Raw genomic sequence first — 57,671 nt, forward strand, 5'->3', positions numbered from 1 at the left:
TCATGCACTTGCATGGCGGGCAGGTGCGGGTCAGCAGTGATGCCTCGGGCACGGTGTTTGAGCTGGGGTTTGTGGTGGACTGACTGCCAACTTCGCGGGCAAGCCCGCTCCCACAGTGGTCAAGGTGTGACACGGATTTCTGTGCACCCCAAACCCTGTGGGAGCGGGCTTGCCCGCGAAGAGGCCAGTTGAACCGGTGAAAATTCCGGATCAGTCAGCGCAACTGATCGCGAAACTGCCCCGGCGTCATCCCCGTCCAGCGCTTGAACGCGCGGCTGAAGCTGCTGGTGTCGGCAAAGCCCAGCAGATAGCTGACCTCACTCAACGAACAGTGCGGATCACGCAGATGCAGCAGCGCGAGGTTCTCACGGCTTTCGTTGAGCAGCGTGTCGAAGCGACAACCTTCATCGGCCAGATGCCGTTGCAGGCTGCGCAGGCTCAGGTGCAAGGCCTGGGCAATGCGCTCGGCGCTGGGTTCGCCTTCCGGCAGTTGTTCTTCGATGGCGTCGCGCACCTTGCGCTCCCAGGTCAACGGTTTGAGCTGGGCCATGGTGCGCTTGAGCACCGCTTCGTTGTGTTCAGCGAGCTCAGGGTTGGCGTCGTCGAGGTGGCTGTCGAAGTCGGCGAGGGCGAATTCCAGACGATCTTCAACGGCGGCGAAATGCACCGGCGCGCGGAAGACTTTATGCCATTGGTGCGCGTCGCTCGGTTCAGGGCGGCGCAGGTAAACCGCCAGTGGCGCGTAATCACGGCCGAGGCGATTGCGACAGGTACGCACGTAGATTGCAGCGAAGGCGTCGATGGCTTCGAAGGCGGGAGCGGGATTGCCTGACGGAATTTTCAGACGGAACAGATAACGGTCATCGCCACGGCTCAGGTCCAGTTCCAGCGCATCGCTGACCACCGGGTGATAGCGCACGATACGTTCGAACACTTCGCGCAGGCTGCCACTGGCTACCAGGGCATAGCCGAGCGCGTGAAACGTGGTCGGGCTGACAAACCGCGACACCCGCAGACCGATGGCCGGATCACCACTGGACTGCACCGCAAGCGCCCACAAGCGGGTGGTGCCGGACAGCGGATAGCGCGCGTTGGGATCGTCCATCAAGTCCGGGTCGAGCCCGGCCTGTTGGCACAGGGCAGTGCTGTCCAGCCCCAGCGCGTCGAGTTGCTTGCGCAAGGCACGGGTCCAGCTGGCGAGGGAGGTCGGTTCCTTCATGCTGATTGGCGCTTCCGGTCAACAGGTTGGCGTACTCGGCTACCGCGATTCGAACCCTTGCGAGGCAGGATGCGAACATCAATACCCAGAGGATGGAAGCATGGACCGTACTTCTGCAAGTCCCCAGCGACACAATGCTGCCCAGCGATCAGCGCATATTCGCGAAGTGGTGCTGGCCAAAGGCGTCGAATTGCGCGAGCGCTACCCGCTTCTCAAGCATCAGGACGCCCTCGGCGCGGGGATTCTGGCCTTTGCCCTGGCTGGCATGATCGGCTCGGCGGCGCTGTACATCAGCGGCCACATGGCCTGGTGGGTGTGCCTGCTGCTCAATGCGTTTTTCGCTTCGCTCACCCATGAGCTGGAGCACGACCTGATCCACAGCATGTATTTCCGCAAGCAGCGTGTGCCGCACAACCTGATGATGGGCCTGGTGTGGCTGGCGCGGCCGAGCACGATCAACCCGTGGATTCGCCGGCATCTGCACCTCAATCACCACAAGGTCTCCGGCACCGAGACCGACATGGAAGAACGCGCAATCACCAACGGCGAGCCGTGGGGTTTTGCGCGGCTGGTGATGGTCGGTGACAACGTGATGTCGGCGTTCATTCGCATGCTTCGGGCGAAGACCTGGGCACACAAGTTCAGCATTATCAAACGCACGCTCAAGGTTTACGCGCCGCTGGCGCTGGTGCATTGGGGGGCTTGGTATGTGTTTCTCGGTTTCCATGCGGCGAACGGCATCGCGTACTTGCTGGGGACACCGATTGAATGGTCGGCGACCACGTTGTCGGTGATGCAGGTGATCGATATCGCCGCCGTGGTGATCATCGGCCCGAACGTATTGCGCACGTTCTGCCTGCATTTCATCAGTTCGAACATGCATTACTACGGTGATGTCGAGTTGGGCAATGTGCTGCAACAGTGTCAGGTGCTGAATCCGTGGTGGTTGTGGCCGTTGCAGGCGTTCTGCTTCAACTTTGGCAGCAGCCACGGGATTCATCATTTTGTGGTCAAGGAGCCGTTTTATATTCGTCAGCTGACCGTGCCAGTGGCGCATAAGGTGATGCGCGAGATGGGCGTGCGGTTCAATGATTTCGGCACGTTTGGGCGGGCGAACCGGTTTGTTCGCAAGAATCAACTGGTGCAGGAAGAGGTGCGTACTGCCCGGGCTTGATAGGTGAGTTCAGGTCCTCATCGCTGGCAAGCCAGCTCCCACAGTTTTTTGTGTCGTCCATAATATTTATGAACGACATCGCCCCTTGTGGGAGCTGGCTTGCCAGCGATAGCGATATCTCAGGCAACCTCAATCCGGCTGAAACGGCGAAGCACTCAAAATCACCCCGGTCTCCTCGACATACTGCTGCCAGTGCCCGATCAAAGTGCTGAGCTTGTCTGGCTGACTCAACGCCAGATCATGAATCTCCCCCGGATCACTGGCCAGATCATAAAGCTGCCAGGTCGCCGGCCCCACCGGCCCGGGGATCCACACCGCCTTCCACGAACCCTGGCGAATCGCCCGGCGCCCGAACAACTCCCAACCCGTCACTGTGTGCTCGTCATGCACCTGCGCCGTCTCGCCGGACAAAAAGCCCAGCCACGATTTACCGCGCAACGGCGCCACCGGTTTGCCGTGCCACTGCTTGCCCGGATGACGCACGCCGGCCAGATCAAGAATTGTCGGGGTGATGTCCATCACCGTGCCGAAACCATGACTGATCTGCCCTTTGAGCGAGAGTTGCGGATAGTGCAGCAGCGCCGGCACGCGAATCCCGCCTTCGGTGGTGAACGCCTTGAACAACCGCGATGGCGCTGTCGCCACCTGCGCCCAGTTCGGCCCGTACCAGACGTAGGAGTTGGCCCGGCCGATGTTGTCGAGGCTGTTGTCGTAGTGCTGGCTCAGATACGCCACCAGCTCCGGACCAAATTTCGGGAACGCTTCAAGCAGCGCGCCCTCGGCGCCGTTGTCGGACATGAACAGGATGAAGGTGTTATCCAGTTGACCTTGCTGGCGCAGGTAATCGACGACCCGGCCGATGTTCCAGTCCATGCGTTCGACCATCGCCGCGTAGACCTCCATCGCCCGCGCGGAAATCTGCTGTTGCTCAGGGCTCAGTGCATCCCATTGCGCGGTCAGCTGGACCAGCGGGTGGGGTTCGACGTCCGCTTCGATCAGCCCCAGTGCCTTGAGTTTTTCCAGTCGTTCGAGGCGCAAGACTTCCGGGCCTGCATCGTAGCGGCCACGGTATTTTTCAACGATATCGGCCGGTGCCTGCAACGGCCAGTGCGGTGCGGAAAACGGCAGGTAAGCGAAGAACGGCCGGGTCTGGTCGCGCTCCTTCAGGTACTGCAGCAGCTTGTCGCCGAAGGCGTCGGACGAGTAGAAATCCTTGGGCAATTCGTCGATGAACGTGTCGTCCTCGATGTACAGCGCCGGCGTGGATTTCAGCAGGCCGGGGGTTTGCTCATCGTAAGTCGGCTCGAAACCGTAATGGTTGGCCGCGCCTGGCAGCAGCGAGAACGAGCGCTCGAAACCCCGCGCATGGGGCGCCAGTTCGGCGGTCAGGCCGAGGTGCCATTTGCCGCTCATCAACGTCTGATAACCGGCCTCGCGCAGCAGCTCGGGGAGGGCCACGACGCGGTCATTCAGATAACCCTCGTAACCCGGTTTGCCGATCAGCTCCGGCGTCAGCGTTTCGGCCATGGTGCCGATGCCGGCAATGTGATGATCGGTGCCGGTCAGCAGCATCGAGCGGGTCGGCGAGCACGTCGGCGCGGTGTGAAAGTCGGTCAGGCGCAGGCCGTTGTTGGCCAGTGCATCGAGGTGCGGCGTGGCGATTTCGCCGCCGAAGGCGCCGATGTCGGAGAAGCCGAGATCGTCGGCCAGGATCACCAGAAAATTGGGGCGTTGCGGCATCGAAAGCTCCTCTCAGCAAGCAATGAACGACAGCGGCAGATCGCGGATCTGCACCGGTACGCTCGGTTGGTAATGGTCGTCACTGGTCAGTTCGTGCAGCAGTTCTTCACGCAACTGATGGAAGTCGAAACTGCTGCGCTGACGCGGATGCGCCAGGGCAATGTCGACCACTTGCTTGATGCGCCCCGGACGCGGCTCCATCACCACCACGCGGTCGGCCAGAAAAATCGCTTCTTCGACATCGTGGGTGACAAGGATCGTGGTGATTTTCGCGCGGGCACGGATCGCCAACAGCTCGTCCTGCATCTGCTGACGGGTCAGCGCATCGAGCGCACCGAAAGGCTCGTCGAGCAGCAGAATCCGCGGGCTGGCGACCAGGCCGCGAGCGATTGCCACCCGTTGCGCCATGCCGCCGGAGAGCTGATGAGGATAGGCGCGGGTGAAATCGCGCAGGCCGACCAGATCAATGAAGTCGTTGATGCGTTGTTGCTTGTCTGCGGCGCTCAGTGGCTCGTTGACCAAGCCGAGGCCGATGTTGTCGGCCACGGTCAGCCATGGAAACAAGCGGTGTTCCTGAAAGACGATGCCGCGTTCGCCACCGATGCCGCTGACGGCTTTGCCATCCACGCGGATCTGCCCGCGAAACTGCGTATCGAGGCCTACGAGTAAGCGCAACAGCGTGGATTTGCCACAGCCGCTGGAGCCGACGATGGCGACGAATTCACCCTCGGCGATGTCCAGGTTGAATTCGCGAATCGCCTCCAGTTCGAAACCGTCGACGTCGAAGGATTTGCCTACATGGTTGAAGCTGACAATCGGTGCGTTCATGCGTGTCTCCAGCGGGTAGCGCGGATTTCCAGGCGTTGGCCAATAAGGTTGAGCAGGGCGCCGGTCAGGCCGACGAGGAGCATGCCGGCCATGATCAGGTCCATGCGCAGCAGTTGCTGGGCGCCGATCATCTGGCTGCCGATGCCGCCGTTGGACGGCATGAAATATTCGGCGCCGATGGTGCCGAGCCAGGCGTAGATCAGGCTCAATCTGAGTCCGGCAAAAATCCCGGGAGCGGCTCCAGGCAGGACCAGTCGGCGCAGACGCTGACCGAGGCTCAGGCGTAGCACTTGCGCGGCTTCGTTGAGTTGCGGCGAAAGGTTGGCGACGCTGCGTTGGGTGGCGATGAACAACGGGAAGAACGCGGCAAGAGCGACGAACACCCACTTCGACAGCTCGCCCAGACCGAACCAGGCGGTGAGCAATGGCACCCAGGCGAAAATCGCGATCTGCCGAATGGCTGCGAGTGTCGGGCCGAGCAGGCGTTCGCTGAGGTGCGACAGCCCCAACAGCAGGCCGAGGGCGAAGCCAATTCCGCCGCCCAACAGCAAACCACCAAGGGTGCGCCCAAGGCTCAGGGCCATGCCGGTGATCAGCGTTCCGTCGAGCAAGCCGTCCCACGTGGTGTTGAGCACGGCCAGCGGGCTCACCAGAATATTGGCGTCGACCCACTGCTGATCGTTTGCTACTTGCCACAGCGCCAACAAGCCCAGCGGCAGCAGCCACGGTTGCAGCCGTTGCCAGCCTTCATAGCGCGGGCCTCGGCGGATTTCCGCAGTGGCCGGGTGCGGCCAGTGCACCAGTTTTTTATCCAGCAGCCCGATGCCGCGATCCATCGTGACGCCGATCAGACCGATGACCACGATGCAGACGAAAACGATGTCGAGCATGAACAGCTGCCGTGCCCAGACCATCAGGTAACCGATGCCTTCGCTGGAGGCGAGCAGTTCGACGGCCAGCAGCGACGTCCAGCCGGCGGCCAGCGCCAGACGTACACCGGCCATGAATGCGGGGAGGGCGGCAGGCAACACCAGACGACGAATCAGCAAATGCGACGGCAGGCGCAGTACGGCGGCTGCTTCACGCAGTTTCGGTTGCGCATCGCGTACGCCAACCAGTGTGTGCAAAGTCACCGGAACCACAATGGCTTTGATCAGCACCACCAGTTTCAACACTTCGCCGATACCGAAAAACACCATGAACAGCGGAATCCACGCCAGCGTCGGTACTTGCGCGAGGCCGGCGAAGGTCGGGAAGATCAAGCGTTCGAGGCGGCGACTGAAACCCAGTGCCGCCCCCAGAATCGCCCCGGCGCTGATCCCTGCCAGTAATCCCCAGAACAACCGTTGCAGGCTGATCCACAAGTGGCTCCACAACTCGCCCTGAGACAGTTCGACTGCGCTGTTCCACACCAGTGACGGCGCCGGCAGGATCTGTTCGCTCATCCAGTGATTGCGCGCTGCCAGCCACCATAGGGTGAAGAGGCTGAGTGGCAGCAGCCAGGGCAGTACACGTTGGGTCAGGCTTGGCCATGAGCGCTGACGCTTGAGCGGTGGAGCCGCCAGCGGCAAGTTGAGCAAGGATTCACGGGCCATGGTGACCTCCGTTGTCGGATTGGATCGATCTTTAGCGGTATTAGCTTAAAACTAACGGTTATATATAATTCGTTTATTGATCTATTTGGAGATAAGCCACGCCATTTAAGGCTTCTGGCCCATACGCATCCAATGCATTCGAAGAATATTTTCGATGCTGTTAATGCATACGCCGCTGCAAGCCCTATAACTGCTTGCTTAGCTCTAAAAGATATAAAAATGTGAATTTATAGTATTTAAGCGCAGGTACTCCTTCGGCCTACTTTCGGCTCCTCAACGCCCGTCGTGATCAGGAGCTGCACCCATGAACCTTCCCTTCAAACGCGTTTTCAGTCTGTTCGCCGCCCCGGCTCTGGCGGGCCTGTTGGCCTTCACCGTCCATGCCGACGAACTCAAGGAAATCCGCATCGCCGTGCCCGACCTGAGCGCCGGCACCCAGCACAGCGGCGGTGGTGTGGTCGACGTATTGCGCGATCAGCAGATCTTCGAAAAGGCCTTCGCCGAACAGGGCATCAAGGTTCAGTGGAGTTTCTTCAAAGGGGCCGGGCCGGTGATCAACGAGGCGTTCGCCAATGGTCAGGTCGATCTGGCATATCTGGGTGATCTGGCGGCGATCATCGGCAAGTCCAACGGCCTTGATACGCGGCTGCTTAGCGCCAGTGCCCGGGGGGTGAAGCAGTACCTGGGCGTAGTGCCGGGCTCGGGGATCAAGACTTTGCAGGACCTCAAAGGCAAGCGCGTGGCGATCTTTCGCGGCACCGCAACGCAGCTGTCGTTCGATGCGGCGTTGGCTAGCCAGGGCTTGAGCGAGAAGGATCTGAAGGTGATCAACCTCGACTTCACCGGCGCGACTGCCGCACTGGCGGCCAGGCAGATCGATGCGTCGTGGGGTAGCTCCGGCCTGGCCGCGTTGCAGACCAAGGGCCTGGCCGAATTGCCGCTGAACACCAAGGATCTGGGCGGTGCTGGCAGCGTGCAGTCGGTCTTGGTGGGCAGCGGCAAGTTTGTCGATGCGCATCCGGAGGCCGTGAGCAAACTGCTCAAGGCGCAAGAGCAGGCCGTGGAATGGCTGACCCAGGACAGCAACAAGGCTGCGTACGTGCAGTTGGTCTCGGGACTGGCGAGTTATCCACCGGTGATCCTCACCGAGGATCTGAAAGATCAGAAGTTGAGCGAGATATTCCCGTCGACGCTGGATCCGGTGTTCCTTGGCAGTTTGCAGGACAAGGTGGATCTGGCGGCGCAGCAGAAGCTGATTCGCAAGCCGTTCAAGGTGAATGATTGGGTGGCGCCTGAGCTGGCGGCTGCCAAGCTCTGAATCTTTAGCGCTTGGTCCGACGCCATCGCGAGCAGGCTCACTCCTACATTTGGAATCCGTTCCCTTGTAGGAGTGAGCCTGCTCGCGATAGCGCTCTAAACGGCGACGCTGATTTCCTGCTTATCCACCGCCACCAGCGTCTCGATCATCGCTCTAGCTGCCGGCGACAAGCGAAACCCGGTGCGACTGACAATCCCGCAGCGCGCATTCATGCTCTCGAGGTTCTGCGGCAGATTGCGCCAGTGCAACAACGCCAGCGAACCCTGGGCAATGTCCTCGTAAAACGCCTCCTCCGTCCCGATGCCAATGGCATTCGATTGCAGCACTACCTTCACCAGTGCCGGAAAATGCTCGGTCTCGATAGTCGGTGAGAAATCGATCCGGCCACTGAGGTTCGCCAGCAGTTTGCGGATACCCGGCGGGATCAATGTGGTCGCCAGCGGGTAATCGAACATGTCGTTGGTCGACAGGCTTTCCTTGGCCAGCAACGGGTGCCCCGGCCGGCAGAAAAACACCCCGCGCTTGGGCGTCAGCGGTTGGGTCTGGAAGTTCGGGTCCGATTCGAAATGACGGATGTCGGCAATGAAAAATTCGATCTCTTCGCGACTCAGGGCGCGGCTGAGTTTTTCCCAGTTATCCACCTGAAAGCAGGTGCGCACTTTCGGGTGCGCATTGATGAATTGCGCCACCGCGTCGGGTACCAGTTTCACCGCCGGCGCCGGACCACAACCGAAGTGCACCTCGCCGGCATCGAGCTTGGTCATCTGTGTCACTTCCGCGCTGAGCAGCGCCGCGCCCTGCACCAGGCTGAGCGCGTGTTGCAGCACCACCTGGCCTTCGGGCGTGGGGCGCAGATCCTTGTTGCCGCGATCCACCAGCACGCAACCGAACTCTTGCTCCAGCCCTTGAATGCTGCGGCTGAACGCCGGTTGGGTGATGCCCATCGCGTCCGCCGCACGGACAAAACTGCGGTGTTCGTTGAGGGCGATGAAATAGCGCAACTGGCGAAGATCCATATGCTTTTCCGGCATCCTAAAAATAGCTCGAAGGCATTTGCGACGAGGGTTGGTAGAGGTTTTAAATGCAAGCTCTTATTCCGTCAACGAAGCATGTGAATATCTATTAGATGTAAATGGAATATAGATAGAGCGATGTTTCGCTGCCGTCCAACCGTAAGCAGTCGATGAGGGTCTACCCATGAGCAATGCCGCACTCGCTGTAAAACCCGCTGTCCACGCGCTGGAAATTCATCCGGTGGCCGGCCGAATCGGCGCCGAGATCCGTGGCGTGCACCTGTCCGGTGAGCTGGACGCCGCCACGGTCGAAGCCATTCAACAGGCACTGATTCAGTACAAAGTCGTGTTCTTCCGTGAGCAAACCCAGCTCGACGATCAGCGTCAGGAAGCCTTCGCCCATCTGCTTGGCGAGCCAGTGGCGCACCCGACCGTACCGGTGCGTGACGGCACCCGTTATCTGCTGGAACTGGACGGTGCCGAAGGCCAGCGCGCCAACTCCTGGCACACCGACGTGACCTTCGTCGACGCCTACCCGAAAGCCTCGATCCTGCGCTCGGTGGTGGCGCCGGCCTTCGGTGGCGACACCCTGTGGGCCAACACCGCGACCGCCTACAACGAACTGCCGACCGAGCTGCGTGAACTGGCAGACAAATTGGTCGCCGTGCACAGCAACGAATACGACTATGCCGGCGCCAAGCCTGACGTCTCGGCTGAGAAGCTTGAGCGCTATCGCAAGATCTTCACTTCGACCGTTTACGAAACCGAGCATCCTGTAGTGCGCGTACACCCGATCAGTGGTGAGAAGAGCTTGTTGCTGGGGCACTTCGTCAAGCGCATCAAGGGTTACTCGCAAGCGGATTCGGCGCACCTGTTCGGGTTGCTGCAGAGCCATGTGATTCGTCAGGAAAACACCGTGCGCTGGCGCTGGAAGGCCGGTGATGTGGCGATCTGGGATAACCGTTCGACGCAGCATTACGCGATCGATGACTACGGCACGCAGGATCGGATCGTGCGCCGGGTGACGTTGAAAGGTGAGGTGCCGGTGGGTGTTTCGGGGCAGCGTAGTCAGACCATCAAAGGCCCTGATATCGGCGGCGTCTGATCTGGCCCCATCGCTGGCAAGCCAGCTCCCACAGTGGAAAGTGTTGAACACAATGGATGTGTAAAACACAAATCCTGTGGGAGCTGGCTTGCCAGCGATGCTTTTAACTACCACACACCGATTTGAACGACCTTCTCGGCTTCCGGCTCTCCATAACGAAAGCGCTGCCCCCGTAAATCAATCTCCTGATGACTGATCGTGGTCCGCCGTTTCAACCCGCGCACCCACTCGAACAAATGCCCCGCATGCTCCTCGCGCACCGCCGCGTATGCCGGGTCCTCACCCAAATCGCGCAACTCCTGCGGATCATTCAACAGATCAAACAACTGCGGCCGGAATCCGTCGTACGCCAGGTATTTCCAGCGTTCGCTGCGCACCATGGTCATGCGGCAACGGTCGATCGGTTGTCCGAGTCGCTCCCGTGCCGGAGCCTGGAAGGCGTAGTCGTATTCGCTGATCGCATAGCGGCGCCAGTCTGGATTTTTACCGTGCAGAAGCGGGATCAACGAACGCCCTTCAAGCCGATGTTCTGCCCCCGGCAATCCCAGCGCCTGAAGAAACGTCGGCAGCGCATCGATGGTTTCCGCTAGCCGATCATCCACCGTTCCCCGAGTGACATCCGCCGCCGCCCGCGGGTCGCGCACGATCAGTGGCACGCCCACCGCCTGCTCCAGCAAAAACTCCTTCTCGCCCAGCCAGTGATCGCCGAGGAAGTCGCCGTGATCGCTGGTGAACACGATCAACGTGTCATCCCAGCGGCCATTGCTCTGCAGAAAATCGAAAAGTCGCCCCAACTGATCATCCACTTGCTTGATCAGGCCCATGTAGGTCGGGATTACATTCAATCGTACTGAATCGCGGGAGAAGTTGAGGCTTTCCTCATGCTGGCGAAAGGCAGTGTATACGGGGTGTTTGCTGGCTTCGGAGGGCGTCGCGCGGACCGGTTCGAGAATCGATTTCGTACTGTACAAGGCGTGGTATGGGGCTGGTACGATGTAGGGCCAGTGCGGTTTGATATACGAAAGGTGTAAACACCAGGATTTCTCACCTTGCTCGGTGATGAAGTCGATGGCTCGATTTGTAGTGTAGACAGTCTCTGAGTGTTGCTCGGGAATTCGTGCTGGCAAATGCGCATGACGCATCTGCCAGCCACTGAGGATTTCACCGTGCTCGCCTTCGGCAGCGTTGGCCCAGTCGTGCCAGGGGTTGCGGCCGTCGAAACCGTGTTCGCGCAGGTAATGGGTGTAAGGCGCTGATTCGCGTTTGTCGTCGAACAGCGGGTCCTCGGGGAAGATGCCGTCGTGACGGAAGTAGGGTTCGAAGCCGACCTCGTTGAGCACTTCGGCCTGCTCGCTGTCCGGGTTGATGGCCAGACGCTGCAAGGCATCGACATTCGCCGTGGCGTGGGTCTTGCCGACCAGCGCGGTACGAATGCCGTGAGGGCGCAGGTAATCACCGATGGTCAGTTCTTCCAGCGGCAACGGCACCGCGTTCCATGCCACTTGATGGCTGCTGACGTAGCGTCCGGTGTAGGCCGACATCCGTGACGGTCCGCAGATCGTGCCTTGGGTGTAAGCGCGGCTGAAACGCACACCGGCTGCGGCCAGGCGATCGATGTTCGGCGTGTGCAAATGGGGGTGGCCGTAGCAGGACAGGTAATCGCGGCGCAGTTGATCGCACATGATGTACAGCACGTTGCGCACGGGTTGTTCAGGATGGGACATGGGGTTCACCGGTCAGAGAGACAGGTGAGGGTTTTCGCTTTCGGTGGGGGTGTTCGGCAAGTGCATTTGGGGAATGGGTTTTATGCAGTGGATGCATCGGTGTGAGCGGCGACGCCATCGCTGGCAAGCCCCTCCCACAGGATTTGCGCCAGGCACAAATGATGTGAACACCCGGAACGTGTGGGAGCTGGCTTGCCAGCGATAGCGGTGGATCAGACAGCGAGTCGATCCAGCGAACAGACCTCCTCATCCACCGCATCAATCTCTTTGATCTGCTCAATCATCGCCTCAGCCAACGGCGACAACCGATACCCCGCGCGACTGACAATCCCGTAGCGGGTGTACAACTCCTCCAGATCGTCCGCCAACCCTTCGATCTTCAAACACAGCAGATCACCCTTGGCCTGATGCAACGCATCGGAGTACGCGCCGACAATCCCGATCGCATCCGAACGCAGTACCACACTCAACAGGCTGGAGCTGTTTTCACACTCCACATTCGGCGTGAAATCCGGGCGACCGCTGAGGTCGACGATGACTTTGCGCAGGTTCGGCGGACGAATGCTCACCGCCAGCGGATAGCTCATCAGTTGTTCGGCGGTAACCCGCTCAAAACCTGCCAGTGGATGCCCCGCACGGCAGCAGAAATGCCATTTGCGCGGGCGTAACCGGTACGTCAGGTAATCCGGATCGGCTTCAAAGTGTCGGGTGTCGGCGACAAAGAATTCGAACTCTTCGCTGAGCAGGCGCTTGCTCAGACTCTGCCAGTCATCCACCTGGAACTGCACCCGCGCTTTTGGATATCGGCCAATGAAGCTGCCGATGGCACGCGGAATCAATCCCGCTGCCGGCGCGGGGCCGCAACCGAAGCGCAATTCTCCCGCCTCCAGGCCATTGAACTGGCTGATCTCGTTGGCCATTTGCTGCGCACCGCTGACCAGCCGCCGCGCATGTTCGAGCAGCACCTGGCCTTGCTTGGTCGGCGGCAATTCCTTGCGCCCGCGATCAACCAGCTGGCAGCCAACGCTGTGTTCCAGTGCCTGAATACTGCGACTGAACGCCGACTGCGACAGGTTCACCGCCTGCGCGCCGGCGACGAAGCTGCGTTGGTCAGCCAAGGCGATGAAGTGACGAAGTTGGCGCAAGTCGATATGCATTTTTCACATAAAAAATATCCGGGAAATGCATTGGATATGCATTACGTCGACTCCTTATAAAGGCAATCTCTTATGCAGTAAATATTTGTAAATCCATAAATAAATAACTTAAAAGAATATGCAGCGCTGACGATGTCTGTGTGTTTTTTGACCAGGAGCCGCGCCATGAGTCCGTTGAACCTCGCGTCACCCTTAACCCCACGACGGCTCAAACGCCTGCCTCTGGCCCTGTTGCTGGCAGGGAGCGCCAGCTGGACTCACAGCTACGCGGTTGAATCCGAATCCCCGGCGCCGGTGTCGGCCGGCAAGCCGGCGGCCAACAGTTCGCAACTGGAAACCGTGACGGTCACCACCCGCCGCCGCGAAGAAAGTTCGCAAGATGTGCCGACGCCCATGAGTGTGGTCAGCGGCCAGAATCTGGAGACGCAACGGGTCTACCGCATTCAGGATTTGCAACAACTGGTGCCAAGCGTCAACGTCGCCTACATGCACGCCCGGCAGTCCAGCGTGTCGATTCGCGGCCTGGGCAACAACCCGGCCAGTGATGGTCTGGAAGGCAGCGTTGGCCTGTACATCGACAACGTCTACCTGGGGCGCCCGGGGATGGCGGTGTTCGATCTGATGGACATCGAACAGCTCGAAGTTTTGCGTGGCCCGCAGGGCACACTGTTCGGCAAAAACACCACCGCCGGGGTGATCAACATCAGTACCCGCGCGCCGACCTTCACCCCTGAGCGCAGCATCGAAACCTCGATCGGCGAGGACGGCTACTTCCAGACCAAGGGCACGATTTCCGGGCCGCTCAACGATCAACTCGCCGGGCGATTTTCCGCCTATCGGACCCGCAGCGATGGCGACATCAAGAATGAATACGACGGCCATGATCTGAACGGCGGCTCGCGCGACGGCTTCCGTGCACAGTTGCTGTTCAAGCCCAACGAAGATTTCAACCTGCGCTGGATCGGCGATTACAACGAAGAGGATTCCAGCGCCGGCACCCGCGTGCTGTACAGCACCGGGCCGACCATCAATGGCGTCAATCTTTACCAGTCGCGAGCCAATGCCGCCGGCGCGACGCTGGTCAACGGCTCGCACCGTAAGGTCAATCTGGATAACGATCAGCACGTCACCGTGCATCAGGGCGGCACCTCGGTCGAAGCGAACTGGACGCTGCCGAGCGACTTCACCCTGACCTCGATCAGCTCCTACCGCTTCTGGAATTTCACCCCGCGCAACGACGACGGCCTCAACGTGCCGGCGAGCTATAACGCCGGGGTGTCGGTGGAAGACAAACAGTATTCGCAGGAATTTCGCCTGGCCTCACCGAAGGGCGAGTTCTTCGATTACGTCGTAGGTGCGTACTACTTCGGCAACAATCTGGACAACAAATCCTTCGCCTATTACGGCCCGCAGGCGGATATCTGGAACGGCACGCCGGCCGGTGCGCTGGCCAACGTGACCAGCGTCGGCAACGGCCACATCAAGACCGACAGCTTTGCACTGTTCGCCCAAGGCACCTGGCACCTCACCGAGCGCCTGGACTTCACCGCCGGAGTGCGCGGCACCTATGAAGAAAAAAGCGCCTGGGTCACGCGTAATGCTCCGGTTGGCGGTGCGACTGTCGCCGGTGCTGCCGCGACGGCGCGGCGTGGTCGTGCCGGCGCTTACGATTCCGGCGACTTGAATCAATACAGCTCCAGTCCGTCCGGGCTGCTCAACCTCAGCTACCGGATCACCGACGATGTGCTCGGCTACGCAACGCTGTCCCACGGCGAGAAATCCGGCGGGGTCAACCTTGCGGTCGGCTCGGCTCCGGTGGCCGGCGCCGACTCTTTGTTGATCGGCACCGAGCGCGCCAACAACGCCGAGCTGGGTTTCAAAAGCACGCTGTGGGATCACCGCCTGCAACTTAACGCCAACGTGTTCTGGACCCAGGTCAACGCCTACCAGACCAACGCCTACGACGCCGAAAACCGCGTGCAGTACCTGACCAACGCCGGTTCCGTGCGCTCGCGCGGGGTCGAATTCGAGAGCACGGTGATCCCGCTGCGCGGCCTGACCCTGAACATCAACGGCTCCTACAACGACGTCAGCTACCTCTCCTATAAAGATGCGCCATGCCCGCCGGAAGTCAGCCAGGCGCCAGGCGCTCCGGCCTCTTGCGATCTCAGCGGCCATCAAGTGGTCGGTGCCTCGAAATGGATCGGCAACGCCAACGGCGAATACAAATGGAATCTGGATAACGGCTTCGAACCCTACGTCACCGCCAGTTATGCGTTCCGCTCGAAAGCCGTCGGCACGGTCGAGGATTCCGACTACGGCCAGATCCCGAGTTATGCGGTGGTCAACTTTTCCACCGGCCTGCGCGGCGATTTCAATCAAGGCCAGTGGGACGTCTCGCTGTGGCTGAAAAACGCCTTCGACAAAACCTACTACACGACCCTGTGGACCGGCGGCAATGGCGGCTATGAAGGCCTGCTCGGCACACCGCGAACCCTCGGCGTCACTGGCCGCTACGACTTCTGATTGACCCTTCAAGGAGCTGCATCATGTTGCCCATCAAAAGCGCTTTACCGCTGTTGTTTTCCGGCGCGGTGTTGAGTAGCGGCGCCTTCGCCGCACCCAGCGTCTACCCCACGGGCGTTACCCGCTATGACCCGGACAAGGCGTTCAATCAGTACGTGATCTTCAGCGGCGCCGACAAGCAGACGCACCTGATCGACATGAACGGCAACGAGGTGAAAACCTGGCCACAGGCGGGTTTCCCCTCGGCGATCATCGACCCGCAATTGGTTGGCGGTGAGCGTGGACACGTGTTGCTGCAACTGAGCGACAAGGATCCGGGCAAGCTCGGTTCGGCCGGCAACGGCCTGGGCAACCAGAGCGTCGGCGAACTGGACTGGAATGGCAAAGTCATCTGGCAGTGGGGCGATAAGGCACCCGGTGGTGCGGCGCAGCAGCATCATGACCAGCGCCGCTTGAGCAACGGCAACACCGTGGTGCTGGCCAACAAGGTACACAAGGTCAAAGGCTTCAAAGTGCCCGAGGTGATTGACGATGCGATCTATGAAGTCGGTGCCGATGGCGCGGTGAAATGGCAATGGCTGGCCTCCGAGCACCTCAACGAGTTTGGCTTCACGGCCGAGCAATTGAAACTGGTGCGCGCCAGTGACAATCCCGATTACCTGCACATCAACAACCTCAGTCTGGTCGGGCCGAACAAGTGGTTCGATGCCGGTGACAAACGCTTCAATCCGGACAACCTGCTGATCGATTCACGCAACGCCAATTTCATCGCGATCATCGACAAGAACAGCGGCAAAGTGGTCTGGCGTCTGGGGCCGAACCTGCCGCTGATCAACCCGAAAACCGCGCAGACTCTGCCGCGCCCGGTGGATCAGTTTGTCGGTCAGCATGACGCCCACATCATCCCGGCCGGATTGCCCGGCGCCGGCAATCTGCTGGTGTTCGACAACCAGGGCTCGGCGGGTTATCCGAACGTGACGCTCGGGCTGATCTCCGGCTCGCGGGTGCTGGAAATCGACCCGCTGAAAAATGAGATTGTCTGGCAGTACAGCGCGGCCAATTCGAAGCAGCCGGGCTGGGCGTTTTACAGCTCGTTCATCAGCAGCGCACGGCGCTTGCCCAACGGCAATACGCTGATCGACGAAGGCATGAACGGGCGGTTTTTCCAGGTCACAGCCAAGGGTGAGAACGTCTGGGAATATGTCAGTCCCTACCTCGGCAAAGCCCCGGGTAGTGACGCAATCAGCAACTGGGTCTATCGAGCGCTGCCTGTGAGTTATGACTGGGTGCCTGCCGGAACGCCGCGCTCCGAGACGGCCGTCATTGCGCCGGCCGTTGGCGTGCAGCAGACCAATGCCAGTCGTTAGTTGAAATGGAATTAATGCTCGACCGATTGGCGATAAGTTATGAGCAACTTGAACAGTACTTATTGCAATTTCGTTTGTAAGTGGCGTGGACAATATTTGAATGTCCAACCATTCTGACTGTCGTGAGTTTCCAGGAGGAAACTTGCTCTCATCGGAAGACACTTATCCCAACGATAAAGGAAGTCGAATTATGTCGAGCATTAATGGCACTTATGTAAACGCGAACGCTGGCGCCAAACTGACGATTACCGATGGCAACGATTCCAACGGCACCTTCAGCGGTACCTTCAGCCAGGGCGGCGTCAACTATGACGTCAGCTACGGGCATTACCATTTCCAGAACAGCACCGGACAACCCACCACCATTACGTTTGTCGGTCTGAATGGGAATAGCGGGTTTCAGGCGTGGTCATTGTTTTCTCCCGATCATAATTACGCGAGAGTTCGCGCAGCCGGTTCCCGTACTAACTTTGACGGTGAAGTCGTGACGCTGGCAGGGGAGTTCGTCAAGCAGTAACTCATTTGAAATATATAAAAGCCGGTGTACGAAAGTGCATCGGCTTTTTTATTGCTGACGATAAATTCGTCAACTATCGAATGTGTATTAATTGTCCTGCCAAACCCGGTCAGGCGAAATCGATGCGTTGCGTGAATACTTTCAATGCCTGAAAAGCATGCATTTTTTCACACATCGCTGCAGCCCTTGTGGCGCGTGGCTTTGCTGGAAATGATCAATTCACATATTCCATAAAAGCCTATGCATAACGTTAAAGATTACTTTCGGAGATAAGCGTCAAGCCCAATGATTCACCCAGCGATCTGCCGTGGGGGATTCAACAAACGGCAGCTCAGCCTTTTTGTAGAGAACGCAAAAAAGACCGCAGGGAGTGAATCAATGGGCAATGTCCAGACCGCCGCCAGCGCACAGGAATTGCTGTGGCGTCAGACGCCGAGTGGCGAATTGGTCGATCTCGGCCGACCGCATCGCGTGCCGTTGGGGCAGTTGCGTTTGCAGCGCGCGCCTAAAGGCATTCTGAGTCGCCGCGAGACGATTCTGCTCGGTGTGCTGGCGTTGGTGGTGCATGGCGTGGTGATCTACTGGATCAGCCAGAAGCCGACGCCGGTGTTGCCGATTGTGCCGCCGGAAATTCCACCGATGACCATCGAGTTTTCGCGCCCGGCACCACCCGCGCCACCGGTTGTCGAGCCACCACCGCCTGCGCCTGTGGTCGAGCCACCGCCGCCAGTAGAAGACGAACTGGCGGTAAAGCCTCCACCGCCCAAACCGGTTCCGAAACCCAAGCCGAAACCTGTGGCTAAACCGGTTCCGAAACCGGCGCCAAAAGCTGTTGAACAGCCACCTGCACCGCCCCAACCGGCAGCACCGGCCGCCGCGCCAGCTCCACCTGCACCACCCGCACCAGCACCGGTGACACCGGCGTCAGCCAACGCCGCCTACCTGAAAAACCCCGCGCCGGAATATCCGTCGCTGGCTCAGCGTCGCGGCTGGGAAGGCACGGTGTTGTTGCGCGTGCATGTGCTGGCCAGCGGCAAACCGGGCGAGATTCAGATTCAGAAAAGCAGTGGCCGGCAACAACTCGACGAGGCAGCGCTGAACGCCGTGAAACGTTGGAGTTTTGTCCCGGCCAAGCAGGGTGATGTCGCTCAGGACGGCTGGGTCAGCGTGCCCATCGATTTCAAGATTCATTAAACCGAAACCAAATTCGCGCTAAACGTTTACACGAGGGAACACATCATGACGTTACTGGCATCTCCACTGGAATCCATCGAAAGCGCGGTGATCTGGCTGCTGGTGGTTTTTTCCGTCGCCACCTGGGGTCTGGCACTGCTCAAGGCTGTGCAGTTCGGCCGTCTGAAAGCACAGGATCGGCGCTTTCATAAACGCTTTTGGGCGGCGTCGAGTCTGGATTCCGCCGCCGAGTTGAGCGAAACCCAACCCGGCGCAGCAGCGCGGGTGGCACAGGCCGGTTACGCGGCGATTCAGGTCGGTGAGGCGCCGCAGACGAATGATTTGAGCCAGGCGATCAACCATCAGGATCGACTGGAACGTGCCTTGCGTCAGCAGATTGTCCGCGAACGGCGTTCGCTGGAGACCGGTCTGGCGGTGGTTGCGAGTATCGGTAGTACGTCGCCGTTCATTGGTCTGTTCGGCACGGTGTGGGGAATCATGGAAGCGTTGAAAGGCATCAGCGCGGCAGGCTCGGCGAGCCTGGAAACGGTGGCGGGTCCGATCGGTGCGGCACTGGTTGCGACCGGCGTGGGTATCGCCGTCGCGGTACCGGCAGTGCTGGTTTACAACTACTTTCTGCGGCGTTTGAAACTGACCGCCGCCGATCTGGATGACTTCGCCCACGACTTCTACAGCCTGGCGCAGAAGAGTGCGTTCCGCGTGCTGATTCATCCGACGGCGCACAAGGTTGCAGCGCAAGGCAGCGCGGCAAAAGTGAAGGAGGCGTCCTGATATGGCCTTCTCCACGCAAGACAGTGATGAGGTGCTCAGCGAGATCAACGTGACGCCGCTGGTGGACGTGATGCTGGTGCTGCTGGTGGTGTTTATCGTCACCGCGCCGCTGCTGACCAACGCGATACCGATCAACCTGCCGAAGACCGAAGCGGTAGCGCCGGTCGAGCAGAAAGACCCGCTGGTGGTGAGTATCGATGGCGCCGGCAAGCTGTTTATCAACAAGGATGAGATTCAGCCGGACTTGCTCGAATTCAACCTCAAGTCGGCCAAGGCCAAGGACCCGGAAGTGCGCGTGCAGTTGCAGGCGGATGACGGGGTGAACTACGGGGAAGTGGCGCGGGCCATGGCCTCGATCGAGCGGGCGGGGATTACCAAGTTGTCGGTGATCACTGCGCGTTAACAGAATTTACGTTTTTCCGGGGCCGTCTCCTTGGCAGGGTGCGGCCCTTTTTTTATCCGTTTTATTGCCCATACCACCCACCCATGTGGGAGCGAGCCTGCTCGCGAAGGCGTCATTCGCCACAACATCAACGCCGATGGGTACATCGTATTCGCGAGCAGGCTCGCTCCCACAGGTTTTGCATTTCATATTCTTTTAAGGTCTTAATAAATAGCTTCTTATTCCTTAACGAATATAAATCCCGTCCCTATACTCGCTCAGGAACAGACACGCAGGAGAGCTCCCCCATGCGCAACGAATCAATTCGCTACCTGATTGTGCCGGGCTGGCAAGGATCGCCAGAAGATCATTGGCAAAGCCACTGGCAGAACAGCCTGCCGAACAGCGCGCGGGTGGAACAGGCCGACTGGCTGACGCCTCGCCGTGAAGACTGGGTCGCCGCGCTGGCCGAGGCGATTGCCGCCGACAGCACGCCGGTCATCCTCATCGCACACAGCCTTGGCTGCGTCACCGTTGCCCATTGGGCGGCGACTGCGCCGCTGCAATACCTGCGTCAGGTACGCGGTGCCTTACTGGTCGCGCCGGCAGATGTCGAGCGCCCGACCTGCGCGCCGGCACTGCGCAATTTCGCACCGATTCCGACCGATCTGCTGCCATTCCCGAGCCAGGTGGTCAGCTCCGACAACGACGCCGCCGTCAGTGCCCCGCGTGCTTTGGAACTGGCGCGCAACTGGGGCGCAGAGGCCGGAATTCTGGCCGGCGCCGGACACATCAATGTGAAGTCCGGGCATCAGCGCTGGGAGCAGGGTTTTGCTTATCTCTATCGCCTGCAAAACCGTATGGAAGACCACGCACGCCGTCGCGCCTGATTTTTTATTTCTTTAAACGCCCCCGTCTGCCGGCGGTTCTGGGCGGGAGTCTGCCATGAGTTTCGATACTTTCGGTCAGCCGTTGCTGACCTTTCCCGATGCCGAAAAAAGCCCCCTGAGCATTCGCGCCAAAGCGCTGGTGTTCGTTGATCCGCGCTCGCGTCAGTTGCGTGAAGAGCTTGAGCAATTGGCGCCGCGCTCGGTCTCGGTACTGATCCGTGGCGAGACGGGGACCGGTAAAGAACTGCTCGCCCGCCACATCCATCGCGCCAGTGATCGCAGTGGCCTGTTCGTTTCAGTCAATTGCGGTGCGATCAGCCCGACTTACGCCGACGCCGAACTGTTTGGCTACGCCGCCGGCAGCTACACCGGCTCGGCCAGCAGCCGCGCGGGCTGGTTCGGCTCGGCCAATGGCGGGACGTTATACCTTGATGAAATCGGCGACCTGCCGCTGCCGATCCAGATCAAATTGCTCGCCGCCCTGGAAAACCACGAAGTCACCCGCGTTGGTGCGCATCAGCCGAGCCCGGTGGATGTACGGCTCGTCGCGGCGACCAGCATCGATCTGGCGCAAGCGGTGGACGCCGGGAAATTCCACGAGCGGCTCTATCACTACCTCAGCGAAGGCCAATTGGAACTGCCGGCCCTGCGTGCGCGAATCGGTGACATTCTTTCGCTGGCCGAATATTTCCTCGGCATTTACAGCCAGCGCCTGGATCTGCCGGTGCCGCTCATCAGCGAAGCGGCGCAACACGCGCTGGAGCGACACAGTTGGCCGGGCAACACCCGCGAGCTGGAAAACGTCGTTCACTTTGCTTTGCTGGTGAGTTCCGGTGACGAGATTCTGCCGGAACATCTGAACCTTCCCGATGCGTCTGGGCCGCAGGTTCAGATCGAAAGACTGGTCAGGCAAACCAACATCGGCGGTAGCGTCGATGAGCGTAAGGCGTTGAAAGAACTGCTGATTAACCTGAGCCAGACGCTTTGAGCCATTTTGTTATGTATGAACAAAATGGAATATCAAAGTGAATAAACGTTATTGTCCGGGAATAAAAAATCCGGGTATTGTCCGCTTCACGCCAGAGATAGCACTTCACTGGCACTCGTATTAATAGCCGTCGCCATCAGCGATCGTGATTCTCGATAAGGACACTGCATGAAAAAGGTTCTGTTGTTTACTGCACTGGCGGCTGCTCTGACGGCTTCCCTGGCTCAGGCCGGTGAGAAACTGGTCGTTGCGGCGACCCCGGTCCCGCACGCTGAAATTCTAGAGTTGATCAAACCGACCCTGGCCAAAGAAGGCGTGGATCTGGAAATCAAAGTCTTCACCGACTACGTTCAGCCAAACGTACAGGTTGGCGAGAAGCGTCTGGATGCCAACTACTTCCAGACCAAGCCTTACCTGGACAGCTTCAACGCCGGTAAGTACAAGGACGACAAGTCCAAGTACCTGGTAACTGTTCAAGGCGTACACGTTGAACCGTTCGGCGGCTACTCGAGCAAGTACAAAAAACTGGCTGATCTGCCGGACGGCGCAACCATCGCCATCCCGAACGAAGGCAGCAACAGCGGCCGCGCTCTGATCCTGCTGCAGAAGGCTGGCCTGATCGAACTGAAAGATCCGAAAAACGCTCTGGCAACGCCGAAAGACATCGCCAAGAACCCGCACAACTTCAAGTTCAAGGAACTGGAATCGGCCCTGCTGCCACGCGTTCTGAAGGAAGTTGATCTGGACATGATCAACACCAACTACGCGCTGGAAGCCAAGTTGAATCCGACCAAGGATGCGCTGGTGATCGAAGGTGCAGATTCGCCTTACGTGAACTTCCTGGTGGCCCGTGAAGACAACAAGAACAGCGACGCGATCAAGAAACTCGCCGCTGCCCTGACCAGCCCTGAAGTCAAAGCGTTCATCGAGAAGAAGTACAACGGCGCGGTACTGCCGGCGTTCTGATCTGACGCTTGAACCACCCCCTTCAAGGTGTGAAAACGCCGATGGCCAGCGATGGTCATCGGCGTTTTTGTGTGCACGACTTTTAGCTTGCGAATGATCCTGTGGCGAGGGGATTTATCCCCGATCGGCTGCATAGCAGTCGTGAAATCAGTCAACACGGTGCATCTATAGCCCGATATCTGGGGCCGCTTCGCAGCCCATCGGGGATAAATCCCCTCGCCACAAAGTCAGCAGCCAGAAGCAAAGATCGCAGCCTTCAGCAGGTCCATGTAGGAGCCGCCGAAGGCTGCGATCTTTTGATCTTGATTGTGTCAGGCCGCTTGGGTTTTCAAAGCCCGGCGCAACGCCACCAACAATTTCACAATGTCCTGCGGATCCAGTCGCTGCGGCACTTTTACGTCCATGTTGTCTTCCTTGTAATGGTTTGGCCGAGGGAGTCTGGCCAAAAGCTGTTCGTCCTTGGAGGGCTTTCGTGAAAAAGAGACCCTTCCTACAGCGCAAAGGAAAATAGCCTTCTTATTCCTTCCCGGCAAACCCACAAGATAGTTTTTTGGGTGATATCAATATGCTTTAACGGTATTTAAATTCTTGTTTTTATACCTATAAAGTCACTGCCTGCCGGACAGTTACCCGCTGCCCATGGACTGCACCACCGTCGCTTACCGAGCGGCGTACAGGACGTTTCATGACTTTCGATTACGCTTTTATCCTCAGCACCCTGCCGGCGTTTCTAAAAGCCGTGGGCGTGACGTTGCAGGTTGGTTTTATCGCCATCGGCACGTCGTTGCTGGTGGCGCTGCTCAACGCGACGATTCTGGTGTTTCGCACGCCTTACTTGCAGCGCGCTGTCGGCCTGTATGTGGAGCTGGCGCGCAACACACCGCTGCTGATCCAATTGTTCTTCGTCTACTTCGCCTTGCCGGCAGTGGGGATTCAGGTCTCTGGCTTCACCGCCGCGATCATCACCATGACTTTCCTCGGCGGCGCTTACCTCACTGAAGTGCTGCGTGCGGGCGTCGATGCGGTGCCGCAGGCACAGTTGGAATCAGGTCGTTCCATCGGCCTGTCGCACGGTCAGTTGCTGCGCTACGTGATCCTGCCGCAAGCGGGGATTCTCAGCCTGCCGTCACTGTTCGCCAATTTCATTTTCCTGCTCAAGGAAACCACCGTGGTCTCGGCGGTGGCGGTGCCGGAAATCCTCTACACCACCAAAAGCTACATCGCGCTCTATTACAAAACCTACGAAATGCTCGCCGTGCTGACGCTGATCTGCGTGTTGCTGTTCTTGCCGCTGTCACTGTTGCTCAGCCGTCTGGAAAGGAGGCTCCAGCATGGCCAGTTCGGGTCTTGAATTGCTTTGGGTGTCGTTGCCGCAACTGGCAAAAGGCGCCGGGCAAACCCTTTCGATTTCGTTTCTGAGCATCGCCATCAGCACTGTCGGCGGTGTTCTCTACGGTGTGCTGCGCACGCTCAACGTGACGTGGCTGAATGCGATCCTGCGGGTCTATCTGGAGCTGTTCCGGGCGATCCCGGTGCTGGTCTGGTTGTATCTGCTGTTCTTCGGCCTGCCGATTTTCTTTGGTCTGAGCCTGCCGAGTTTCTGGTGCGCGGTGCTGGTGCTGTCGTTGTGGGGCGCCAGCGAGGTCGGTGAAGTGGCGCGTGGTGCGTTGCATTCGTTGCCACGCGGGCAGCGTGAAGCGGGACTGTCGATTGGTCTGAACGCACCGCAACTGTTCGGCTACGTGCTGCTGCCGCAAGCGCTGAAGCGCATGACGCCACCGACCATCAACGTCTACACGCGCATCATCAAGACCAGTTCACTGGCGGTGCTGATCGGCGTGGTCGATGTGATCAAGGTCGGTCAGCAGATCATTGAGCGCACCTACGAATCAGTGCTGATTTACGGCGCGCTGTTCCTGTTTTTCTTTTTTATCTGCTACCCGCTCTCGGCCGCCTCGCGCGTGCTGGAACGGCGCTGGACGCAAGCATGAGCGCATTGATCGAGTTTCACGGTTTCAACAAATTCTACGGCGAGCAGCAAGTGCTCAACGGCATCGACCTGCAGGTGAAGTCGGGCGAAGTGATCGTCATCCTCGGCCCCAGCGGCTGCGGTAAAAGCACACTGCTGCGCTGCCTTAATGGTCTAGAGGTTGCTCACAGCGGCAGCCTGAAGTTTGCCGGTCGCGAGTTGCTCGACACGGCCACCGACTGGCGCGAAGTGCGTCAGCAGATCGGCATGGTGTTCCAGAGTTATCACCTGTTCCCGCACATGAGCGTGCTCGACAATTTGTTGCTCGGCCCGCTGAAAGTACAGAAGCGCCAACGCCGCGAAGCGCAGCAGCAAGCCGAAGCCCTGCTCGAACGCGTGGGCCTGGCGGACAAGCGCGATGCGTATCCAAGGCAGCTCTCCGGTGGCCAGCAGCAACGCATCGCCATCGTCCGTTCGTTGTGCATGAACCCACGGGTCATGCTTTTCGACGAAGTCACGGCGGCCCTCGACCCGGAGATGGTCAAGGAAGTATTGCAAGTGATTCAGGGCCTGGCCCGCGAAGGCATGACCCTGCTGATCGTCACCCACGAAATGGCCTTCGCCCGCGCGGTGGCCGACCGCATCGTGTTCATGGATGCCGGACGCATCCTTGAACAGACCCCGCCCGAGATTTTCTTTACGAACCCGCAAACCGCACGCGCGCAGCAGTTTCTGGAGAAGTTCTCCTTCGTTGCAACACTGCCAAAAACGAATCCGACAAAGGAACTGGAACCGCTATGAAAACTGCCAAGTCATCCCTGTTTGTACTGCCGCTGCTCGGCCTCGCCCTGCTGGCTGGCTGCAACAAGACCGAAGAGCCGGCCAAGCCGAAAGTCGCCAGCGAAAGCACCGCGCCGGCCGGTTATCTGGACAAGATCAAGGCCCGCGACAAACTCATCGTCGGCGTCTTCACCGACAAGCCGCCATTCGGTTTCGTCGATGAAGCGGGGCGCTACGTCGGTTTCGATACCGACATTGGCCGCCAATTCGCCAAGGATCTGTTGGGCGACGAGAACAAGGTCGAATTCGTCGCGGTGGAACCTGCCAGCCGCATTCCGTTCCTGCAAAGCGACAAGGTCGATCTGATCCTCGCCAACATGACCGTGACCCCGGAGCGCAAGGAGGCGGTGGAGTTCACCAATCCGAACCTCAAGGTCGCCGTGCAGGCACTGGTGCCGCAGAACAGCTCGGTGAAAAGCCTCGATGACCTGGCGACCCGCACGACCATCGTCACCACCGGCACCACGGCCGACATCTGGCTGACCAAGAATCACCCGGACTGGAAACTGCTGAAATTCGAGAAAAACTCGGAGTCGCTGCAAGCCCTGGCCAATGGTCGCGGCGATGCCTACGCGCAGGACAATCTGGTGCTGTTCAGCTGGGCCAAACAGAACCCGGGTTACCGCGTGCTGGATGAAAAGCTCGGGGCCGAAGCGCCGATTGCGCCGGCAGTGAAGAAGGGCAACGTCGAACTGCGTGACTGGGTGAATACCGAGTTGGCCAAGCTCGGTGAGGAGAAGTATCTACTCAAGCTGTACGACCAATATGTACGTAAAGAGCTGAGCGATGACACCAAGCCTGAGAGCGTGATTGTTGAGGGTGGCAAGTGGCAGGGGTGATTTCCTGTTGATGATCGTTCCCACGCTCCGCGAGGGAATGCCTCCTGGGACGCTCTGCGTCCAGTGGCGCAGAGCGTCACGGGCTGTATTCCCACGCAGAGCGTGGGAACGATCAGTGGTGATTAGTCAGGCCAATGCCACGCCGGCTCATCCAGCACCCGCTGCCCGACAATCCCGGTCTGCCCCAGCGTTTTCTCCAGCACGATGCAATTGCACTCGGGGTCTTCCTGCAACGCCGAAATCAATCGCCGCGCGTGGGACACCACCCACACCTGACATTCCTCCGAGGCGCGAATGATCAACCGCGCCAGCGCCGGCAACAGGTCTGGATGCAGACTGGTTTCCGGCTCGTTCAGCACCATCAGTGACGGCGGCCGTGGCGTCAGCAACGCAGCAATCAGCAGCAGATAACGCAAGGTCCCGTCCGACAACTCGGCGGCGGACAATGGCCGCAACAGCCCTTCCTGATAAAACTCGATGGCAAAGCGTCCACCGGCCAGCGGCGCGATGTTCAGTCGTGCGCCGGGAAACGCGTCGCTGATCGCCGCCTGCAAAGCATCCGGGTCGCCGATTTCGCGGATCGTCTGCAACGCCGCCGCCAGGTCCCGCCCATCGTGATGCAAAACCGGCGTGCGCGTGCCCAGTTGTGGCTGACGCACCGGGGCATCGGCGTCGCTGCGAAAGTGATCGTAGAAGCGCCAGCGGCGGATGAACTCGCGCATCTGGAACACTTCCGGCGAGCTGCGCAGGCTGCCGACCTGATCGAACAGGCTGTCGAAATTCGGCGTGTGTTGCGCAAGCACATCCCAGCTGCGGCCTTCGCGAGCGCGGATCATCGGCCCGTCGCGATCCACCAACAGGCTGGCCGGGCGATAGAACGGCCCGGCCCAGATGCATTCCTTTTTGATTTCCGGGTCGAGGGAAAAAAACGAGTGGCTGGGCTCGGGCAAGCCCAGGGCGATTGAATAACTGAAATCCTCCCCGGCAAACCCCAGACGCAGACGCTTCACGCCTTGACGCACGGTTGGCTCGATCGCCACTTCGCCGTTGCGCATGCGTCGGCTGATGGTTTCCGGACCGGCCCAGAACGTCGAGTCCAGCCCGCCCTCACGGGCCAGCGCATTGACCACGCCGCCCTGCGCGGTCTCGGCCAACAGACGCAAGGCGCGGTAGAGGTTGGATTTGCCACTGCCGTTGGGGCCGGTGATCAGATTCAGCCGACCCAGCGGGATTACCAATTTATTGATCGAGCGGTAATTGGCCACCGCGAGGGTCTTGAGCATGGGCGTTTCCTTATGCCTGAGCCGCTAGTTTGCCGCGCTGGTACCTATGTGGCGAGCGAGCTTGCTCGCGCCCGGTTGCGCAGCAGTCGTAAAGCGGCCGCCACGTTTTAACAGAAAGAGCGTGACGGTGGGCTGTCGGGGGCGCTTCGCACCCCAGCGGGAGCAAGTTCTCTCGCCACAGGAATCATGGCGAAAATTGCGTTATTCCCGTGAGCGAACGTTGAACCCTGTTCTAAGCTCACAGTCGTATCGTCACTTGCACGTTCGTACACAGGAAGGAGTCTGCATGGCGAGTCCCGGTTTGAAAACAGCGGTCATGCTGAGTCTGTTCACATTGCTGACCGCGTGCGGGGAGAAAAAAGCGCCGCAGGAATACCTGCCACGCGTCTTCGTGCAAGAGGTCAAACCCGCGGACTACGCGGCTGCCGTGACCCTCACCGGCGATGTGCAGGCGCGTGTGCAGACCGAGTTGTCGTTCCGCGTCGGCGGCAAGATCATCCAGCGCATGGTCGATGTCGGTGACCGGGTGACGGCCAGACAAGTGCTGGCCAAACTCGATCCCAAGGACTTGCAGACCAACGTCGACTCGGCGCAGGCCCAAGTGGTCGCCGAACAGGCGCGGGTCAAGCAGACCGCTGCGGCATTCGTGCGTCAGCAAAAACTGTTGCCCAAGGGTTACACCAGCCAAAGCGAATACGATTCCGCGCAGGCGGCGTTGCGCAGCAGCCAGAGCGCGTTGAGCGCGGCGCAGGCGCAACTGGCCAATGCCAAGGATCAACTGAGTTACACCTCGTTGATTGCCGACGCCCCCGGGATCATCACCGAGCGCCAGGCCGAGGTCGGCCAAGTGGTGCAGGCCACGGCGCCGATGTTCAAACTGGCCCGTGACGGTGACCGCGACGCGGTCTTCAATGTGTATGAATCGCTGTTGGCCGAGCGGCCGTCGGATCGCTCGATTGTGGTCAGCCTGCTCGACAATCCCAATATCAAAACCACCGGCACCGTGCGAGAAGTCACCCCGGCGGTGTCGGCGCAGTCCGGCACCGTGCAAGTCAAAGTCACCCTCGACAAACTGCCGCCGGGCATGCAGCTCGGCTCGGTGGTCAGCGCCACCGCCAAAGGCTCCGGCAAATCGGCGGTCGAGTTGCCTTGGTCGGCGCTGACCAAAAACATCAGCGACCCCGCCGTGTGGATGGTCGACGAGCAAGGGCTGGCGCAATTGCACACGGTCACGGTCGGCCGTTACCTGACCGGCAAAGTGATCATCAGCGAAGGCCTCAAGGGCGGCGAGAAAGTCATCGTTGCCGGCGGACAGTTGTTGCACCCCGGCATGAAAGTCGAGATTGCCGAAAACACCTATAAGGATCTGCAACCGGGAGCACAGCCATGAAGTCTCTATGGCTGTTATCCGTAGCAGTGTTGTTGGCCGGGTGCTCGAAGAAAGAACCGCCGCCCGAGCCTGTGCGCCCGGTGCTGTCGATCAAGGTTCAGGCGTTGAACGAGGAAACCCTCGGACGTTTTGCCGGCAGTATTCAGGCGCGCTACGAGAGCAACACCGGTTTCCGTGTCGGCGGGCGTATTGCCAGCCGTAACGTCGATGTCGGCGCCGAAGTGGAGAAGGGCACGCTGCTCGCCACCCTCGATCCTTCCGACCAGCAGAACCAGTTGCGCTCGGCCCAAGGTGATCTGGCCAAGGTGCAGGCGCAACTGATCAATGCGCAGGCCAACGCCCGGCGTCAGCAAGCCCTGTTTGATCGCGGGGTCGGCGCGCAGGCGCAACTGGACATCGCCACCACGGATCTGAAAACCACCCAGGCCTCGCTTGAGCAGGCGCGGGCGGCGGTCAACCAGAGCAAGGATCAACTCGACTACACCCAGTTGCGCTCTGATCACAAAGCCGTGGTCACCGCGTGGAATGCCGAGGCCGGGCAAGTGGTCACCGCTGGTCAACAAGTGGTGACGCTGGCGCAACCGGACATCAAGGAAGCGGTGATCGACCTGCCGGACACGCTGGTCGATCAGATCCCCAGTGACGTGGTGTTTCTTGTCGCCGCGCAACTCGATCCGAGCATCAACACCACAGCGGTCATCCGCGAAATCGAACCGCAGGCACAAAGCGCTACACGCACCCGTCGTGCGCGGCTGACCCTGGCGGATACACCGCCCGGGTTTCGCCTCGGCACCGCGATCAGCGTGACCCTCAGTTCAGCGATCAAGCCACGCATCGAATTGCCAGCGACAGCGCTGCAAGAGGTCGACGGCAAAACGCGGATCTGGGTGATCGACACCCAAAGCAAAACCGTCAGCCCCCGCGACGTCAGTCTCGTCAGCCGCACCGACAGCACGGTGGTGCTGGCCGGCGGCGTGAAAAATGGCGAACGCGTGGTCAGCGCCGGCGTCAACAGCCTCAAACCCGGACAACCCGTGAAACTTGACGAGGACAGTCAATGAAAGGCTCTTTCAACCTCTCCGAATGGGCCCTCAAGCATCAGTCGTTCGTCTGGTATCTGATGTTCGTGGCATTGCTGATGGGGGTGTTTTCGTACTTCAATCTGGGTCGTGAGGAAGACCCGTCGTTCACCATCAAGACCATGGTGATCCAGAGCAAATGGCCGGGTGCGACCCAGGAAGAAACCCTCAAGCAGATCACCGACCGCATCGAGAAAAAACTCGAAGAGCTCGACTCGCTCGACTACGTGAAAAGCTACACGCGCCCCGGTGAGTCGACGGTGTACGTGTACCTGCGCGACACCACCAGCGCCAAGGACATCCCGCAAATCTGGTACCAGGTGCGCAAGAAGATCGATGACATTCGCGGTCAATTTCCCAAGGGTATTCAGGGGCCGGGATTCAACGATGAGTTCGGCGACGTCTATGGCTCGGTCTACGCGTTTACCGCCGACGGCCTGACCATGCGCCAGTTGCGCGACTACGTGGAACAGGCGCGGGCCGAGATCCGCAATGTACCCGGGCTGGGTAAGATCGAGATGGTCGGCCAGCAGGACGAAGTGATTTACCTGAACTTCTCCACACGCAAACTGGCGGCGCTGGGCATCGATCAGCGCCAGGTGGTGCAGAGCCTGCAATCGCAGAACGCGGTGACGCCGGCCGGGGTGATCGAGGCCGGTCCGGAGCGCATTTCCGTGCGCACTTCGGGGCAGTTTGCTTCGGAAAAGGATCTGGCCGAGGTCAATCTCAAACTCAATGACCGCTTCTATCGTCTGGCCGACATCGCTGACATCAGCCGTGGTTACGTCGACCCGGCCACCCCGGAGTTTCGTTTCGACGGCAAACCGGCGATCGGTCTGGCGATTGCCATGCAGAAGGGCGGCAACGTTCAGGAGTTCGGCAAAGCCCTGCACGCGCGTATCGATCAACTCACCGCTGATCTGCCGGTAGGCGTCGGCGTGCACACGGTTTCCGATCAGGCCGTGGTGGTGGAAGAGGCTGTTGGCGGTTTCACCAGCGCCTTGTTCGAAGCGGTAATCATCGTTCTGGTGGTGAGCTTCATCAGCCTCGGTGTACGCGCCGGTCTGGTGGTGGCGTGCTCGATTCCGCTGGTGCTGGCGATGGTGTTTGTGTTCATGGAATACAGTGGCATCACCATGCAGCGGATTTCCCTTGGCGCACTGATCATCGCCCTCGGCCTGTTGGTCGACGACGCGATGATCACCGTGGAGATGATGGTCACGCGCCTGGAAATGGGCGAGACCCGGGAGCAGGCGGCCACGTTCGCCTACACCTCGACGGCATTCCCGATGCTCACCGGCACGCTGGTGACCGTGGCCGGTTTCGTGCCCATCGGCCTCAACGCCAGCTCTGCCGGTGAATACACCTTCACCCTGTTCGCGGTAATCGCCGTGGCGATGTTGGTGTCGTGGGTGGTAGCGGTGTTCTTTGCGCCGGTGATCGGCGTGCACATTCTCAGCGCCAACGTCAAACCCCATGCGGCCGAGCCCGGTCGCATCGGTCGTGCGTTCAACCATGGCTTGTTGTGGTCGATGCGCAACCGCTGGTGGGCGATCGGCATCACGGTGGTGTGCTTTGTGCTGGCGGTGTTTTGCATGCGCTTTGTGCAGAACCAGTTCTTCCCGTCCTCTGATCGCCCGGAGATTCTGGTCGATCTGAACCTGCCGCAAAACGCCTCTATCGATGAAACCCGCAAGGCTGTCGACAAGCTTGAGGAAAGCCTCAAGGGCGATCCGGATATCGTGCGCTGGAGCACTTACATCGGCCAGGGCGCGATCCGTTTCTACCTGCCGCTCGATCAGCAACTGCAAAACCCGTACTACGCGCAACTGGTCATCGTCAGCAAAGACTTCGAGGCCCGCGAAGCGTTGAGCCAGCGCTTGCGTGAGCGTTTGCACAAGGACTTCGTTGGCATCGGCAGCTACGTGCAGGCGCTGGAAATGGGCCCGCCGGTGGGGCGCCCGATCCAGTACCGGGTCAGCGGCAAGGACATCGATCAGGTGCGCAAACACGCCATCGACCTCGCCACCGAGCTGGACAAGAACCCGCACATCGGCGAGATCATTTACGACTGGAACGAGCCGGGCAAAGTCCTGCGCATCGACATCGCCCAAGACAAGGCCCGCCAGCTCGGGCTGTCGTCCGAAGACGTGGCGAACCTGATGAACAGCATTGTCAGTGGCTCGCCGTTGACCCAGGTCGATGACGATATCTACCTGATCAACGTGGTCGGGCGCGCCGTGGATTCCGAACGCGGTACCCCGGAAACCCTGCAAAACCTGCAAATCGTCACGCCCGGCGGCACGTCGATTCCGCTGCTGGCGTTCGCCACTGTGCGTTATGAACTGGAACAGCCGCTGGTGTGGCGTCGCGACCGTTTGCCGACCATCACCATTAAGGCGTCGGTGCGCGACGAGATCCAGCCAACCGATCTGGTGAAACTGCTCAAGCCGTCCATCGATGCCTTCGCCGAAAAACTCCCGGTCGGCTACAAAGTCGCCACCGGCGGTACGGTGGAGGAGAGCGGCAAGGCGCAAGGGCCGATCGCCAAGGTGTTGCCGCTGATGCTGTTCCTGATGGCGACGTTCCTGATGATCCAGTTGCACAGCGTGCAGAAGATGTTCCTGGTGGCGAGTGTCGCGCCGCTGGGGCTGATTGGTGTGGTGCTGGCGCTGGTGCCGACCGGTACGCCGATGGGCTTCGTGGCGATTCTGGGGATTCTGGCGCTGATCGGCATCATCATCCGCAACTCGGTGATTCTGGTGACGCAGATCGATGAGTTCGAGCAGAAAGGCTACGCGCCGTGGGACGCGGTGGTGGAAGCCACCGAACACCGGCGCCGCCCGATCCTGCTGACCGCAGCGGCGGCGAGCATGGGCATGATCCCGATTGCCCGGGAAGTGTTCTGGGGGCCGATGGCCTACGCGATGATTGGCGGCATCGTGATTGCGACGCTGCTGACGCTGCTGTTTCTGCCGGCGCTGTATGTGGCCTGGTACAAGATTCGTGAGCCGAAGAAGGACTCATCGTCATCGAGCCATTGATTGCGCCCGTTACATCTTTGGGAACGGTCTGACTTCCAACCACGGTCGATTGCTTTATCGTCCTTCCTCCGTTTGGGGGAGGGACGCCTGATGTCGACTGTTGCTTGCTGGTTGCGCCAACTGCTGCTGATGGTCGGCCTGTGCCTGCCACCCTCGTTGCACGCCGAGACGTTTCTGCAAAATTCGCTGTGGCGGGTGCAGATCGACCCAGCGACCCTCGCTGTGCAAGTCACTCCGACCAACAGTGCAGCTGTGCAGACCTCGTCTGGTGTTGAAGCACACAAAGTCAGCAACCTGGTACAGCGTGGTAATCACCTCGACTGGCACTGGGACGACGGCGCTTGGTCCCTCAGCGTCGATCTTGATGAGCGTGACCTGTCCTTTTCTATCAGCGCTCGTGATCCCGCCGAACTCGATTTTTTGCGCCAACCCGGCACTGCCATGGGCAAAGGCTTGATCTGGCCCTTGGCCGAAGGGCATTACGTACCGCGTGGCGATCCGGTCTGGCAGGCGTTTCTGTTGAATCAGGGGCCGCTCAACAGCACCCAGGATCTGAGCCTGCCGCTGTGGGGTGTCGAACACGAGGGTTTCAGCCTCAACTGGTTGCTGGGCAATCCCTACAACAATCAACTGCTGTTCAGTGCCGACGGCGACACGCTGGCGTTGGCGGTGCGGCATCAATTCACGCCACTCGCTCCTTCGACGCCGCTGACGTTCAGTCTGTATCTGGGCGAAAGCGACCCGTTGGCGGGAGCCAGACGTTACCGGCAATGGCTGATTGATAACGGTCGTTATGAAACCCTTGCCGGCAAACTTGAGAAAACTCCGCAGGCCGCCAAGCTGCTGGGAGCCAGTCATATCTACCTGTGGGGCAATGATCTACTGGGGCAAAAAGATGTGCAAAACTGGCCGGCACTGCTCGGCAAGTTACGTGGCCAGACGCCTTTGGCCAGTGCGCTGCGCGCCGGCATGGACCGTGAATCCTTGCAGCTGCTTGCCAGCGAAACGGTGCTCAATCGCTACCAGCAAACTGTCGTGTTGCGTGGCCTCAACCGTGCGCTGAACACCCAGGCGCGTAAAACCTGGCAAGCCCGCGCCGAGCCGGACGTACGGGCATTGGTCAAAGGTTACGCAGTGCTGCGCGGGGAACTGGCTGACCAGTTCGCCGAAGCCTTGACTGTCGATCCCAAGCGTTGGGGCAACAGCCTGTCGCTCGATACGGTCGAGCGCTTGCAAAGCGCCGGGCTGTCGCGCTTGTGGCTGGGACTTGGCGAGGGCTGGGAGGGCGGACTCTGGCACCCGGAGGCGGTTAGCGCAGGCGTCAAGGCGGGGTATCTGATCGCGCCGTATGATTCTTACGAAACTGCGCTGAGCCGGGACGAGAACCCCGACTGGACCACGGCGCATCTGGGCGACAGGGCGAACATCGAGTGCGCCATCGTGCTGGAAAGCGGTGTGATGAAGAGCGGCTTTCAGCAGTCGGGACATTACACCGACCCCCGTTGCGTGCGTCCTTTGCTGGAACAGCGGGTCAAAGCCATCAGCACTGCCGCCGGTTTCAACAGCTGGTTCCTCGACGCCTATGCCACAGGCATGGTGTTCGACAGCTACCGTCCCGGCGCCACCATGACTCAGGCACAAAACGCCGAAGGTAACGTCGAAGCTTCGCGCTGGATCAACCAGGCATTGCAACTACCCAGCGGCTCCGAAGACGGCAACGCAACGACGGCTCAAGGCGTGCTGTTCGCCCATGGCATGCAGACGCCGGTGATCGGTTGGGGCGACGCCGACATGAGCAAGAACCCTGATTCCGAGTACTTCGTTGGCAAATGGTATCCGCCTGAGCAACCGGCCGTGTTCTTCAAGTCTGTACCGATCAAAGAGCCGTATCGGCGTCTTCATTTTGATCCGGCCAGCCGTTTACCGTTGTACCAGGCGGTGTTCCACGGGTCGCTCATCACCACGCATCACTGGCTTTATGACAGTCTCAAGCTGAGCAATGTACGGGTGGAGAATGAACTGACTCAGTTGCTTTACAACGTACCGCCGCTCTATCACCTGAGTGCGGCAACGCTGGCGCAACGCTTACCGTTGATTGCGCGTCAGGATGCGTTCTTCCGCCCGCTGCACGAGCGCCTGGCGATGCAGAGCCTGATCGGTTTCAAATGGCTGAGCGAGGATCGACGGGTGCAGCAGACTTCCTTTGAAGACGGCACTCGGCTGTTGGCCAATTTCGATCAGGCTTCGCGTGAAGTGCTCGGCCAGACTTTGCCCGGTGAAAGCATTACGGTATTGACGCCCGACGGGGCCGTCAGCCGCTACCGCGTGCAGTCTTCGCCCTGACTCAGCCCTTGCGCCAGACACTCGCCAACCAAGGCTGCTGCTCCCGCGGCAGCCCCGCCGGGCGGAAGTAATGTTCCAGCTCGACAAACCCGGCAGCGGTCAACAACCCGCGCCACGCCTCCAGATCGTGATACGAGCCATAACGTGGCCCATTCCAGCCCTCGCGGTTATCCCCGCGCGGATTCGAACTGAACAACACCCCACTCGGTTTCAACGTATCGCGCAGTTGTTGTAGAACCCGTGGCAACTCCTGTAACGGCACATGAAACAGCACCGCGTTGGCGAAGATGCCGTCGAAGCGTTCGGCCGGTAAATCAAGCTTCAGAAAGTCCTGGCACCACACCTCGCAGCCACTGTCCTCGCGGGCCATTTGCGCAAACTTTTCCGATCCGTCGAGGCCGACCGCGACGTGGCCCATGCGCGTAAATGTCTGCAAGTCCCGCCCCGGCCCGCAGCCGAAATCGAGAATCGTCAACGGCGCTGTGCCCTGAATGTGCCGCAGGAGCGCGTCGATGTTCTGGCTGACATCGTGATCGCGGGTGCCCTCACGGAAATCTTCGGCCACCGAGTTGTAATGGCCGAGGGTGGTGGCGGTGATCTGTTCGAGGTCGGTGGGGGTCTGCTTCATGAGTGCGGCTGCGTGGCAAAAAGGAGGTGGGGCTGACTATAAGCGCTTTTGTGCTTGAGAGGATTGCAGCCTGCCTCAGGCTTTGGCCGGGAAGCACAAAACCCCAGCGTCTGTGCAATACATATGTACCGCACCTGGCGGTTCGCAACCGGATGCAATGACGCCTGCGCGATAGACGACTATCGCGATATCTGCCCTGTTTTTTTCTTCGGGGGGATTCACTCAAAAAAAAGGATTTTTTATGGGCATTGTTCGTAAACCCGGCGTCACTCCGCCGTCCAGCCGCAGCCCGGTGGACGCAACCCCATCACGCACAAGACCTGGCAGTGCCACGTTCGGTGATGGGCCTGCGGTGAAAATTTTTCGACCTGACACGGATCAGGCGCAGGTGGAAGTTCCCCGGCAATCTGCCGCCGCAGATTCCATGATCACGGTTTCATCAATGCCGTCGGCTCAGATCCTGCCCATGCATCCGATGGCCGGTTCACTTGCGCGCTACAGCCTGAGAGCACCGGCCAACCTGCCCGCAGCCAATGCTCTGGGCCTGAGGGTGTTCAAGAGCCGAAATTATGTCGATATCGCGCCCGGCGAGATCGTCCTCGTTCGGGAAACCGGCACGGCCGGTGAATATCGAGCGGCGCTGGTATCTGAATTGGTGGCTTTGGGGCCGGTACTGTTTTACCACCCGCTAAGCAAGACCTGGACGCTCGAACGGCCGCACCCTCTGCCCGAGCCGGGCAAAGTCATTGATATCGACATTGATCAGCTCGTTCGCAAGGTCAGAAAAGAGCATGCCCAGAAGCACCGGGTGCATACCGGAAACGACGATTCGTTTGAGTACACGGCGGCACAGGAGGGCGCGCTGGTCGCGCGCGGGTTGAAGCAGTTTCCGCCGGAGCAGGCAGCGATCATTCGCTCGGAGCTGCAAGCGGTCGAAAGCATTTTCGCTGATGCGGGACATGCCATTGGCCAGAAGTACAAAGACGCCGACGCGGTTTACGAAAGTTTCTTTGGCGTTGATCACCACGCTGTTGCGCAGCGATTCGCCGACTCAGTCGCTCGAGGCCAGGCTTTGTCCAGTGAGTATCAAGGAACCTGGGGAGACGAGAAATTCGTTGGGGTTGATGCAGACAGCAACAGCGCGGCGTGGATGTACAAAAGAGATTTTCATGGCCGCTTCTTCATCAATCGCAAGTACATGCAGCGCGGGGTTTTGAGCATTTCGCTGGGCCATGAAATGTTGCACACCAACAGAATTGACCGATTCCAGACCATCGGGCCGAACGCGGCGGATTATTTCTATCTGGACAGCCGACTGGGCCGCTTGCTGGATTGGGATACGCTGGCCGATTACGACGTACCGGAGCGCAGTGTTTCTGACGCGATCATGCGCGGCGGTTTGACGGTCGAGTATTTGAACGCCTTTACCAATGACCACGATAACTTCCTGTTCGGTATCAGCGATTACCTCGGAATCGGCGACGACCTGCCGCTTCAGACGGCGGTTGATCTGTTCAATGCCAACCCGTCACTGCGAGCGCACCTGGCAGTCAACAACGCTGACAGCCTGGTGTACGCAGCAAAAAGCATGCAGACGCTGCATCAAAGCAAAACCGAATTCGCGTGGCTCGACAGCCTGATTGATGATTGAGGGGCACGACCCGTACGAAAAGAGTCGTAGCCTGCGGTATTCGCCATGAGCGCTACCGCAGGCTGCGATCTTCTGATCTGGGTTCAGCGCTTGTTCAAACCCCGCGCCAGTCGATCCCCACCTAACTGAATCACCGCTACCAACGCCACCAGCAGCACAATCACGGTCAGCATGATCTGGCTATCAAACCGCTGATAGCCGTAGCGATAGGCAATGTCCCCCAGCCCTCCTGCCCCGATCGCCCCGGCCATGGCCGAGGAGTTGATCATCGTCACCAGGGTGATAGTGAAACCGCCGACAATCCCCGGCATCGCCTCTGGCAACAGCACATGCCAGACAATGTGCCAGCGCCGGCAACCCATGGCCTGCGCCGCTTCGATCAGACCGTGGTCGACTTCACGCAGGCTCACCTCGGCAATCCGCGCAAAAAACGGCGTGGCGGCGATGGTCAGTGGCACCACCGCCGCCCACACGCCGTAGGTGGTGCCGACGATCAATCGGGTGAACGGAATCAGCGCGACCATCAGGATCAGAAACGGAATCGAGCGAAACAGGTTCACGAATGCGCCCAAAGCGCGGTTCAGCACCGGCGCTTGGTAGATCCCGCCCTTGTCGCTGGTGACCAGAATCACCGCCATGGGAATCCCCACCAGCAGCGCAATCAGTGATGACACGCCGACCATCAAAAACGTGTCGATAAAGCCCTGCAGCAAGCGATCAAACCACATAACCCAGTACCTCCACTCGCTGTGCCCACTGTGCGGCACGCTCGCGCAATTGTTCGGCGCTCGCTGACGAACCGCTGATTGCCAGGAGCAATTGCCCCAGCGCATGTCCCTGGATCCGTTCCACACCACCCTGAAGCAATTTCACCCGGCCACCGAGGGCAGCAAACAGCGCCGCCAGATCCGGCTCGTCACTGGCGCTGCCGGTGAACTGCAAACGCAGCACCACTGCGGCCTCGGAAGAGGGCGGTTGCGCATGCAAGCGGCTTTGCAATTCTTCGGGCAAGGCGTGTTGCAGCGGCGCGAGCAAGGTCTGGCTGACCTCGTGTTGCGGATTGCCGAAGACTTCCCAGACGGGGCCTTGCTCGACGATGCGGCCGTGCTCCAGCACCACGACGCGGTCGCAGATTTCGCGGATTACCGCCATCTCGTGGGTAATCAAAACAATCGTCAGACCGAGGCGCTGGTTGATCTCGCGCAGCAGGCCGAGAATCGACTGAGTGGTTTCCGGATCGAGCGCCGAAGTGGCTTCGTCGCAAAGCAGAATGTCCGGGTCATGCACCAACGCGCGGGCAATGCCGACGCGCTGTTTCTGCCCACCGGAGAGTTGCGCCGGATAGGCCTTGTGCTTGGCTTGCAGGCCGACCAGTTCGAGCAGTTCGCGAACCTTTTTCTCGCGTTGCTCTTTCGGCACGCCAGCGACTTTCAGCGGCAGTTCGACGTTTTGCCAAACGGTCTTGGCCGACATCAGATTGAAGTGCTGAAAGATCATGCCGATCCGGCGGCGCAGGGCGACCAGGCGGTCTTCATCGAACTCGCCGATGTCGACCTGATCGATCAGCACGCGTCCGGAAGTCGGTTGCTCCAGACGATTGATCGTACGGATCAGCGACGACTTGCCGGCGCCGCTGCGGCCGATGATGCCGAACACCTCACCGCGCTGGATCGCCAGATCGATGCCTTGCAGCGCGGCGACCGGGCCCTGGCGGCCGTCATAGGTCTTGCCCAGGCCGATGAAGCGTACATGGGCGCGATTCAACTCAGGATGAAGTTCGGTTTTTTCCGCATTGTGGGGCTCTGGAATTTCCAGTCGCCGTTGGATCGCCGCCGTCATGCTCAGCTTTCCCAACCGGCCTGGTACAGCTTGCCGTGAGCCTTATCCAGCGCCGCTCGAACGGCTGGCGAGTGCTGATAAATGTCGACGAATTTGATCAGGCGCGGATCGGTTTTGCTCTTCGGCTGGATCACGAACTGGATCACGTATTCCTTGTGATCGAGACCGTCGAACAGCAGCGCCGAGCCGGCATCGAAGGTCTTCGCCAGACGAATGTAGGCCGGGTAGCCCTGGACCAGGTCGGCGTCGTCGTAGGCGCGCACCAGTTGCACGGCTTCGACCTGAAGGATTTTGATTTTCTTCGGATTGGCGACGATGTCGTCTTCGGTGGCCTTGTAACCGACGCCCGGTTTCAGCGTGATCAAACCGGCCTTGGCCAATAGTTGCAGACCGCGGCCGCTGTTGATCGGGTCGTTGGCGATGGCGACGCTGGCGCCCTCAGGTAGCTCATCGAAGCTTTTGTATTTCTTCGAGTAGAGGCCGACGTTGTTGATGATCCCCGGGGCGAATGGCACCAGATCAAAACCGGAGGCAGCCTTGGCGTTTTCGAGGAACGGGATGTGCTGGAAGTAGTTCACGTCGATGTCGCCGGCGGCGAGGCTGACGTTCGGCGCGATCCAGTCGGTGAACTCCACCAGTTCGACTTTCAGGCCTTGTTTGGAAGCCTCTTCGACAGCGGCTTCCAGCGGGATGGCGAACGCGGCGGTGGTGCCGATTTTCAACGGAGCGTCGGCAGCGAAGACTGCCGAGCTGAACAGGCCGAGGGCCAGGGCCAGTGCTTTGACTGGGTGGGAGAGGCGTTTCTTGGTCATGATGGTTTTTTCCAGTCAGTGCATGAATGAGTGGTTCTGGTCGGGCCTCATCGCTGGCAAGCCAGCTCCCACAAGGATCTGCGGTGTCCACAAAACCTGTGGGAGCTGGCTTGCCAGCGATGCTTTTAGCGGCGGAACGAAGATCCAGTGTGCTGCTCGGGCAAATGTGCCTCGCCGTGAAACAGTTTTTCCCGCAGGCTGCCCGTGTCATACGCAGTCTTGTACGACTCGCGCCGCTGCAACTCCGGAATCACCAGCTCAATGAAATCCACATAGCTTTCCGGGGTGACGATGCGCGTCAGGTTGAAGCCGTCCAGACCGGTTTCAGCGATCCACGATTCCAGTTCGTCTGCCACCTGCTCAGGCGAGCCGACCACGGTGATGTAACGGCCACCGAGGGCGTGCTGGTCGAGCAATTTGCGCCGGGTCCAGTCGTTGTTTTGCAGATTCTTGGTGGCGGACTGGATGGCGTTGCTCTTGACGTACTGGATCGGTTCGTCGATTTCGTACTGGGAAAAGTCGATGCCGGTGGACGCCGAGAAATGCGCCACGCCGGCCTCGGCACTGGCGTAGCTCAGGTACTCGGCGTGCTTGGCCCACGCAGCTTCTTCGGTTTCGCCGACGATCACATTCAGACCCATGAACACCTTGATGTCCTCGGGATTGCGCCCGGCTTCGACGGCGCTGGCACGCACCTTGTCCACTTGCACCTTGGTCGACGGTTTGTTCTGGCCGCTGATGAACACGCACTCGGCGTGGCGCCCGGCGAACAGCAAACCGCGATCGGAGCTGCCAGCCTGAAACAGCACCGGCGTGCGTTGCGGCGACGGTTCGCAGAGGTGATAACCCTCGACCTGATAGAACTCGCCCTTGTGCTCGACCTTGTGCACTTTCTCCGGTTGCGCATAGATCCGTTGCTCACGGTCATTGAGCACCGCGCCGTTTTCCCAACTGCCTTCCCAGAGTTTGTAAAGCACTTCCAGGTACTCGTCGGCCTGGTCGTAGCGACGGTCATGCTCGGCCTGCTCGCGCAGGCCCATGGCCTTGGCGGCGCTGTCCAGATAGCCGGTGACGATGTTCCAGCCCACCCGGCCACGGCTCAAATGATCAAGGGTCGACATGCGCCGGGCGAACAGATAGGGCGGTTCGTAAGTGAGGTTGGCGGTCAGGCCGAAACCGAGATTTTTCGTCACCGCAGCCATCGCCGACACCAGCAGCAGCGGATCGTTGACCGGCAACTGGATCGACTCTTTCAGCGTGACATCCACTGAGTTCTGATAGACGTCGTACACGCCGACGATGTCGGCGATGAACAAGCCGTCGAACAGTCCGCGCTCCAGCAATTGCGCCAGTTCGGTCCAGTATTCAATCGTGTTGTAACGGGTGGATGTGTCACGCGGATGCGTCCACAGACCATGGTTGATGTGGCCGATGCAGTTCATGTTGAACGCATTGAGCAGGATCTTTTTCTTCGCCATCAGATGGTCCCCCGCAGTGGCGGGTTTTCATCGTTGAGGTAGTAATTGCCGACCGCGTGATACTTCCAGCGCACCGGGTCGTGCAGGGTGTGCACCCGGGCGTTGCGCCAGTGGCGGTCGAGGCCGTGTTCGATCAGGGTGGCCTGGCTGCCGGCCAGTTCGAACAGCGTGCTGCCCGCGGCCAGGGAGATTTCGGTGCTGATCGCGCGTGCTTCGGCGACGGCAATCGAGGCGGCGGCGACGGTTTCGGCAGTGGTTTCGGCCTGGGCTTTGTCGAGAAATTCGCCGGAGCGTTCCAGCAACGCCTCGGTGGCATGCAGGCGAATGCTCAAGTGGCCGAAGCTTTTCAGCGTCAGCGGATCTTCGGTGGCTTTGTCGTTGCCGGAATCGATCCACGGCCGGGTTTTGCTGCGCACGAAGTGCAGCGCATCTTCGTAAGCGGCGCGGGCGATGCCGGTGTCGATGGCGGCGTGGAGAATCTGCGCCAGCGGGCCAACGGTGGTTGGACGTTCGAAGGCGCTCTGGAACGCAATCACATCTTCGGCGGCAACGTAGACGTCTTCGAAGACCACCGAACCACTGCCGGTGGTGCGCTGGCCGAAGCCGCTCCAGTCGTCGATCACGCTCAGGCCTTTGCTCTCGCGCGGGACGAAGGCCAGTTGCTGCACACCGTTTTCATCGACCACTGAAGTCGGAATGCGCTGCGCATAAATCGCACCGGTCGCATAAAACTTGCGACCGTTGATGCGGTAGCCGTCGCCGTCACGCTTGAGGCTGGTGACACGGTCGTGGGCGGTTTTGGTGCCCAACTCAGCGAGGGCGTTGCCGAAGCGTTGGCCGGCCAATACCTCGGCGTACAGGCGTTGTTTTTGCTCGTGGCTGCCGTTCACCCGCAACACTTCGAGGGCATAGAAATGGTTCTGCGGAATCTGTCCGAGAGAGCCGTCAGCCTGAGCGATCAGGGCGATGACTTTGGCCAGGGTCACATTGGATACGCCGGCACCGCCGTACTCTTTCGGCACGCTGATGCCCCACAGGCCGGAGCGGGAAAACACGTCGAGTTCCGGCAGCGGCAGGCGACGTTCACGGTCGCGAATGGCGCTGTCGCGTTTGAAATCTTCGGCCAGGTCGCTGGCGACGATCAGGGCTTGCTCATCGCTGGTGATGACCGCGACGGGATGGGAAAAGGTCATAGGTTTTCTCCAGATGTCTGGTCGTCAGATCCAGGAATGGCGAGCCGGCAAAGTGCCGTTGAGGCGATAGGCGCCGACCGCGTGATACTTCCAGCGCACCGGGTCGTGCAGGGTGTGCACCCGGGCGTTACGCCAGTGACGGTCGAGGTTGAATTCGGCGAGCGTCGCGCGGCTGCCGGCCAGTTCGAACAGTTTTTCGCTGGCCAGCAGGGAGATCTCGGTGGTCAGCACTTTCGCTTCGGCCACGGCAATCGAGGCGCGGGCGGCGGACTCGGCGGTGAGCGGCGCGGCATGCACCTGATCGAGCACTTGCCCGGCCTTGCGCAGCAGCGCTTCGGCGGCGTGCAGTTCGATTTTCAGCTTGCCGATGTCGGCGATCACGTAGAGGTCATCGCTGGCGCGTTCGACCTTGGCGTCGATCCACGGCCGGGCGCGGGTTTTGACGAATTCGATAGCGTCGTCGATGGCGCCACGGGCGATGCCGGCATCGATGGCGGCCTGAATCAGTTGCGACACCGCGCCTTGGGTATTCGGCTTCTCGTTGATCTTCCAGTTATCGACCACCAGGCTCGATTCGACACGCACGTTGTTCAGCAGAATCGTGCCGCTGGCGGTGGTGCGCTGACCGAAGCCCGACCAGTCATCAACAATGCGCAAACCCGGTGTACCGCGACGGACGAAGGCCAGCACTTGCTTGCCGTCATCGTTGAGCGCCTTGACCGCAACCCAGTGCGCGAACAGCGCGCCGGTGGAGTAGAACTTCTGCCCGTTGATCACGTAGTCATCGCCGTCGGCGGTGATTCGCGCTTTCAGTTCCAGGGTGTTTTTGGTGCCGCGTTCAGGGCCGGCATTGCCGATGCGCCAGCCTTCCAGAACGCTCTGGAACAAATGCTTTTTCTGTTCTTCAGTGGCGCTGCCGAGCACCAGATTGATGATGCCGAACTGGTTCTGCGGGATCTGACCAAGTGCCGGATCTGCTGCGGAAATGATCGCGAACACCTCGGCCAAGGTAACGAACGAAACTTGCGGGCCACCGTATTCGCGCGGAATGGCGATGCTGCCTAAACCGCTGCGGGTGAACTGTTCGATTTCCGACCACGGCAGCTTGCGCTGGCGGTCGCGTTTGGCGGCCTGCACGCGGGCGACTTGCGCCAGCTCATGGGCGGCCTTGATGGCTTGGGCGTCGTTGCGCAAGACCTGCGCGGGCAACAACAACGGGGCGATGTCCAGATCAGACTGGATGGTTGCATCTGCCAGACTGGACATCAGTGCCGCTCCTTGGCTGCACGCAATGCCCTGGCGATCTGCACTGGGGTGATTGTGTTCCGGACCATACTACCTACCTCACATCTCATGAAAAACGCCGCAAAAGTGCGGCGAACGAAAGAATGTCCGGTGGTCCGGTTCATATACCCTAAGCGTGTATTAATTTTAAATAAACTAACTTTTAGGAATATGTATAGAAGGGGCGGTGGTCTGGATGGTTAAGAATTCCAGGGCGATGGAGATAATGAGGTGAGTCAGTATTGTGGTGAGGGGATTTATCCCCGCTGGGGCGCGTACCGGCCCCAGAAAACAGGACTGCTGCGCAGTCCATCGGGGATAAATCCCCTCACCACAGAAGCTCATTTGCCACAGAAAGGGTATTCACTCTTTGTACGATTCAGCGGCTTTGAGCGCCGGCTTCAGCGGCACCTTCAAGTAAGGATTCACACAGCCGATCTTCAATGCCCTTGGCGGTGCCCAGCGAGAGTTATTGCCGACCCGGTCGAGGATGCAATACGTCACGTCCAGGCGCAGATCCTCGCCTGCTTCGACAATCACGGATGGCGGCACCCAGACCTGAATCGGCAGTTCGACATCTGCTGCCGTGATCGGCGCCAGATCCATGCGTACGTCGCCCCAACGCAAGGTGATGGCGTCGCCTTCAGCCATGTTCAGGTAGGGCTCGATAGTCAGTGGCACACCGCGTTTGATCTGGTTCGGGTTCACCCCCTGACGGTGAATCGTTTCGGGAATCGTCACTGGCGCCAGTTGCTGGTTTTCGTCACCGCACAGAGCTGACGGCAGGCCGCCGGGGCATTCGAGCTTGACCTCCACCCGCGTTGCCGCCGACAGCGCCGCGCCCTGACCGACTTGCATCACCCGGTAGTGGATGCGCGCAGTGCCGCTGGCAATGAAACTCTCCGGCACCCGCAGGCTGACCGACGCACCGACGTCCTCGGGTGTGAGCACACGTGAGGCGACATAGCATTTGTTCCAGAACAGTTCGATCAGGTCGCCGCCATCCATGTCGGGGTAGGGCAGCACGTTGACCAACAGATGTCCGGCGTCGACCAGATTGATGGCGGTTTTTTGCGCTGGCGCCAGGGTCGGCGCTGCGAGTTCGGGGGTATGCGAAGTGCGGGTCATCGATTTCTCTCCTTGAAGCCTTGCAGCGAAGTCCGTTTCTGGAAGAACAAAAGGCGTGTATCAATCAGCAATAAGTTATGAACTTGTGCTCGTGTTTAATGCTTATTGATTTGGATTAAGTAACGCCCGTTGGCGACTAGATAAGAGTGTGGGGAGAGGGGTGTCAATAGACCGTGTTAGTTAATCCGTAAATTACCGGCTAATCAGAAAGTTCCTACGATGCCGAGGCCATATGCCTAGGTTGTATGGCGAATTAAGCCACGCATCTCAGGGCTTTTCGCTGGTTTTTCCGCGAAGTTATTTGCTACCCAGTCACCCGGCCAGCAACGTCCATGAGACATGTGTTATCTGTTGCAGAACATATACGGGTTCGGTGCGGTGGATGTTTATTTGTGTATGTTTATAAGAGAGGGGAGGCGGGATAAAGATAACTTCCGTCCGTGGAAGTTGGGGTTTGGTACGTTGAAAGTTCTCAGGCGTGATTCAGAAACTTGCTGAGGAATTGTTTGGTGCGTTCTTCTTTCGGGTTGGCAAACAGCGCTTTGGCTTCGCCTTGCTCAACAATCACACCCTTGTCGAAAAACACCACGCGGTTGGCCACGTCGCGGGCGAAACCCATTTCGTGGGTGACGATCACCATGGTGCGTTTCTCCTCGGCGAGGCCGCGGATGGTCGCCAGTACTTCACCCACCAGTTCCGGATCGAGGGCCGAGGTCGGCTCGTCGAAGAGGATCACTTCCGGCTCCATCGCCAGCGCCCGGGCAATCGCCACGCGCTGTTGCTGACCGCCGGACAGACGACGCGGATAGGCGTCTTCCTTGCCGGCGAGACCGACCTTGGCCATCAGCTTCTTGCCCAGGGCAATCGCTGCGTCACGCGGCATCTTCTTGACCACGATCGGGCCTTCGATGACGTTTTCCAGGGCGGTGCGATGGGGGAACAGGTTGAAGTTCTGAAACACGAAGCCCACGTGCTGGCGCAGATTGCGCACCAGACTTTGCTGCTGATTCAACGGACGGCTGGTATCGATCTCGATATCGCCGACCTTGATCCGGCCGCTGGTGGGTTGCTCAAGGAAATTCAGGCAGCGCAGGAACGTCGTTTTCCCCGAACCGCTGGGGCCGATGATCGCGACCACTTCGCCTTCCTTGACCTCGAGGTCGATGCCGTTGAGCACGACTTGACCCTTGAATTGCTTGGTCAGTTTTTCCACGACAATCATCGCGTCAGGACTCCTGGTCGTGCCGATTGACCCGCTCTTCCAACTTGTTCTGGAAGTGCGAAAGCACCGTGGCCAGAATCCAGTAGATCAGCGCGGCGGCAAGATACATGGTGAAGACTTCGAAAGTCCGGGCGGTAATCAACTGCGCCTGTCGGAACAGCTCCGGCACCTGAATGGTGGCGGCCAGTGCCGTGTCCTTGACCAGTGAAATGAAGCTGTTGCCCAGCGGCGGCAACGCCGTGCGCATCGCTTGCGGCAGGATGGCCCGGCGCAGCGTTTGCGCGCGGGTCATGCCGATGCTCGCGGCAGCTTCCCATTGGCCTCGCTCGATCGAACCGATCGCGGCGCGGAGGATTTCACAGGCGTAGGCGGCCATGTTCAGCGAGAAGCCGATCAGCGCCGCTGGCAGCGGATCGAGTTCCAGACCCAGTTGCGGCAAGCCGTAATAGATCACGAACAGCTGCACCAGCAACGGCGTGCCGCGAAAGAACGACACGTAGATGCGCGCCAGCCAACTGACCGACTTGAAGCGCGACAGGCGCATCAGTGCCAGGCCGAAGCCCAGCAACAGACCGAAGAACATGCCGCCGAGGCTGAGGACTACCGTGTAGTACGCGCCCTTGAGCAGAAAGGGCGCGGAGTCCAGTGCGAGTTGGAAAGCTTCTTCCATTATTTAGTGACGTCAGCGTTGAAGTACTTCGTCGACAGCTTCGCCAGGGTGCCGTCGGCACGCAGTTCGTCGAGGGCCTTGTTCACGGCGGCCAGCAGTTCAGGCTCGCCTTTGCGCAGGGCAATACCGGATTCCTGACGGGAGAAGGCTTCACCGGCGGCGACGGTTTTCGGCGCTTTCTTGGCGTACTCAAGTGCGGCCAGACGATCGATCAGAATGGCATCGGTACGGCCATTGTTCAGGTCGGCGAACTTGGTCGGATCATCATCGTAGGTACGCACGTCAGCGCCCGGCACGTTGGCGCGGACCCATTGTTCGTAGTTGGTGCCCAGGCCTACACCGACTTTCTTGCCGGACAGGTCATTGGCGGTCTTGATGTTCAGCGCGGCTTCCTTGCTCTTCAGCACCAGCGCCTGAATCCCGGAGACGGTGTACGGTTCGGAGAAGTCATACTTCTTCTTGCGCTCGTCGGAGATGGTCACCTGGTTGACGACGACGTCCAGACGCTTGGATTCCAGCGCGGCGAGGATACCGTCCCACTTGGTCGGCTGAATCTTGGCTTTGACGCCGAGTTTTTGCGCCAGCGCTTCGGAGAGTTCGACTTCGAAACCGGACAGCTTGCCGTCGGCATCGACGAAGCTGAACGGTGGGTAGGTGCCTTCCAGGCCGACGTTGATGACGCCTTTGTCCTTGATCTGTTGCAGCTGCTCACCGGCCACTGCCTGGCTGATCAGACCGGCGCTCAGTGCCAGGCCCAGCGAACCTACCAGCAGATTGCGACGTAGTGCGGAAAAATTCATGACAAGCCCCTGTGTTTTCTTATGGAAGACGCTTAAGGAAAGTTTGGCGAATCCGGGAGTTCGACGACAGCGCTATCCTGCCTTAAAGCAGCTTATGCGTCTCCCGCGAATTCCGCCTGCGGCGAGACTATAAGATGCCTGCTTTAGACTTGAAAATACTAAATTTTCGATCCTTTATTATTATTTGGAATATGTCGATGATCCATTGTGGTGAGGGGATTTATCCCCGACCGGCTGCGTAGCAGTCGTAAAACCATTCACATACGCCGGCAGTGGAATAAAAAGGGGGCCGCTTCGCGACCCATCGGGGCCGTGCGACGTTTCGCTAAATCCCCTCGCCACAGGAGTCTCCGCAATCGGGAGGATTAACCTGTGAGCGAATCCTTGTACGCAAACAACGCCGGCGCGCCACCGGTGTGCAGGAAGATGATCGGACCTTCTTCGAAACGCCCGCGACCAATCCCGTCCAGCAACCCGGCCATGGCCTTGCCGGTATAGACCGGATCAAGCAGCACCGCGTCCTGACTCGCCAGCAGTTTCACCGCTGCCAACGTTCCGGCATTCGGCTCGCCATAACGTGGGCCGAAGTATTCGTCCCACAGTTCGACTTTGAAGCTTTCCGGCAGCGCGACGCCGAGCAGATCCGCCGTGCGTTCGGCCAGGCCCTGAACCTTCGGCCGCTGATCTTCTTCACTGCGCGACACGGTCACGCCGATCACCGGCAGTTGCGGCAGCGCTTCGCTCAACGCCAGCGCGAGGCCGCTGTGTGTTCCGGCGCTGCCCGAGGCCAGCACCACGGCGGCGAAGTCGAGGCCGGTGTCCTTGATCTGCTCGGCGAGTTCAAGGCCAGCGCGCACGTAACCCACCGCGCCGAGCGCATTGGAGCCGCCGATCGGCACCAGATATGGCTTCTTGCCGTTGCTGCGCAGGCGCACCGCGAGGGCGGCCAGTTGTTCATCGGCGTTGTCGAGGTTGTCGACCAGTTCGACCTTGGTGTCGAACAGATCCAGCAACAGCCGATTGCCGTTGCCGGTGTAATTGCTGTCGTCGGTGCCCAGCGGATTTTCCAGCAGCGCGACGCAGCCCAGGCCGAGTTTGGCGGCGAGCGCGGCGGTCTGGCGCACGTGGTTCGATTGCAGCGCGCCAGCGGTGATCAGCGTGTCGGCACCTTGGGCAAGCGCATCGGCGGCGAGGTATTCGAGTTTGCGCAGCTTGTTGCCGCCCATGGCCAGCGGCGTCAGGTCATCGCGTTTGATGTAAACGTCACGGCCCAGCCAGGTGGACAGGCGCTCAAGTTTTTCCAGAGGTGTCGGTTGGCCGAGCAGGTCGAGGCGGTTAAAGCGGGCAAGCTGTTGTTTGATCGGTTGTGTGGACATGGTTCCGTACTGGCGGAGGAAGATGGAAGGACTATAGGCACGCGCTTTTGCAGGGGCAACCGCGAATCGCTTATAGCCAAATGGACTGAGCCCAGCACTATCGGTTCTTAATTCGCCCTCGCAGGCATGCCGTAAAGTGGTCGCCGTTGACGCGGCCAGACAGTCCGGCCGCCCGTGAGGAGTCTTTACCGTGAGCGAACGTTCCAGCCATTGGCAATTGCAGACCATCGTCAGCCAACTGCGCGGCGCGCGGGATCAGTGGCGTGCACAAAATGGCCGGGCTTCCGGCGAGCAGGGTGGCCGCGAGTTGCCCTCGCGGGCGGCGATGGCGGAGATTCTCGAAGCGCTGTGCGGTGCGTTGTTTCCGATGCGCCTGGGGCCGGTGGATCTGCGCGAAGAGAGTGAAGACTTTTACGTCGGCCACACCCTCGACGTGGCGTTGAATGCATTGCTGGCACAGACTCGGCTGGAGCTGCGGTATGTCGCCCGGCACAGTGCGCAGGCCGACACCGAAGTCGAGGCCCGCGCAATCCAGATCGTTCAGGATTTTGCCCTCGCCTTGCCGGGCTTGCGCACGCTGCTCGATACCGACGTGCTGGCGGCCTATCACGGTGATCCGGCGGCGCGCAGTGTCGATGAAGTGTTGCTGTGCTACCCGGGGATTCTGGCGGTAATTCACCATCGTCTGGCGCACCATTTGTACCGCGCAGGGCTGCCGTTGCTGGCGCGGATCAGCGCGGAAATTGCGCACTCGGCCACCGGCATCGACATCCATCCGGGCGCGCAGATCGGCCGTAGCTTCTTTATCGATCATGGTACGGGTGTGGTGATTGGCGAAACCGCGATCATCGGTGAGCGGGTGCGGATTTATCAGGCCGTGACCCTGGGCGCCAAGCGCTTCCCGGCGGATGAAGACGGGCAGTTGCAGAAGGGCCATCCGCGCCACCCGATTGTCGAGGATGACGTGGTGATTTATGCCGGGGCGACGATTCTCGGGCGGATCACCATTGGCAAGGGTTCGACCATTGGCGGCAACGTCTGGCTGACCAGGAGTGTGCCGGCGGGGTGCAATCTGACCCAGGCCAATTTGCAGCATGATGACGGGACGCAGAAGTAGGTTTCTGAATCTGCGTTGCAGTATCAGGCCTCATCGCGAGCAGGCTCGCTCCCACAGTGGAACGCATTCCAAGGTGGGAGCGAGCCTGCTCGCGAATGTTTTAAGGTTGTATCGAGATAATGGCCTTCCGCCAATTCTCCAGTGAACGATTCGCCCCAAACCCACGTCATACCCCTCCTTGAGCTAGCGTAGGAAAACTACCGCCTAGCCGTACGATTAGTCCTTGCGACCCCATCCATGTTTAACTTGAACGTTCATTCAAGTTAAACCGGTGGTTCGCTGCCCGCTCACAACAGGAGGCTTGCCTTTGCTGAGTCCGATCATTTCAGCCACGTTTCAAACCCTCGAGGTGCACGTTTCATGAGTGCATCGTCTACCCCCGCCAGCGGTCTGGTGCGCATGAATCCGCCGGTGTTCTACTTCGCCGCGACGGTCATTCTGTTATTTGGTCTCGTTGTCATCGCCATGCCGGAACAGGCCGGAGCCTGGCTGCTGGAAGCGCAAAACTGGGCGGCCAACACGGTCGGCTGGTACTACATGCTCGCGATGACCCTGTATCTGGTCTTCGTGGTGGTCACCGCGTTATCCGGCTACGGCAAGATAAAACTCGGTGCCGACCACGACGAGCCCGAATTCAGTTACCTGTCCTGGGCCGGCATGCTCTTCGCCGCCGGGATCAGCATCACGCTGTTCTTCTTCTGTGTGTCCGAACCGCTGACCCACATGCTCCAGCCGCCACAGGGCGAGGCGGGCACGGCGGACGCGGCGCGCCAGGCGATGCAGATTCTGTTTCTGCATTGGGGCCTGCATGGCTGGGGCGTTTTTGCCTTCGTCGGCATGGCGCTCGCCTACTTCGCTTACCGGCACAACCTGCCGCTGGCCCTGCGTTCGGCGTTGTATCCGCTGATCGGCAAGCGCATCAACGGCCCCATCGGCTACGCGGTGGACGGCTTCGGCATCATCGCCACGGTGTTTGGTCTGGGTGCCGACATGGGTTTTGGTGTGTTGCACCTCAACTCGGGCCTGGACTACCTGTTCGGCATCGCTCACACCCAGTGGATTCAGGTCGGCCTGATCACGCTGATGATGGGCGCGGCGATCATCGTTGCCGTGTCTGGCGTCGATAAAGGTGTGCGAGTGATGTCCGACATCAACATGCTGCTGGCCTGTGCGCTGCTGCTGTTCGTGTTGTTTGCCGGGCCCACCCAGCACTTGCTCAACACACTTATCCAGAACCTCGGCGACTACCTCGGCGCCTTGCCGATGAAGAGTTTCGACCTCTATGCCTACGACAAACCGAGCGACTGGCTCGGCGGCTGGACCGTGTTTTATTGGGCCTGGTGGATCGCATGGTCGCCGTTCGTGGGCCTGTTCATCGCACGGATTTCCCGTGGTCGGACCATCCGTGAGTTTGTGTTCGGCGTGCTGTTGATCCCGCTCGGTTTCACCTTGGCGTGGATGTCGATCTTCGGCAACAGCGCCCTCGATCAGGTGCTCAATCACGGCATGAGCGCCCTCGGCATGTCGGCCATCGACAACCCGTCGATGAGCATTTACCTGTTGCTGGAAACTTACCCGTGGAGCAAAACCGTCATTGCTGTGACGGTGTTCATCAGCTTCGTGTTCTTCGTCACCTCGGCCGACTCCGGCACTGTGGTGCTCTCGACCCTGTCGGCCAAGGGTGGCAACCCGGACGAAGACGGGCCGAAATGGCTGCGGGTGTTCTGGGGCGCGATGACCGCGCTGATCACCAGCGCGCTGCTGTTCTCCGGCAGCATCGATGCGCTGAAATCGGCGGTGGTGCTGACCTCGCTGCCGTTCTCGCTGATTCTGCTGCTGATGATGTGGGGTCTGCACAAGGCGTTCTACCTGGAATCGCAGAAGCAGATTGCGCAACTGCATTCGCTGGCGCCGGTGTCCGGTGCGCGGCGCGGTACAGGTGGCTGGCGCCAGCGCCTGAGCCAGGCCGTGCACTTCCCGTCGCGAGACGAGGTGTACCGTTTCATGGACACCACCGTGCGCCCGGCAATCGAAGAAGTGACGGCGGTGTTCGTCGAGAAAGGCCTGAACGTGGTCACTCAGCCGGATCCGTCGCATGACAACGTCAGCCTGGAAATCGGCCATGGCGAGCAGCATCCGTTCATCTATCAAGTACAGATGCGCGGCTACTTCACGCCGTCATTCGCGCGGGGCGGGATGGGCTCCAAACAGCTCAACAATCGCCGCTACTACCGCGCCGAAGTGCATTTGAGCGAGGGCAGTCAGGACTACGATCTGGTCGGCTACACCAAGGAACAGATCATCAACGACATCCTCGACCAGTACGAACGGCACATGCAGTTCCTGCACCTGGTGCGTTGATCTACGGCTGGGCGCCGGGCCGTTTACGACTCGGCGCTCAGCACCATGAACAACACCAGCGCCGCCAGCGGCACGCCGAATACAGCACTGCCGATCGCGATTTCCGACCCCAGCGACTGGCCGGCATGCACCACCCCCACCGCGCCATTGATCACCGTCAACGCCAGCCACAGCGCGGCGAAGCCGTAGGCCATGGTTTGACGGCTGAAGCCGATGCGCTCGCCGATGTAGAGCATCAGGGCCAGAAGGACCAGGCCGAAGAAGATGATGATGGCGGTGTGCATGGATTCACCTGCGAGTTATGCAGTGCCTGACCGACCGCTATCGCGGGCAAGCCCGCTCCCACAGGGTTTGGCGTCGTTCACAATGGTTTTATTCAACGCAGAAACCTGTGGAGTGGGCTTGCTTGCGAAGGGGCCACCTCTGTGTCCTTTAGAGCATAGCCAAACTAGCCAACCCCGTATTCGTCAGGTGCTCTCGCGCTCGATGACCTGGCACTGCAGCAGATTAAGTCGTTGCACCTCCTCGGTCGGCAACACGCCAAGGCTTTCCAGCACCCGTGTTGCGGCCAGCACGCCAATCTCCAGTGCCGGGGGTTTGATGGTGCTGAGGCTTGGCAAAAGCATCTCGGCAAACGGGTAATCGCCGAAGCCGAGGACGGCGCAGTCTTCAGGGATCTTGATGCCTGCGCGTTGCCCGGCGAGCAGGCCGCCGGCGGCGAGGTTGTCGTTGGCGAAGATGATCGCGTCGGGGCGTGGTGAGCTATTCATCAGCGCTTCCATGGCTTGTTTGCCAGCTTCGAAAGGGGCGCGGTCGGCGTCCGGGGCGAACACCCAGGGTTCAAGTCCAAATGCTCGGACAGTCGCGGCATAACCGTCGCGGCGTTCCAGCGCACTGAAGTCTCCGGGTGCGCTGTTCTGCACGAAAGCGATACGCCGATAGCCTTTGTCGTGCAGATAGCGAGCGGCGCTGACACCGACTTCAAAATGCGAAAAACCGATCTGCATCGGCCCGCGATCCGGCTGGTAATCCCATGTTTCGATCACCGGAACATCGGCCTCGGCAATCATCTTTTCGGTGCCCGCACTGTGGAAGTGACTGGTCAGCACCAACGCTGCCGGTGACCAGCCGAGAAACGCGCGCACCGCGTTTTCTTCCTGCTCGGCGCTGAAGTAACTCGAGGCCAGGAGCAGCTGATAGCCATTGCGACTGAGAGTGTCACTGAAGCCCTGAATGGTGTTGGCGAAGATCGGTCCGGAGATGTTCGGGATTACCATTCCAACGATTTTCCCTCGCGCTGAGGCCAGACCGCCGGCCACTAGATTCGGCACGTAACCCAGTTCTGCGACCACCGCCGCAATGCGTTCACGGCGTTCGGGCGAGACTTGCTCTGGCTGATTGATATAACGCGATACGGTAATCGCCGACACGCCGGCCTGTCGTGCCACCGCGTTAAGGGTTACACGACCGGCGCCACGGCGTTTGCGGGGCTTCTCTTCGCTCAAGGTTCGATCCTTCTTAAAAACCAAAACGCATATAAAAGTAATTTTTCAGTATTGGACGGTCTATGTACGGCTTGCAGATACTGGAGATGGTAGCGCTAACAAAGCGCATTGTCTGCTACTCGCTCGAGCGAATGCCCAAGACACCGATTCAGGCGCTGTCGTCGCAGAACGGCAGCGGTTAAGGGCCAATTTCGAGCGGGCAAACATGCACAACATTCCTGGGGCGACACACAAACTGGCGCAATCGATTCGCGCGGCAGGCTGGTTTTTTACCGGGTTGGCGGCGCTGCCGCTGCCCAATGCATTCGCGGCTGATAGTGCTGATCAGGAGCCGACACTCAAGTCGGTGACCGTCACGGCGACGCGCCGCGAAGAGTCGCTGCAGAAGGTGCCGGTGGCGGTGTCGGTGATCGACGGCGAACAGCTGGAACGCGATAACCGCAACGGCGTGGCGAGCATCGTCCAGCAAGTGCCGTCGCTGAATTTCCGCACCGGCGCGTCGAACAAGGACACCTCGTTGTTCGTCCGTGGCGTCGGCACGATTTCCACCTCACCCGGCGTCGAGCCGACCGTGGCCACGGTGATTGATGGGGTGGTTTATGCGCGTCCCGGTCAGTCGACCCTCGACCTCCTGGATCTGGAGCGCGTCGAAGTCTTGCGCGGCCCGCAAGGCACGCTGTTCGGCAAGAACGCCTCGGCCGGTGTACTCAACATCACCAGCAAAGCACCGACCGCCGAGACCCACGGTTACATCGATCAGTCCTATTACAGCGGCAACGAAAGCCGCACCCGTTTCGGCATCGGCGGCAGCCTGATTCCGGACACGCTCAAGGGCTCGATCAGCACCTTGTTCGGCAGCTACGACGGCAATGTCGACAACAAACACAACGGTCAGGAGGTCAACGGCTACAACCATCGTGGCGTGCGCGGCAAACTCGAATTAACCCCGAACGATGACGTCACCTTCACCCTGATCGCCGACTACATGCAATCCCACGATGACGGCCCGAATGGCGTGGTGAGCAAATCGCTGGCCCCGGCTTTCGCCAATGCGCTGAGCCCGGTCAATGCGACCAGCCACAACCGTGACATCAATACCGACACCCGCAGCCACGTCGAGGACACCAACAAAGGTTTGTCCGGCCAGCTCGACTGGCAACTGGGCGATTACACCCTGACGTCGATCACAGCCTGGCGCGGCTGGGATAACACCCAGTATCAGGACGGCGATCGTCTCGGCACGGTGACAGCAGCGTTCCCCGGCACGGCGGACAAGGGCGATCTGGCCTTCGATCAATACTCGCAGGAGCTGCGTCTGGCATCGCCGAAGGGTGAATTCCTCGAATACGTCGGCGGCCTGTTTTACATGCACGGCAAGGACGACGAAACCTATCAGCGCACGCTGACCACGACCACCAGCGTCAACCGAGGTGTGGCCGATTACAGCACCACCAGCGACAGCTACGCGGCGTTCGGTGAAACGACGTTGAACTTCACTTCGGACTTTCGTGGCATCGCCGGTCTGCGCTACACCCACGATGATCTGGAATACGATCACCGCCGCGTCTCCACCTCGGCGACCACCGTCAGCGGCATCCAGCCGGCGACCAGCAGTTCCGGTTCGGTGGATGAGGACGGCTGGTCCGGCCGCCTCGGCGTGCAGTACGACTTGAGCGACGCAGTCACCACTTACCTGACTTACTCGCGCGGCTACAAAGGCCCGGCCTACAACGTGTTCTTCAACATGCAGCCGCGTGACACCGAAGCACTCAAGCCGGAAACCTCCAACACCTGGGAGGCCGGTATCAAAGCGACGAGCTGGAACAATCGCCTGACCACCAACCTCGCGGTTTTCCACAGCGATTACGACAACTATCAGGCCAATTTTTTCGACACGGTGGCCGGGCAAGTAGTGACGCGCCTGATCAACGCCGGCAGCGTCAGCACCGAGGGCGTCGAACTCGATTACGCGTTGCAGGCCACCCAGCAACTGAAGCTCTCCGGCGCGCTGGCCTACACCCGTGCGCGCATCGACGAGTTCGCCTGCCCGGCGGGCGCGGCGGCGTCGTGCAATGTCAACGGCAAGCCGCTGCCGTTCAGCCCGGACTGGAAAAGCTACGTGCGCGCCGACTACAGCATCCCGCTGGATAACGGCCTGGATATCGAACTCGGCACCGATTACAGCTGGCAAAGCGAAGTGCAGTACGACATCAGCCAGAACCCCGACACCAAACAGGGCGCCTACGGCCTGTGGAACGCCAGCATCGCCCTGGCCGATTACACCAATGGCTGGCGCGTGGCGCTGCTCGGCAAAAACCTCACCGACAAGTCGTATTCGCCACTGCTCGCCAGCGGCGGCAACTACATCTATCGCGCCGTGCCACGGGATGACGAGCGCTACTTCGGCGTGCAATTACGCAAGGATTTCTGAGATGAGCAGACAGCTGAAGCTTGGAGCGTTCCTCATGGCCACCGGGCACCACGTTGCCGCGTGGCGTCATCCGGATGTGCCGGCCAATGCCGGTCTCGATTTCGCCCATTACAAACGGCTGGCGCAGATTGCCGAGGCGGCGAAATTCGATGCGCTGTTCGTTGCCGACAGCGTCGCCGCGCCGACCCAGGACATCGCCAGTCGCATGGCGCGCTCGGATCACTTCGAGCCACTGACGTTACTTTCGGCATTGAGTGCGGTGACCGAGCACATCGGCCTGATCGCCACGGCGACCACCAGCTACAACGAGCCGTACCATGTGGCGCGTAAATTTGCTTCACTGGATCATTTGTCGGGTGGGCGAGCGGGGTGGAATCTGGTGACTTCGGATAACGCCGCCGAAGCTCTGAATTTCGGTCGCGAGGAGCACATCGGCCACGCCGAACGCTACAGTCGCGCCCGTGAATTTCATCAGGTGGTGACTGGGCTCTGGGACAGTTGGGAGGATGATGCCTTTCACCGCAACAAGGCCAGCGGTGTGTATTACGACCCGGAAAAGCTCCACGTGCTCGATCACGTCGGCGAGCACTTTCGCGTCAAAGGTCCGCTGAACGTCGCACGCTCACCTCAGGGGCAACCGGTGATTGTGCAGGCAGGCTCCTCCGAAACCGGGCGCGAACTGGCGGCGCAAACGGCTGAAGTGGTGTTCACCGCACAGACTTCATTGGCCGGCGCGCAAGCGTTCTATGCCGACCTCAAAGGGCGTTTGCCCAAGTACGGCCGCAGTGCCGATTCGTTGAAAATCATGCCCGGAGTTTTTGTCGTCGTCGGACAGACGGAAGCCGAGGCGAAGGAAAAATGTGAAACGTTTCAGCAATTAGTCGAACCCGAGGTTGGCGTCGCCTTGCTTGGGCG

At 59.9% G+C, this 57,671-nt stretch carries 48 protein-coding genes (2 of these 48 running past the window's edge); 26 read left to right on the top strand and 22 right to left on the bottom strand.

From position 1 onward, the window contains the following. Positions 1 to 83: the end of a heavy metal sensor histidine kinase gene (locus tag ACVVH8_RS01050; RefSeq protein WP_475228080.1), read on the top strand. The gene continues 1,303 nt to the left of window position 1, outside the view; 83 of the gene's 1,386 nt are visible here — the last part of the coding sequence; its start codon lies beyond the left edge, outside the window; the stop codon is at positions 81 to 83. A 131-nt stretch (positions 84 to 214) separates the two neighbouring features. On the opposite strand, the gene ACVVH8_RS01055 is transcribed toward ACVVH8_RS01050, so the two are convergent. Further along, positions 215 to 1,219: an AraC family transcriptional regulator gene (locus tag ACVVH8_RS01055; protein ID WP_475228083.1), complete on the bottom strand. Its 1,005-nt coding sequence runs from the start codon at positions 1,217 to 1,219 to the stop codon at positions 215 to 217. 100 nt (positions 1,220 to 1,319) lie between these two features. Between ACVVH8_RS01055 and ACVVH8_RS01060 the strand changes: the two genes are divergently transcribed. Then, entirely contained in the window at positions 1,320 to 2,393 is a 1,074-nt protein-coding gene (locus tag ACVVH8_RS01060) for a fatty acid desaturase (RefSeq protein WP_475228087.1), read from the top strand. Positions 2,394 to 2,522: 129 nt separating this feature from the next. On the opposite strand, the gene ACVVH8_RS01065 is transcribed toward ACVVH8_RS01060, so the two are convergent. From ACVVH8_RS01065 to ACVVH8_RS01075, 3 genes are read right to left on the bottom strand one after another with little or no spacing between them, the layout of a single operon-like run. Next, complete coding sequence (locus tag ACVVH8_RS01065) at positions 2,523 to 4,133, bottom strand: arylsulfatase (protein WP_475228090.1); 1,611 nt, start codon at positions 4,131 to 4,133, stop codon at positions 2,523 to 2,525. Between the two features lie 12 nt (positions 4,134 to 4,145). Next, positions 4,146 to 4,961, bottom strand: coding sequence for an ABC transporter ATP-binding protein (locus tag ACVVH8_RS01070; RefSeq protein ID WP_042557091.1), 816 nt, complete (start codon positions 4,959 to 4,961; stop codon positions 4,146 to 4,148). Continuing rightward, positions 4,958 to 6,556, bottom strand: a complete 1,599-nt coding sequence (locus ACVVH8_RS01075) for an ABC transporter permease (protein ID WP_475228092.1) — start codon at positions 6,554 to 6,556, stop codon at positions 4,958 to 4,960. Before ACVVH8_RS01075 ends, ACVVH8_RS01070 begins: the two co-directional genes overlap by 4 nt. 304 nt (positions 6,557 to 6,860) lie before the next feature. Between ACVVH8_RS01075 and ACVVH8_RS01080 the strand changes: the two genes are divergently transcribed. Next, complete coding sequence (locus ACVVH8_RS01080) at positions 6,861 to 7,874, top strand: ABC transporter substrate-binding protein (RefSeq protein WP_103306453.1); 1,014 nt, start codon at positions 6,861 to 6,863, stop codon at positions 7,872 to 7,874. Between the two features lie 95 nt (positions 7,875 to 7,969). On the opposite strand, the gene ACVVH8_RS01085 is transcribed toward ACVVH8_RS01080, so the two are convergent. Continuing rightward, on the bottom strand, positions 7,970 to 8,890 hold the full coding sequence (locus ACVVH8_RS01085) for a LysR family transcriptional regulator (RefSeq protein ID WP_042557094.1): 921 nt from the start codon (positions 8,888 to 8,890) through the stop codon (positions 7,970 to 7,972). Between the two features lie 181 nt (positions 8,891 to 9,071). On the opposite strand from ACVVH8_RS01085, the gene ACVVH8_RS01090 reads away from it, so the two are divergent. Beyond that, positions 9,072 to 9,992: a TauD/TfdA dioxygenase family protein gene (locus ACVVH8_RS01090; RefSeq protein ID WP_315445199.1), complete on the top strand. Its 921-nt coding sequence runs from the start codon at positions 9,072 to 9,074 to the stop codon at positions 9,990 to 9,992. Positions 9,993 to 10,099: 107 nt separating this feature from the next. Here the strand turns inward: ACVVH8_RS01090 and ACVVH8_RS01095 are convergent, their stop codons facing one another. Further along, complete coding sequence (locus ACVVH8_RS01095; protein WP_475228094.1) at positions 10,100 to 11,716, bottom strand: alkaline phosphatase family protein; 1,617 nt, start codon at positions 11,714 to 11,716, stop codon at positions 10,100 to 10,102. 212 nt (positions 11,717 to 11,928) lie between these two features. Next, complete coding sequence (locus ACVVH8_RS01100; protein ID WP_315445201.1) at positions 11,929 to 12,873, bottom strand: LysR family transcriptional regulator; 945 nt, start codon at positions 12,871 to 12,873, stop codon at positions 11,929 to 11,931. A 165-nt stretch (positions 12,874 to 13,038) separates the two neighbouring features. On the opposite strand from ACVVH8_RS01100, the gene ACVVH8_RS01105 reads away from it, so the two are divergent. From ACVVH8_RS01105 to ACVVH8_RS01165, 13 genes are all read left to right on the top strand, one after another. Further along, the gene (locus tag ACVVH8_RS01105; protein WP_475228097.1) at positions 13,039 to 15,399 is read left to right on the top strand and encodes a TonB-dependent receptor; all 2,361 of its coding nucleotides are present in this window, start codon (positions 13,039 to 13,041) and stop codon (positions 15,397 to 15,399) included. Between the two features lie 23 nt (positions 15,400 to 15,422). Further along, positions 15,423 to 16,766 (top strand): aryl-sulfate sulfotransferase, encoded by a 1,344-nt coding sequence (locus ACVVH8_RS01110; RefSeq protein ID WP_475228099.1) that lies wholly within the window; start codon positions 15,423 to 15,425, stop codon positions 16,764 to 16,766. Positions 16,767 to 16,956: 190 nt separating this feature from the next. Then, positions 16,957 to 17,283, top strand: coding sequence for a hypothetical protein (locus ACVVH8_RS01115; protein ID WP_042557100.1), 327 nt, complete (start codon positions 16,957 to 16,959; stop codon positions 17,281 to 17,283). Between the two features lie 378 nt (positions 17,284 to 17,661). After that, the gene (locus tag ACVVH8_RS01120; protein ID WP_475228101.1) at positions 17,662 to 18,477 is read left to right on the top strand and encodes an energy transducer TonB; all 816 of its coding nucleotides are present in this window, start codon (positions 17,662 to 17,664) and stop codon (positions 18,475 to 18,477) included. 45 nt (positions 18,478 to 18,522) lie between these two features. Beyond that, the gene (locus ACVVH8_RS01125) at positions 18,523 to 19,248 is read left to right on the top strand and encodes a MotA/TolQ/ExbB proton channel family protein (RefSeq protein ID WP_475228104.1); all 726 of its coding nucleotides are present in this window, start codon (positions 18,523 to 18,525) and stop codon (positions 19,246 to 19,248) included. Between the two features lies 1 nt (position 19,249). After that, positions 19,250 to 19,651: an ExbD/TolR family protein gene (locus ACVVH8_RS01130; RefSeq protein ID WP_003220570.1), complete on the top strand. Its 402-nt coding sequence runs from the start codon at positions 19,250 to 19,252 to the stop codon at positions 19,649 to 19,651. Between the two features lie 287 nt (positions 19,652 to 19,938). Further along, complete coding sequence (locus ACVVH8_RS01135; protein ID WP_042557103.1) at positions 19,939 to 20,520, top strand: alpha/beta hydrolase; 582 nt, start codon at positions 19,939 to 19,941, stop codon at positions 20,518 to 20,520. A gap of 55 nt (positions 20,521 to 20,575) precedes the next feature. Beyond that, positions 20,576 to 21,508 carry a sigma 54-interacting transcriptional regulator gene (locus ACVVH8_RS01140; protein ID WP_475228108.1) on the top strand — a complete coding sequence of 311 codons (933 nt, stop codon included), beginning with the start codon at positions 20,576 to 20,578 and terminating at the stop codon, positions 21,506 to 21,508. A 168-nt stretch (positions 21,509 to 21,676) separates the two neighbouring features. Next, on the top strand, positions 21,677 to 22,474 hold the full coding sequence (locus ACVVH8_RS01145; RefSeq protein WP_027611172.1) for a MetQ/NlpA family ABC transporter substrate-binding protein: 798 nt from the start codon (positions 21,677 to 21,679) through the stop codon (positions 22,472 to 22,474). Between the two features lie 685 nt (positions 22,475 to 23,159). Then, the gene (locus ACVVH8_RS01150) at positions 23,160 to 23,825 is read left to right on the top strand and encodes an amino acid ABC transporter permease (protein WP_213027212.1); all 666 of its coding nucleotides are present in this window, start codon (positions 23,160 to 23,162) and stop codon (positions 23,823 to 23,825) included. Beyond that, positions 23,806 to 24,465 (top strand): amino acid ABC transporter permease, encoded by a 660-nt coding sequence (locus ACVVH8_RS01155; protein ID WP_103304103.1) that lies wholly within the window; start codon positions 23,806 to 23,808, stop codon positions 24,463 to 24,465. The genes ACVVH8_RS01150 and ACVVH8_RS01155 overlap by 20 nt, the downstream gene beginning before the upstream one ends. Further along, the gene (locus ACVVH8_RS01160) at positions 24,462 to 25,244 is read left to right on the top strand and encodes an amino acid ABC transporter ATP-binding protein (RefSeq protein ID WP_213027213.1); all 783 of its coding nucleotides are present in this window, start codon (positions 24,462 to 24,464) and stop codon (positions 25,242 to 25,244) included. The genes ACVVH8_RS01155 and ACVVH8_RS01160 overlap by 4 nt, the downstream gene beginning before the upstream one ends. Further along, on the top strand, positions 25,241 to 26,122 hold the full coding sequence (locus tag ACVVH8_RS01165) for a transporter substrate-binding domain-containing protein (protein WP_103304105.1): 882 nt from the start codon (positions 25,241 to 25,243) through the stop codon (positions 26,120 to 26,122). The genes ACVVH8_RS01160 and ACVVH8_RS01165 overlap by 4 nt, the downstream gene beginning before the upstream one ends. A 122-nt stretch (positions 26,123 to 26,244) precedes the next feature. On the opposite strand, the gene ACVVH8_RS01170 is transcribed toward ACVVH8_RS01165, so the two are convergent. Continuing rightward, a complete protein-coding gene (locus tag ACVVH8_RS01170) occupies positions 26,245 to 27,405 on the bottom strand; it encodes an AAA family ATPase (protein ID WP_475228111.1) in 1,161 nt (386 codons plus the stop codon). Positions 27,406 to 27,691: 286 nt separating this feature from the next. Here ACVVH8_RS01170 and ACVVH8_RS01175 point away from each other — a divergent pair, with 286 nt between their 5' ends. From ACVVH8_RS01175 to ACVVH8_RS01190, 4 genes are all read left to right on the top strand, one after another. Next, positions 27,692 to 28,795, top strand: coding sequence for an efflux RND transporter periplasmic adaptor subunit (locus ACVVH8_RS01175; protein WP_103304107.1), 1,104 nt, complete (start codon positions 27,692 to 27,694; stop codon positions 28,793 to 28,795). Next, complete coding sequence (locus ACVVH8_RS01180) at positions 28,792 to 29,856, top strand: efflux RND transporter periplasmic adaptor subunit (protein ID WP_103304108.1); 1,065 nt, start codon at positions 28,792 to 28,794, stop codon at positions 29,854 to 29,856. The genes ACVVH8_RS01175 and ACVVH8_RS01180 overlap by 4 nt, the downstream gene beginning before the upstream one ends. Continuing rightward, on the top strand, positions 29,853 to 32,918 hold the full coding sequence (locus tag ACVVH8_RS01185) for an efflux RND transporter permease subunit (protein WP_213027216.1): 3,066 nt from the start codon (positions 29,853 to 29,855) through the stop codon (positions 32,916 to 32,918). Before ACVVH8_RS01180 ends, ACVVH8_RS01185 begins: the two co-directional genes overlap by 4 nt. Positions 32,919 to 33,008: 90 nt before the next feature. Further along, a complete protein-coding gene (locus ACVVH8_RS01190; RefSeq protein ID WP_103304110.1) occupies positions 33,009 to 35,261 on the top strand; it encodes a glycoside hydrolase in 2,253 nt (750 codons plus the stop codon). Position 35,262: 1 nt separating this feature from the next. Here the strand turns inward: ACVVH8_RS01190 and ACVVH8_RS01195 are convergent, their stop codons facing one another. Next, entirely contained in the window at positions 35,263 to 35,889 is a 627-nt protein-coding gene (locus ACVVH8_RS01195) for a class I SAM-dependent methyltransferase (protein ID WP_475228114.1), read from the bottom strand. Positions 35,890 to 36,130: 241 nt separating this feature from the next. On the opposite strand from ACVVH8_RS01195, the gene ACVVH8_RS01200 reads away from it, so the two are divergent. Beyond that, positions 36,131 to 37,540, top strand: a complete 1,410-nt coding sequence (locus ACVVH8_RS01200; protein WP_475228116.1) for a hypothetical protein — start codon at positions 36,131 to 36,133, stop codon at positions 37,538 to 37,540. Positions 37,541 to 37,623: 83 nt separating this feature from the next. Here the strand turns inward: ACVVH8_RS01200 and ACVVH8_RS01205 are convergent, their stop codons facing one another. From ACVVH8_RS01205 to ACVVH8_RS01255, 11 genes are all read right to left on the bottom strand, one after another. After that, positions 37,624 to 38,268 (bottom strand): methionine ABC transporter permease, encoded by a 645-nt coding sequence (locus ACVVH8_RS01205; RefSeq protein WP_103304112.1) that lies wholly within the window; start codon positions 38,266 to 38,268, stop codon positions 37,624 to 37,626. Beyond that, positions 38,258 to 39,379 (bottom strand): methionine ABC transporter ATP-binding protein, encoded by a 1,122-nt coding sequence (locus ACVVH8_RS01210; protein WP_475228118.1) that lies wholly within the window; start codon positions 39,377 to 39,379, stop codon positions 38,258 to 38,260. The genes ACVVH8_RS01205 and ACVVH8_RS01210 overlap by 11 nt, the downstream gene beginning before the upstream one ends. 2 nt (positions 39,380 to 39,381) lie before the next feature. Then, entirely contained in the window at positions 39,382 to 40,191 is an 810-nt protein-coding gene (locus ACVVH8_RS01215) for a MetQ/NlpA family ABC transporter substrate-binding protein (RefSeq protein WP_150775764.1), read from the bottom strand. Between the two features lie 125 nt (positions 40,192 to 40,316). Next, entirely contained in the window at positions 40,317 to 41,669 is a 1,353-nt protein-coding gene (locus ACVVH8_RS01220) for an LLM class flavin-dependent oxidoreductase (RefSeq protein ID WP_475228121.1), read from the bottom strand. After that, positions 41,669 to 42,862, bottom strand: a complete 1,194-nt coding sequence (locus ACVVH8_RS01225) for an SfnB family sulfur acquisition oxidoreductase (RefSeq protein WP_475228125.1) — start codon at positions 42,860 to 42,862, stop codon at positions 41,669 to 41,671. The genes ACVVH8_RS01220 and ACVVH8_RS01225 overlap by 1 nt, the downstream gene beginning before the upstream one ends. 24 nt (positions 42,863 to 42,886) lie before the next feature. Beyond that, positions 42,887 to 44,128, bottom strand: a complete 1,242-nt coding sequence (locus ACVVH8_RS01230) for an SfnB family sulfur acquisition oxidoreductase (RefSeq protein WP_475228127.1) — start codon at positions 44,126 to 44,128, stop codon at positions 42,887 to 42,889. Positions 44,129 to 44,509: 381 nt separating this feature from the next. Next, positions 44,510 to 45,274, bottom strand: a complete 765-nt coding sequence (locus ACVVH8_RS01235; protein ID WP_103304118.1) for a hypothetical protein — start codon at positions 45,272 to 45,274, stop codon at positions 44,510 to 44,512. A 472-nt stretch (positions 45,275 to 45,746) separates the two neighbouring features. Next, positions 45,747 to 46,496, bottom strand: coding sequence for an L-cystine ABC transporter ATP-binding protein TcyN (gene tcyN / locus ACVVH8_RS01240; protein ID WP_213027224.1), 750 nt, complete (start codon positions 46,494 to 46,496; stop codon positions 45,747 to 45,749). 4 nt (positions 46,497 to 46,500) lie between these two features. Next, on the bottom strand, positions 46,501 to 47,166 hold the full coding sequence (tcyL, locus tag ACVVH8_RS01245) for a cystine ABC transporter permease (RefSeq protein WP_007918741.1): 666 nt from the start codon (positions 47,164 to 47,166) through the stop codon (positions 46,501 to 46,503). Continuing rightward, on the bottom strand, positions 47,166 to 47,966 hold the full coding sequence (gene tcyJ, locus ACVVH8_RS01250) for a cystine ABC transporter substrate-binding protein (RefSeq protein WP_103304120.1): 801 nt from the start codon (positions 47,964 to 47,966) through the stop codon (positions 47,166 to 47,168). Before tcyJ ends, tcyL begins: the two co-directional genes overlap by 1 nt. A gap of 365 nt (positions 47,967 to 48,331) precedes the next feature. After that, entirely contained in the window at positions 48,332 to 49,342 is a 1,011-nt protein-coding gene (locus tag ACVVH8_RS01255) for a D-cysteine desulfhydrase (RefSeq protein ID WP_475228129.1), read from the bottom strand. Positions 49,343 to 49,532: 190 nt separating this feature from the next. Here ACVVH8_RS01255 and epsC point away from each other — a divergent pair, with 190 nt between their 5' ends. Together epsC and betT are read left to right on the top strand one after the other, a co-directional pair. Further along, on the top strand, positions 49,533 to 50,459 hold the full coding sequence (epsC, locus tag ACVVH8_RS01260) for a serine O-acetyltransferase EpsC (RefSeq protein WP_103304122.1): 927 nt from the start codon (positions 49,533 to 49,535) through the stop codon (positions 50,457 to 50,459). A gap of 399 nt (positions 50,460 to 50,858) precedes the next feature. Continuing rightward, entirely contained in the window at positions 50,859 to 52,820 is a 1,962-nt protein-coding gene (gene betT, locus ACVVH8_RS01265; protein WP_213028727.1) for a choline transporter BetT, read from the top strand. A 23-nt stretch (positions 52,821 to 52,843) separates the two neighbouring features. Here betT and ACVVH8_RS01270 read toward each other — a convergent pair whose 3' ends face one another. Continuing rightward, positions 52,844 to 53,104 carry a hypothetical protein gene (locus ACVVH8_RS01270; RefSeq protein ID WP_103304124.1) on the bottom strand — a complete coding sequence of 87 codons (261 nt, stop codon included), beginning with the start codon at positions 53,102 to 53,104 and terminating at the stop codon, positions 52,844 to 52,846. Between the two features lie 183 nt (positions 53,105 to 53,287). After that, on the bottom strand, positions 53,288 to 54,325 hold the full coding sequence (locus tag ACVVH8_RS01275) for a LacI family DNA-binding transcriptional regulator (protein WP_475228132.1): 1,038 nt from the start codon (positions 54,323 to 54,325) through the stop codon (positions 53,288 to 53,290). A 205-nt stretch (positions 54,326 to 54,530) separates the two neighbouring features. Between ACVVH8_RS01275 and ACVVH8_RS01280 the strand changes: the two genes are divergently transcribed. Together ACVVH8_RS01280 and ACVVH8_RS01285 are read left to right on the top strand one after the other, a co-directional pair. After that, entirely contained in the window at positions 54,531 to 56,756 is a 2,226-nt protein-coding gene (locus tag ACVVH8_RS01280) for a TonB-dependent receptor (protein ID WP_475228134.1), read from the top strand. 1 nt (position 56,757) lies between these two features. Then, a protein-coding gene (locus ACVVH8_RS01285; RefSeq protein WP_475228136.1) for an LLM class flavin-dependent oxidoreductase crosses the window boundary here: on the top strand, positions 56,758 to 57,671 show its 5' portion. The gene runs 406 nt beyond the window's last position; the window shows 914 of its 1,320 coding nt (coding positions 1-914); its start codon is at positions 56,758 to 56,760; its stop codon lies off the right edge, out of view.

It is taken from the genome of Pseudomonas trutticola BRTCR10 (assembly GCF_056155105.1).

Excerpts from the sequence above, each read along its gene's own strand:
- ACVVH8_RS01055 (WP_475228083.1), bottom strand. The coding sequence starts at position 1,219 with ATGAAGGAACCGACCTCCCTCGCCAGCTGGACCCGTGCCTTGCGCAAG.
- ACVVH8_RS01060 (WP_475228087.1), top strand. The coding sequence starts at position 1,320 with ATGGACCGTACTTCTGCAAGTCCCCAGCGACACAATGCTGCCCAGCGA.
- ACVVH8_RS01065 (WP_475228090.1), bottom strand. The coding sequence starts at position 4,133 with ATGCCGCAACGCCCCAATTTTCTGGTGATCCTGGCCGACGATCTCGGC.
- ACVVH8_RS01070 (WP_042557091.1), bottom strand. The coding sequence starts at position 4,961 with ATGAACGCACCGATTGTCAGCTTCAACCATGTAGGCAAATCCTTCGAC.
- ACVVH8_RS01075 (WP_475228092.1), bottom strand. The coding sequence starts at position 6,556 with ATGGCCCGTGAATCCTTGCTCAACTTGCCGCTGGCGGCTCCACCGCTC.
- ACVVH8_RS01080 (WP_103306453.1), top strand. The coding sequence starts at position 6,861 with ATGAACCTTCCCTTCAAACGCGTTTTCAGTCTGTTCGCCGCCCCGGCT.
- ACVVH8_RS01085 (WP_042557094.1), bottom strand. The coding sequence starts at position 8,890 with ATGGATCTTCGCCAGTTGCGCTATTTCATCGCCCTCAACGAACACCGC.
- ACVVH8_RS01090 (WP_315445199.1), top strand. The coding sequence starts at position 9,072 with ATGAGCAATGCCGCACTCGCTGTAAAACCCGCTGTCCACGCGCTGGAA.
- ACVVH8_RS01095 (WP_475228094.1), bottom strand. The coding sequence starts at position 11,716 with ATGTCCCATCCTGAACAACCCGTGCGCAACGTGCTGTACATCATGTGC.
- ACVVH8_RS01100 (WP_315445201.1), bottom strand. The coding sequence starts at position 12,873 with ATGCATATCGACTTGCGCCAACTTCGTCACTTCATCGCCTTGGCTGAC.
- ACVVH8_RS01105 (WP_475228097.1), top strand. The coding sequence starts at position 13,039 with ATGAGTCCGTTGAACCTCGCGTCACCCTTAACCCCACGACGGCTCAAA.
- ACVVH8_RS01110 (WP_475228099.1), top strand. The coding sequence starts at position 15,423 with ATGTTGCCCATCAAAAGCGCTTTACCGCTGTTGTTTTCCGGCGCGGTG.
- ACVVH8_RS01115 (WP_042557100.1), top strand. The coding sequence starts at position 16,957 with ATGTCGAGCATTAATGGCACTTATGTAAACGCGAACGCTGGCGCCAAA.
- ACVVH8_RS01120 (WP_475228101.1), top strand. The coding sequence starts at position 17,662 with ATGGGCAATGTCCAGACCGCCGCCAGCGCACAGGAATTGCTGTGGCGT.
- ACVVH8_RS01125 (WP_475228104.1), top strand. The coding sequence starts at position 18,523 with ATGACGTTACTGGCATCTCCACTGGAATCCATCGAAAGCGCGGTGATC.
- ACVVH8_RS01130 (WP_003220570.1), top strand. The coding sequence starts at position 19,250 with ATGGCCTTCTCCACGCAAGACAGTGATGAGGTGCTCAGCGAGATCAAC.
- ACVVH8_RS01135 (WP_042557103.1), top strand. The coding sequence starts at position 19,939 with ATGCGCAACGAATCAATTCGCTACCTGATTGTGCCGGGCTGGCAAGGA.
- ACVVH8_RS01140 (WP_475228108.1), top strand. The coding sequence starts at position 20,576 with ATGAGTTTCGATACTTTCGGTCAGCCGTTGCTGACCTTTCCCGATGCC.
- ACVVH8_RS01145 (WP_027611172.1), top strand. The coding sequence starts at position 21,677 with ATGAAAAAGGTTCTGTTGTTTACTGCACTGGCGGCTGCTCTGACGGCT.
- ACVVH8_RS01150 (WP_213027212.1), top strand. The coding sequence starts at position 23,160 with ATGACTTTCGATTACGCTTTTATCCTCAGCACCCTGCCGGCGTTTCTA.
- ACVVH8_RS01155 (WP_103304103.1), top strand. The coding sequence starts at position 23,806 with ATGGCCAGTTCGGGTCTTGAATTGCTTTGGGTGTCGTTGCCGCAACTG.
- ACVVH8_RS01160 (WP_213027213.1), top strand. The coding sequence starts at position 24,462 with ATGAGCGCATTGATCGAGTTTCACGGTTTCAACAAATTCTACGGCGAG.
- ACVVH8_RS01165 (WP_103304105.1), top strand. The coding sequence starts at position 25,241 with ATGAAAACTGCCAAGTCATCCCTGTTTGTACTGCCGCTGCTCGGCCTC.
- ACVVH8_RS01170 (WP_475228111.1), bottom strand. The coding sequence starts at position 27,405 with ATGCTCAAGACCCTCGCGGTGGCCAATTACCGCTCGATCAATAAATTG.
- ACVVH8_RS01175 (WP_103304107.1), top strand. The coding sequence starts at position 27,692 with ATGGCGAGTCCCGGTTTGAAAACAGCGGTCATGCTGAGTCTGTTCACA.
- ACVVH8_RS01180 (WP_103304108.1), top strand. The coding sequence starts at position 28,792 with ATGAAGTCTCTATGGCTGTTATCCGTAGCAGTGTTGTTGGCCGGGTGC.
- ACVVH8_RS01185 (WP_213027216.1), top strand. The coding sequence starts at position 29,853 with ATGAAAGGCTCTTTCAACCTCTCCGAATGGGCCCTCAAGCATCAGTCG.
- ACVVH8_RS01190 (WP_103304110.1), top strand. The coding sequence starts at position 33,009 with ATGTCGACTGTTGCTTGCTGGTTGCGCCAACTGCTGCTGATGGTCGGC.
- ACVVH8_RS01195 (WP_475228114.1), bottom strand. The coding sequence starts at position 35,889 with ATGAAGCAGACCCCCACCGACCTCGAACAGATCACCGCCACCACCCTC.
- ACVVH8_RS01200 (WP_475228116.1), top strand. The coding sequence starts at position 36,131 with ATGGGCATTGTTCGTAAACCCGGCGTCACTCCGCCGTCCAGCCGCAGC.
- ACVVH8_RS01205 (WP_103304112.1), bottom strand. The coding sequence starts at position 38,268 with ATGTGGTTTGATCGCTTGCTGCAGGGCTTTATCGACACGTTTTTGATG.
- ACVVH8_RS01210 (WP_475228118.1), bottom strand. The coding sequence starts at position 39,379 with ATGACGGCGGCGATCCAACGGCGACTGGAAATTCCAGAGCCCCACAAT.
- ACVVH8_RS01215 (WP_150775764.1), bottom strand. The coding sequence starts at position 40,191 with ATGACCAAGAAACGCCTCTCCCACCCAGTCAAAGCACTGGCCCTGGCC.
- ACVVH8_RS01220 (WP_475228121.1), bottom strand. The coding sequence starts at position 41,669 with ATGGCGAAGAAAAAGATCCTGCTCAATGCGTTCAACATGAACTGCATC.
- ACVVH8_RS01225 (WP_475228125.1), bottom strand. The coding sequence starts at position 42,862 with ATGACCTTTTCCCATCCCGTCGCGGTCATCACCAGCGATGAGCAAGCC.
- ACVVH8_RS01230 (WP_475228127.1), bottom strand. The coding sequence starts at position 44,128 with ATGTCCAGTCTGGCAGATGCAACCATCCAGTCTGATCTGGACATCGCC.
- ACVVH8_RS01235 (WP_103304118.1), bottom strand. The coding sequence starts at position 45,274 with ATGACCCGCACTTCGCATACCCCCGAACTCGCAGCGCCGACCCTGGCG.
- tcyN (WP_213027224.1), bottom strand. The coding sequence starts at position 46,496 with ATGATTGTCGTGGAAAAACTGACCAAGCAATTCAAGGGTCAAGTCGTG.
- tcyL (WP_007918741.1), bottom strand. The coding sequence starts at position 47,166 with ATGGAAGAAGCTTTCCAACTCGCACTGGACTCCGCGCCCTTTCTGCTC.
- tcyJ (WP_103304120.1), bottom strand. The coding sequence starts at position 47,966 with ATGAATTTTTCCGCACTACGTCGCAATCTGCTGGTAGGTTCGCTGGGC.
- ACVVH8_RS01255 (WP_475228129.1), bottom strand. The coding sequence starts at position 49,342 with ATGTCCACACAACCGATCAAACAACAGCTTGCCCGCTTTAACCGCCTC.
- betT (WP_213028727.1), top strand. The coding sequence starts at position 50,859 with ATGAATCCGCCGGTGTTCTACTTCGCCGCGACGGTCATTCTGTTATTT.
- ACVVH8_RS01270 (WP_103304124.1), bottom strand. The coding sequence starts at position 53,104 with ATGCACACCGCCATCATCATCTTCTTCGGCCTGGTCCTTCTGGCCCTG.
- ACVVH8_RS01280 (WP_475228134.1), top strand. The coding sequence starts at position 54,531 with ATGCACAACATTCCTGGGGCGACACACAAACTGGCGCAATCGATTCGC.